The organism is Gilliamella sp. B3367, from assembly GCF_026536825.1.
GTDB classification, from domain to species: Bacteria; Pseudomonadota; Gammaproteobacteria; order Enterobacterales; family Orbaceae; genus Gilliamella; species Gilliamella apicola_E.
The window spans coordinates 1-56324 of the sequence record NZ_JAFNNJ010000009.1 but is presented as its reverse complement, the minus strand read 5'-3'; the positions used below and the strand labels follow the sequence as shown (position 1 = coordinate 56324).

Sequence of the window (56324 nt, the reverse complement as noted above, 5' to 3'; positions counted from 1 at the left end):
TTATCACCCCCGCCCCCGCCCTAAGGATTAAGGACGAAGAAATAAAAACTAAGGATGGGAGCAAAGTCCGTAGCTGTCGTTGTAGGTGTAGTTCCAAGTCACGTAACCGTTGCCTGTGTTCACGACAAACTGGTTACTACCATTCGGGTCACTAGTCCAGTACCAAACGTAGGGGAAGCCAACGCCAGAGTAATCAGCCATATAGCCCCACTCAGTGAAAAAACCTGAACCTATATGACGCATATAATAATTATCTGGCGAGGAAGGGGTGGCGCCGACTGAACCCTGACACCAAGAATCGTTGTTAGGACAAGATGCGTTGGTTAAATCACTTACCTTAACAAGACGATAACCTAGACTATTACACCAAGATAATGTATTAGAAGGAGTGTCCTCCTTAGAACCTCGGTGGACGAACCACTGCTTCAAAGTAAAACCATATTTGACAACAGGAGTACCATTACTATCACGACCGACCAACTCGAAGGTCTGAGGCAAAGAAATAGTGGAAAGAGGACCAGGATTGGCTGAACTAATCTGGGATGGAGTAGCGTAAGGACCAGTTAAAGTAACACGAACGCTTGTAGCAGTAGAATTAGACATAGTAGCAGTGATACCTCCATGAGAAACAGGAGACCAAGACAATGGCTGACTAACACCACCAATGAGTAAATCAAAGTACAGTCCATTAAGACCTGTAGTAGGAAAGTTTCTACCGTAAGAGGATGGGCCAGTTGACTGAGGGATAAAACCTTTATAAGGGTCCCACATTGAAGCTGGGCCAGCTAAATAACCTGTACCGTTAGTCAAACTAGGCCTTGCAAAACAAACCACCGACTCAGCCTTAGGATTGACGTAATAAGTCTCACTACTTGCACTGAAAGTACTATGATTAGGAAAACCGTAACGAGTAGATAATGTACCGTCAGTACTGGATAACGTAACCTTATAAGGTGCATTACAAATTGTTAGCACGGAATTACGTGATACTGATTGATTGTTTTTATCGACGATAGATAAACTTAAAGAACCTGTAGCAGTAACGTCAGCATCACCATCATCATCACCCCAATAATTATTAGGAGGACCAATAAGAGAACTCAAAGCGACTGAAGTAGTATCAGTAGGAACGAACATACGAATATCAGCAAAACTCTGACCCTCAACGGGCAAGACGATTGGAGTTGCAGATGATGAATTGTTAGAAGGCGTGTAATTAGCTCCGTTAGATAGCATAATCCCAAGCAGACCGTTAGCATCAACCGCACGTGTACGACCACCGTCGAAAGTCAGATAAGGTGCACTACCCTGTATCTGATTTGCAGTTGTCTGTGATGTCAATGCGTGACCAGAAAAAGGAAGGAAAAAGACCACGAAAAAAACAATCTGCCGGGATAATTTGAAAAAACGGAAGGATCGAAAACAGGATCCGAAAAAGGATCGCGAAAAGGATCTGAAAATGGGTCCGGAAAACGATCGGAAAAAGAAACGAAAAGAGGATCGCGGAAGCGATCGCGCGAAATTTCGCAGAATTTCACTTGATTGCGTGGAAAAATAAGCGTTAGTGAAAAAATTAAACTGGGTGCTGGACTTAGGCGAATTTAAAAGATAGGTTGGCCAGGTTGCCTGTTGCCTGTTGCCTGTTGAAAATTATAATGCATATGTGACAATCCTGTCAAGTAATTTTTTGATTTATTTACAATTTTATACTTTTCTGTCAAATTTTAGCCCATTAGCTAAAACCGTGTAAAAAGTATAGTGATTGGAAAAACACGATGCAACACTTTTTTTCGCTCATTTACGTTAACTTTTGTAAATAGGATCTAAAAAGGATCTAAATTATAATTATTTACCTATTGTTTTAATTGAATATATCACAGTTACAAATCTTTAAAATTAGAGCGATTGATCCTCAAAAATTTTATTTTAGGGCTTTGAATTAGAAATTTAGTAAGTTTGATCATTTAAAACTTTTTAAGTGAAATTTAAAACCCCAAAAAACCGCGTTCCTCAACTTTTTTTGATGTAAAAACGGCTACTAAAAAACGACACAGTTTAAGGGGGAATTATTTATTTAAGATAATAATTCAAAGCGAAATTTAAACCCCCAAAAACCCCGCTCCTCAACTTTTTTTGATGCAAAAAACAGCTACTAAAAAGCACCACAGTTAGAGCGGAATTATTTATTTAAGACAATATTTCAAAACAGAATTTAAACCCCCAAAAACCCCACTCCTCAACTTTTTTTGCGATAAAAAACCTCAAAAATAAACCCGCCGAGGCGGGTGCTTATGTATCGTGAAGCCATAAAATCGTTTCCGTTCCTAATCCCTCCCTAAACCTTAATGTAATTAAGAACGAAAAAATAAGCGTTAAGGATAAGTGCAAAGTCCTACCGATTCATCATACGAGGGTTCAGCCCAATGCACATGACCATCTTTAGGAAAAACAACGAACCGGCTCAAACTTTTTTCATCACTGGTCCAGTACCATTGGACGGCGTCAAAGTTGGTTCGATCATATTTGCCTATATTACCCCACTCCGCAATAAAGCCTGCACCAATTGTACGCATATAATAATCACCTGATGATGAAGGTGTACCTCCAGTAATTTCATAACGTTTTGCATTAGTTAAATCCTTAACTTTAGGCAGGCGATAACCAATACTGTTACACCAGGATTCCATGCTAGGATAGCTGTAATAAGTTTTACCTCGGTTGACAAACCATTGTTTTAACGTAAATCCATATTTAACGATAGCGTTACCACTACTATCTCGACCAACTAACTCGAAGGTCTGGGGCAAAGTAGGCATAGTAATAGGATCAGGATTGCTGGAATTCCATTGAGATTCGGTTGCAACAGGGCCAGTTAAGGTAACCCGTACGCCTGTCGCTGTAGAATTGGTCATAGTCGCCGTGATACCACCACGCGAGACAGGAGACCAAGACAATGCTTGTTTATTACCTGCAATGCTTAAATCAAAGTACATGTTGTTAGCAGCTGTAGTCGGAAAGTTCTTATCATATGAGTCAGTTGACTGAGGCAAAAAACCACGAGATGGATCAAAAATTTCAGGTGGACCTGCTTTTACACCTCCATTGCCTTCGAAAGATAGACTTGGAATGGCAAAACAAATTTCCTGCCCCTTCGGTTTGACAAAATAAGTGACCCGACTAGGATTGAAATCACTACTATTTGGAATACCATAACGCGTTGTTAATGTACCATTTGTACTAGTTAATATAACCTCATAAGGCGCTTTACAAGGCCTTAACACTGTATTACGTGATACTGTTCTACTTCTTTCATCAACGAGAGATAACTCTAAAAAACCATTAACATTAATCTCACCATCACCGTCATCATCCCACCAATAATTATTGGGCGGACCAATAAGTTTTTTTAAAGTGATTAAATCGACATTCGTTGGAAAGATCATATCTATATCAGCAAAACTTTGACCTGCAACTGGTAACTCAATGGGGTTGGAAGATGATGAAGTATTCGTTTTAGCCGTGTACTGTTCTCCGTTAGAGAGTGTAATACCGAGCAAAACTTCAATATTAAGCGCTCTTGTTCTACCACCATCGAAAGTTAAATAAGGCGCATTACCCTGAATCATATTTGAGGTTTTAACGGTTAATGCATGGCTAGAATAAAAAGGTATTAGTAACAATCCGAGCGGTAAAAAGATCTGTCGGCATAATTTAGATCCGAGAAATGATCGGAATGATAATCGGCGTGACGATCTAATGCGTGATCTTAAATTTTCGTCGATTAATAAACTAGAGTGAAAAAAAAAAACTGAGAGTTTAAATTAGGCAAATTTAAATTATAGGTTGCCCTAGGCTTTTGCAAATTGTAATACATATTCGACTACCCTGTCAAGTAAATATTTGATTTATTTACCAATTTATATTTATTAGTTGAATTTTAGCTACTCAGCTAAAATGATTTGAGAGTATAATAACTGGAAAAATATGGCGCAATAAATTTTTCATTTTATATCGTTAATCTTTGTAAAGCTCTTCAGAAAAAGAACTAAATAATTATTAATTAAATTATGTTTTAATTGATAAATATCAAATTTACAAACCCTTAAAAACCATAATTTTTAATTCTAGGAAAATTTTATTTTTTTGGAATTTTTTTCAATTTATTGATTTTAGGGAGTGAATGCCAAAAACCCCGTTCCTCAACTTTTTTGATAGGAAAAACACAGCTAAAGCGCTATAGTTAGAGCGGAATTACTTATTTGAGACAACATTGCAAAGCAGAATTTAGAACCCCAAAAACCCCGCTCCTCAACTTTTTTTGATGGAAAAACACAGCTAAAGCGCCATAGTTAGAGCGGAATTATTTATTTAAGGCAACATTGCAAGGTGGAATTTTAAACGCTGAAACGACTACTGCTCAAAAAATCCCCCCCCGATTGAGGGATGATGATGTCCGGGGGAGGCTAAACTACAAAACCGCGTTTTATTTGACAACTATCTTGACTCTTAAGGTCAACCATTCCTTGATGATTTAACGCCACCTTTCCCCCAAGCTTTAAAGCTTAAGGGAGAAGGAATAGATACTAAGGATAAGTACAAAGCCCTACCGATTTATCATACGAGGGCTCAGCCCAATGTACATGACCATCTTTAGGAAAAACAACGAACCGGCTTAAACCTTTTATATCACTGGTCCAGTACCATTGGACAGCGTCAAAGTTGGCTCGATTATATTTGCCTATATTACCCCACTCAGCGAGCAAGCCTGCACCAATTGTACGCATATAATAATCACCTGATGATGAAGGTGTACCTCCAGTAATTTCATAGCGTTTTGCATTAGTTAAATCCTTAACTTTAGGCAGGCGATAACCAATACTGTTACACCAGGATTCCATGCTAGGATAGCTGTAATAAGTTTTACCTCGGTTGACAAACCATTGTTTTAACGTAAATCCATATTTAACGATAGCGTTACCACTACTATCTCGACCAACTAACTCGAAGGTCTGGGGCAAAGTAGGCATAGTAATAGGATCAGGATTGCTGGAATTCCATTGAGATTCGGTTGCAACAGGGCCAGTTAAGGTAACCCGTACGCCTGTCGCTGTAGAATTGGTCATAGTCACCGTGATACCACCACGCGAGACCGGAGACCAAGACAATGCTTGTTTATTACCTGCAATGCTTAAATCAAAGTACATGTTGTTAGCAGCTGTAGTCGGAAAGTTCTTATCATATGAGTCAGTTGACTGAGGCAAAAAACCAAAAGATGGATCAAAAATTTCAGGTGGACCCGCTTTTACACCTCCATTGCCTTCGAAAGATAGACTTGGAATGGCAAAACAAATTTCCTGCCCCTTAGGTTTGACAAAATAAGTGACCCGACTAGGATTGAAATCACTACTATTTGGAATACCATAACGCGTTGTTAATGTACCATTGGTACTAGTTAATATAACCTCATAAGGCGCTTTACAAGGCCTTAACACTGTATTACGTGATACTGTTCTACTTCTTTCATCAACGAGAGATAACTCTAAAAAACCATTAACATTAATCTCACCATCACCGTCATCATCCCACCAATAATTATTGGGCGGACCAATAAGTTTTTTTAAAGCGATTAAATCGACATTCGTTGGAAAGATCATATCTATATCAGCAAAACTTTGACCTGCAACTGGTAACTCAATGGGGTTTGAAGATGATGAAGTATTGGTTTTAGCCGTGTACTGTTCTCCGTTAGAGAGTGTAATACCGAGCAAAACTTCAATATTAAGCGCTCGTGTTCTACCACCATCGAAAGTTAAATAAGGCGCATTACCCTGAATTATATTCGAGGTTTTAACGGTTAATGCATGGCTGGAATAAAAAGGTATTAGCAAAAAGCCGAGCGATAAAAAGATCTGTCGGCGTAATTTAGATCCGAGAGATGATCGACGAGATGATCGGAATGATGATCCAAATGATGCTCGAAATAACGATCGGCGCAACGATCGACTACGCGATCTTAAATTTTCGTCGATTAATAAACTGGAATGAAAAAAAATAGGCTGAGAGTTTGAATTTGGCGAATTTAAATTATAGGTTGGCCAAGTTGCCTGTTGCCTGTTGCCTGTTGAAAATTATAGAACATATGCGACAATCCTGTCAAGTATATTTATGATTTATTTACTTTTTTATATTTTTTAGTTAAATTTTATCTGTCTAACTAATAATGATCCGGAAGTATAGTGACTGAAAAAATATGACGCAATAATTTTTTCATTTTAGATCGTTAATCTTTGTAAAGATCTTCAGAAAAAGATCTAAACATTTTTTTGTGAAATTATGTTTTAATTGATAAATATCAACTTTACAAATCCTTAAAAACTATAATCTTTAATTCAGGAAAATTTTATTTTATTGGAATAATTTATTGATTTTTAAGTGGAGTTTTAAACGCTAAAAACCCCACTCCTCACTTTTTTTGTAAAAATCAGTAATTTTTTTAGCCGTTAATCAATTTGATGATTAACAGCTATTTATTAGTCAGTTGATTTTTTAGGTAAGATTAAATTTAATAAAATCGCTAAAATTCCACATAAGCTAATGCCTTGTAGTGCATAAGATCCAAAATCAAAGATCATTCCGCCGATCCCAAAAACTAATACTAATGAGACAATACACATATTGCGTGATATAGAAAGATCGACTTTATGTTTGATCAATATATTAATACCGACTGATGCAATCGATCCGAATAAAAGCACCATGATCCCACCCATAACAACTGTTGGGATCGTACTTAAAAAAGCGCCGATCTTTCCAACAAATGACATGAAAATCGCCCAAATTGCCGCCCAAGTCATTACTCGTGTTTTGAAATTACGGGTTAATGTTACCGCGCCAATAACTTCGGCATAAGTGATACAAGGTGGACCACCAAAAAAGCCTGCACTTGAGGTTGCTAATCCATCACCAAGCAATGTTCTTTGTAAGCCCGGATCTCGGGTATAATCTTTTCCGGTTACTGCGCTGATCGCCATAATATCACCAACATGCTCGATCGTCGGTGCAATTACAATTGGGATCATATATAAGATAGCTTGCCAGTGAAACTCTGGAAAGGTGAAATCTGGTACTTTAAACCATGGCGCATCAATAATGGGTTGAAAATTGACTATGCCCATTATGCAAGACAATGCGTATCCCACAACAATACCTGCAATGATCGGGACTAATCTAAAAAAGCCTTTGGCCCAAATTGCTACAATTAAGGTGGTTAATAGTGACGCCATTGAGATCAAAATTAATTGATAGTTTTCGGCGGGTATTCCACTGTCGGTTCCCATTGCCATTTTGACGGCTACCGGTGCAAGTGATAGACCGATAACCATTATGATCGGTCCGGTAACCACTGGCGGTAAAATGCGATCAATTACGTGCTTTCCGTTAATTTTGACCAAAAAGGCAAAAAACATAAACACAAAACCGGCTGCAACAAGTCCACCCAATGTTGCAGGAATTCCCCACTGTGCAACGCCAAAAGAGATCGGTGCAATAAAAGCAAAGGATGATGCTAAAAATACCGGGACTTTTCCTTTGGTGGTGAGTTGAAATAATAGTGTGCCCAATCCGGCTGTGAATAAAGCAACATTGGTATTTAATCCGGTTAATAATGGCACAAGTACTAATGCACCAAATGCAACAAATAGCATTTGGGCGCCGGTAAAAATGTCTTGCCACGAGTGTTGTGATGCTTCATTATCGATATTTTTAGACACATTGTCCTCTCTTATTCCACTTAATGTTAATCATATCTATTTATAATCAAATAGTAGGCATAAAAAAACCGGTTAAAACCGGTCTAAAATTTGAGATTTTATTTAGTGCCGAATATTTTGTCTCCGGCGTCACCAAGTCCTGGTAAAATGTAGCCCTTTTCATTCAACCGTTCATCGATTGATGCGGTATAAAGTTCTACATCTGGGTGAGCTTGTTCTAATACTTTGATTCCTTCTGGCGCAGCAACTAATACAAGTACTTTGATATTTTTACATCCAGCTTTTTTAAGCAGATCAATAGTTGCAACCATTGAACCACCGGTAGCAAGCATTGGATCAACGACTAATGCCATTCGTTCTTCAATATCAGAAGTTAGTTTTTGGAAATAAGGGACTGGTTCAAGCGTTTCTTCGTTACGATAAAAACCAACAACACTAATTCTTGCACTAGGTATATGTTCTAAGACACCATCCATCATTCCTAAACCAGCACGTAAAATAGGCACAACGGTGATTTTTTTACCTTTGATTTGTTCTACTTCAACAGGTCCACACCAACCTTGAATTGTGACTTTTTCAGTCGGTAGATTGGCTGTCGCTTCATAAGTTAATAAGCTACCAACTTCACTAGCAAGGTCTCGGAAATCTTTTGTGCTAATATCGTGTTCACGCATTAAGCCGATTTTATGGCGAACTAGAGGGTGTTTTACTTCAACAATTTTCATGGGGGCCTCAGTGTTATTTTTCGATGATCTAATTAGTAGGTATAAATAACCACTGAGAGGTAATTATAGCAGAGTTATCAAATCATGAAAACCCGAAATCCCAATAAAGGCATTATTATTGATGATGTGAATACTCGCTTTTCATTTTTTATAAGCTTTCACCTTCGAGATATTCAACAGGTAAATCAATAACCTTTTGCTCGACCTTTTCACCATTGATACGTTTTAGTAGTAATTCGGCAGCAATTTTGCCCATTTCGATTCTTGGGGTTTGGATTGAGGCTAGCTTGGGATTCATATATTGACCAATTTTATGACCATGGAATCCAACGATGGCTATTTGTTTCGGTATTTTAATACCAATACGTTGACATTCAAGTAGTACACCTAGCGCCAAATCATCATTAGTACTAAATATGCCATCGACACTTGGGTACTCTTTTAGTATTTGGTGTAAAAATCTTGCGCCTAGTTCATAGGATGAGGCTTCTTTGGTTGCTAATGTTTTAGGCGTTAATCCTGCCTCTTGCATGGCTTTTTCATAACCTTGCTGACGTATGATGCTTCGCTGATCTTGCCTTGCACTAAAGTAGACGATGTTGCGTCGCCCTTTCTCTATCATGTGATGAATCATATTTTTGGTGGCAGTAAAGTTATCAAAACCAACAGCCATATCTATGCAAGGTGAGATACTGTCCATTATTTCAACTACAGGTACGCCAGATATTTCGATCATTTTGAGCGTAGCCGGATTGTGTATTCTTTCTGTTAATATGAGTCCATCGATGTTGTAAGAGAGTAATGAACGAACCCGTAGCTCTTCTTTATCCGCACTGTATCCAGTGTGGGTGATCATGGTTTGGTACCCTTTTACATCAGTAACCATTTCGATACCTTTTAAAATATCAGCAAAGACTTGGTTAGTTAATGAGGGTAATACCACGCCAATAGCATAACTTTTGGCATTAGATAGCATGTCAGGCGCTTTGTTTGGAATATAGCCTAATTTATCAATAGCCGATGAGATTTTTAACCGAAGTGATTCTGATACTAGGTTGGGATCTCGCAAAAAGCGACTGACTGTCATTTTGCTGATGCCGATTAAGTTGGCGATTTCTTGTAAGCCAGGGCGACGTTTTTTACTCATTGTTTATTTTCCGGTAATCTTGGTTGCCAATCGATTGGTGTTTTACCATGCTGTGTAATGATCGCATTTGCTTTTGAGAAGTGTTTACATCCAAAAAAGCCACGATGTGCAGATAATGGCGATGGGTGTACGGCGGTTAATACATGATGTTTTTGACGATCAATAAATTGACCTTTCTTCTGAGCCGGCGAGCCCCAAAGTAAAAATACCACGCCTTCCAAATGTTTATCGATCGCAGCAATAACATGATCGGTAAAGGTTTCCCAACCTATTTTGGCATGAGAGTGGGCCTGACCAGCTTCAACCGTTAATACGTTGTTAAGTAGTAGTACGCCTTGAGTTGCCCAGTAACCTAAGTAACCATGATTTGGAATAGTAAATCCGTCAATATCCGTTGAGAGTTCTTTATAAATGTTGAGTAGTGATGGCGGTGGTTTGATTCCCGGTAATACAGAAAAGGATAAACCATGAGCTTGGTTTGGGCCATGATAAGGGTCCTGCCCTAGAATTACTACTTTGATGTTATTAAATTCAGTGAAACGAAATGCATTAAACACATCGCGCTGAGGAGGATAAATGGTTTTACCTTCAGCGCGTTGTGTGGCAACAAATTGCATTATATGTTGAAAATAGGGCTTCTCTTTTTCAGAGCCAATAACATCGTTCCAGGTTAATTGATTACTCATATTTTGCCTTTACTAAAATTTTATACGGTACTGCATTAATAATAATTATACCTAAAAATAATAATAAACCTAATGCTAATCAATACTGGATGATATTAAATAAACACTCTTAAATATTCAGTTAAACACAAAATTGCCATGGATTGGCCATATGGCATCGATGTTAATGGGATTTGTTTGTAATATGCTAAGTCGCTGCCCATTGCAGTGCCAAATGAAACATTGAGTAGTGTTCCGTTGTCATCTATGTTTGTTAATATTCCTTTAATTGCTTTTTCTGCCATTACGGTATATTCATCAGAGATGTAACGTTTTCTTATCGATTTTAAAATACCATAGGCAAATCCAGCGGTTGCCGATGCTTCTAAGTAGGAATCAGGATCATCGATGATTGTGTGCCATAACCCATTTTCATTTTGGTATTTAGCCAGTGCCTGAATTTGCGCATTGAGCACTTCAATTAGTAGTTTTCGAAATGGATCGTTTTGATCAAGATCAAGTAGTTCAATAAATTCCGGAATGACGATGGTTAACCAGCTGTTTCCCCTTGCCCATCTGGCTTTGGCAAAGTTATGGTTGCCGTCAAAAGTCCATCCATGAAACCAAAGCCCAGTTTGGCGATCCATTAGATATTGGATGTGAATCAGTATTTGGTAAATGGCTTCTTGTATATATTCTGGTCTATTGAGTAATTTACCGATTTTGGCGATAGGTAATACACTCATCATGAGCGTGTCATCCCAAAGTTGTTGATGATTTTCATTGTTGTAGACAATATGTTGTAAACCGCCAAATTTCGTTCTTGGCATTTCATACATTACCCAGTCAGCCCAACGCTCTAAATATGGTAGAAAAACAGGATTTTTGGTTTCTTCATATCGATAGGCTAATGTTAGAAATGGACAAACCGTATTCACATTTTTGGTTGGTGTTCCTTCTGATAAGCGCTGTGTAAACCAGTCGTCAATAATGTCGAGCGTCGGTTTGTCGCCTGTTTGTTGATAAAATTGATACATACCATAAAGTCCAATGCCATGAGTCCATTCCCAGCCATTCCAACCTTTAGTGTCTATTACACGTCCATCATCTAAGCGTAATAGAAATTCACCGGTTTCATCTTTGATATTAATTAGATTATTAATAATTTTATGTATCAGTTGTTTTAATTCAGAACGTGAAATTATATATTCAGGTTTACAAAGTAATTTGCTATGTTTTACAGGAAATATCTGCATTTTGTACCTCTACTAATCATTAAATTTGAATTCTTTTTTTATTTATTTTTATAACCTATATTGTTATTTCCCCAGAGCTGGGAAACCGGCATACCAGTTAACATTTCTACAACCGGTTTGCCTTCATCACTAATTCGTCTTTCAGAACTTGTTCCAATACCTTTTATGTTATTAATTTCATTGATTAAAATTTTGTGAGTGGTTAGATTTAATTTGAATTTCAACGAAATGAAAAATCCTAATGAGAGAACGAATATTGTTCCAATCACTAATAAGAATAAGATAGTTAGCGAGACTTGTTCAGGTTGCTGATTTTGGCCACTCACAAAGCCCGACCATTGTAAACATACACCAATCAACATTACTGCTCCCGCTTGTGAAGCTTTTCGGGTAAATGTCATTACGCCGGCAAAAATACCTTCTCGGCGTTTGCCGGTAATAATTTCATCAACATCTGAAATATAAGTGTAGATATTCCAAGGAACGTAGTTGATACCACCTCGACCTAATCCAGCTATTGCTGAGATGGTAACAAGTAAAGTGTGAATGTGACTTAAGTTGTAATACCAAATGATGCCATAAGAGAGGCAACTTAAGCCAAAGATAGTTACAACAGCTCGGTATGCCGGCGCTGGACCATATTTTATGCATAATGGCATCATACAAAGTACAGCAACAAATTGGGTGATAGACATGGTTCCAATTAGCATTGAAGCAACGGTTGGCTCTTGTAATAGAACGAAAATTACATAATAGGTAAAGACGGCGTTAAATACATCCTGAGCAATATATCCACCAAGATACATACCTAAATGCTGTCTGAAGATTTTTATTTTGAAGGTGGATAATAATTCGATAACCAAATGGCGGATACTTTCTTTAAAGGATAATGAAGCAGCTAGTTGTTCTGCTTGTAAAGCCTCTTTCGATTTTAGTTCATTTGGTCTTTCCCATGTAAATAGGTATACCATGCAAAGGGCAAAAGAACATAGGATTGAGAAGACTAAACTTGCATAGAAGAATGATATTGCATTATCTTTACCAAAATAGTTGAGTAAAATCCCCGGTAAGAACCCGGCTAATATTGCCGATAATTGTGCCATTGAAATTCGTGCACCGGAAAATTTGGTTTTTTGTTTAAAATCATCGGTCATTTCAGGAACTAATGTTTCGTATGGAACCAGCACCATGGTGTAGACCATGTCAAAGAAGAGGTAGGTGATTAAGTAGTAGAGATAATTCATACCAGGTGCCCACATTACGCTATAGCTAAATATGAGTGGAATACCAAGTAAGATAAAGAATTTACGACGACCAAAACGTTTACCTAATCGAGTTCGGCCAAAGTTATCCGTTAAATAACCCATCAATGGGCTAATCACTGCATCAAGAACCCTTGCTGCCGCAAAAATAAATGTGGCTTCGATAGGCGTTAGTCCACAAAAATTTGTATAAAAATATAATAACCACACAGCAGTCAATGCTGTTGTTCCCGCACCTAAAAAATCACCAGCGCCATAAGCTAAGTAATTTTTTAAACCTATCACTCTCTTTTTCATATTTGCCCCACTCATTTTTCCTTATTTCAAAAAATAAATATCCTTTTCACATTCTTTAGCTAGTCTATGGTGGGTGCTTTTCTTAAACTTTAATATATATGCCAACTTTTTATAAAAATGGCAAAATTTTGAAAGTCGATGTGATTTTGTTCACATATATCTTATTTTTATAAAATAATTTTTATTTGGTAAAAAAATTTATGAAACAATGATTCAAATTTCAATCATTATTATGAGTATTTATGATGAAGATCCCAAAAGTAGCCATTTTATTAGCTGAAGGTTTTGAAGAAGCTGAAGCCATTATTATCTATAACGCACTTTGCCGAGTAAAAATAGCCGTTCATCTATTAGCCTGCCAAGATGATATTGAGGTTAAAAGTTATCATGGTATTGAGATGAGAGCTCATGCATTGCTTAAGGATAAACAAACAACGCTATACGATGCAGTGATTTTACCGGGTGGGCCAGATGGCACAGTTAATTTAGGCAATAATCCCAATGTGATTAATTTTATTAAACGCCACGATAAGGAAAATAAGTGGATTTGCCCGATTTGCTCGGCAGCAGCAAAAGTTTTGAGTAAGAATAAGCTATTAAATGGTCGGAAATATGTCTGTTCTGGTGATTTATATAAAAATGTTCAAGATGGGATCTTTGTTGATCAAGATGTTGTCTGTGATGGAAATCTTTTGAGTGGTAAAGGGCTGGGTATGGCATTTAAATTCGCTTTTACACTAGCAGAATCGTTAAAAATAGATAAAGATGAAGTTCACTTTCAAGCTGAACATATTTATGTCCATTATTAACCCCCCAATATAATTGAAGTTTATACCTTATTAATTGCTAAAAAGCTAATCAACGGTAAAACTTATCAGATTAATAGCTTTTTTTGATTTTAATCAAATTTTGAAAGTGCTATATTAGTCTCAATAGTTTAGGACAATAACGTCCAGATCCATTAGGAGGATTTAAAATGATTACAGGTATCCAAATTACTAAAGCTGACAATAAAGCACTACTTAACTCATTCTGGTTATTAGATGATTCAACAAAAGAAGCTCGTTGTGTTGCTGCTAAATCAGTTTATAAAGAAGATCAAGTTGTCCCAACTGCTGAACTTGGTCAAATCGAATATCGTGAAATTCCATTAGATGTAGCACCAACAATTAAAGTTGAAGGTGGTCAACACTTAAATGTGAACGTTCTTCGTCGTGAGACTTTAGAAGACGCTGTTCAACATCCAGAAAAATATCCACAATTAACTATTCGTGTTTCTGGTTATGCTGTTCGTTTTAACTCGTTAACAGCTGAACAACAACGCGATGTTATTGCTCGTACTTTTACAACTAAAATCTAAGTTTCTTATTTGACAATAAGTTTCGCCCAGCTTTATGCTGGGTTTTTTTTTACTTTTAATTTAGGTTTTATTCACCCAAGTTAACTACTGCGCCGGGTCAAATTTACATTCAATATTTACAGATACGTTTAGTCTTATTTGAGTGTCAAAAAAATAGCGAAGTAGGAAACCCTGCTTCGCTATTAAGTGATAATTGATTTTATCCAAAAAACTTTTTCACTTTATCAAAAAAGCTTTTTTCTTTTGGGCTGTGTTTTGAGTTTTTATCCGCTTTGAAACTTTCACCCAATTCTTTTAGTAACTCTTTTTGTTTGCCAGTTAAGTTTACTGGGGTTTCAACCACTACGTGGCAGTATAGATCACCTACTGCGCTACCGCGTAATGATTTAATTCCTTTTCCACGCAATCTGAACATTTTACCTGTTTGAGTTTCAGCTGGTATGGTTAAGCTGACTTTACCATTTAGTGTTGGTACTTCTACTTCACCACCAAGTGATGCTAAAACAATGTTAATTGGAATTTCACAATGTAAGTTTGTACCATCACGTTCAAAGATTGCATGTGGTTTTACTTGTACCTGAACGTATAAATCTCCAGCTGGGGCGCCATTAAGTCCCGCTTCACCCTCGCCTGAAAGTCGAATACGGTTTCCGGTATCCACGCCAGCAGGGATGGTAACAGATAGTGTTTTCGTTTTCTGAATACGTCCTTCACCATGACATTTTTTACATGGATTTTTAACGATTTTTCCACGGCCGTGACAGGTTGGACACTCTTGCTGTACAGCAAAGAAGCCTTGTCGCATTTGTACAACACCAGCGCCATGACATGTATCACACGTTACAACATCTGATGATTTTTCTGTTCCTTGTCCATGACATACATCACAAGTTACCCATGTTGGTACTTTTATCTCTTTACTTACACCACTTGCTGCTTCTTCTAGCGTTAATGAGATGTTGTATTGTAAATCATCGCCTCGTGACGCGGTTTGACCACGTCCGCGCCCACCACCGAAGAAATCACTGAAGATATCATCAAATGCAGAACCTCCACCAAAACCACCAAATCCGCCGAAGCCACCGCCTCCAGCACCACCTTGACCTTGTTCAAAAGCAGCATGTCCATACTGATCATAAGCAGCTTTCTTTTGTGGATCGGTTAAGATTTCATAAGCTTCTTTGACTTCTTTGAATTTCGCTTCAGCTTCTGCTTTATTATCCTGATTTTTATCCGGATGATATTTCATGGCTAGGCGTTTGTAGGCTTTTTTTATCTCAGCTTCAGTAGCACTTTTACTTACGCCTAATGTTTCATAATAATCTTTCTTCGCCATAATTAACCTTTAACTTTAATCATTATATAAACAACTAAACGGGCTTGAGTTACCTCGCGCCCGTTTAATGTTTTACATGTTTAAAACTCGTTGAAATAACTCATTAAAAAACATATTAGTTAATGCTTATTTTTTCTCATCATCAACTTCTTTGAAGTCCGCATCAACTACATCATCAGCAGAGTTTGCGCTATTTGCTTGGCTTGCAGATTGATCAGCTTGAGCTTGTTGTTGAGCTAACTCAAGTAATTTTTTTGAAGCTTCCATTAATGCATTAATTTTAGCTTCGATTTCTGCTTTATCTTCACCGCGTGCAGCATTTTCTAAATCACTCACGGCGCTTTCGATAGCGGTTTTGTCATCAGCTGATAATTGATCGCCAACTTCAGTCACTTGTTTACGAGTTGAGTGAACAAGATGATCAGCTTGGTTACGAATTTGAGCTAATTCTTCAAATTTACGGTCAGCATCAGCATTTGCTTCTGCATCATTTACCATTTTTTGGATCTCTTCTTCACTTAATCCTGAAGAAGCTTTAATGGTAATGTTTTGTTCACGACCAGTATTTTTATCTTTTGCTGATACATGCAATATACCATCAGCATCGATATCAAATGTTACTTCAATTTGTGGCATACCGCGTGGTGCAGCTTGAATTCCATCAAGGTTAAATTGACCTAATGATTTGTTATCACTTGCACGTTTACGTTCACCTTGTAACACATGAATGGTTACCGCAGATTGATTATCTTCAGCAGTTGAGAACACTTGACTATGTTTAGTTGGAATAGTTGTGTTTTTCTCAATCAAGGTAGTCATTACACCACCCATTGTTTCAATACCTAATGATAATGGTGTTACGTCAAGTAATAATACATCTTTAACATCACCACCTAATACACCACCTTGTACCGCAGCACCTACTGCTACTGCTTCGTCAGGGTTAACGTCTTTACGTGGTTCTTTGCCAAAGAAGTCTGCAACAGCTTTTTGTACCATTGGCATACGTGTTTGACCACCAACTAAAATCACATCTTTAATATCAGAAACAGTAAGACCTGCATCTTTTAATGCTGTTTTAACTGGTTCCATTGAGCGTTTAACTAAATCTTCAACTAATGATTCAAGTTTAGCGCGAGTCACTTTGATATTTAAGTGTTTTGGTCCAGTTGCATCAGCAGTGATATATGGTAAGTTAATATCAGTTTGTTGTGCTGATGATAATTCAATTTTCGCTTTTTCAGCTGCTTCTTTTAGACGTTGCATTGCAAGTGGATCATTTTTAAGATCGAATCCTTGTTCACGTTTAAATTCATCAACTAAATAGTTAATTAAACGAGAGTCAAAGTCTTCACCACCTAAGTGAGTATCACCATTAGTTGCTAATACTTCGAATGTTTTTTCACCATCAACATCATCAATTTCGATAATTGAGATATCAAATGTACCACCACCAAGGTCATAAACTGCAATGGTGCGGTTACCGACATCTTTATCTAAACCATACGCTAATGCTGCTGCTGTTGGTTCGTTGATAATACGTTTAACATCTAAACCAGCAATACGACCAGCATCTTTAGTTGCTTGACGTTGTGCGTCATTAAAATAAGCAGGAACAGTAATTACTGCTTCTGTTACTGGCTCACCAAGATAATCTTCTGCTGTTTTTTTCATTTTCTTCAATACTTCAGCAGAAATTTGTGGTGGAGCAATTTTTTGGCCTTTAACATCAACCCATGCATCGCCATTGTCTGCTTTAACAATTTTATATGGCATGATGCCAACATCACGTTGTACTTCAGCGTCTTCATAACGACGACCGATTAAACGTTTAATCGCAAATAATGTATTTTGTGGATTGGTTACTGCTTGGCGTTTAGCTGGTTGACCAACTAGAATTTCGCCATCTTGTGTGTAAGCAATAATCGATGGGGTTGTGCGATCACCCTCGGCATTTTCTAATACTTTTGCTTGGCCGTTATCCATTACTGCAACACATGAATTTGTTGTACCTAAGTCGATACCAATAATTTTACCCATAATCGTTTCTCCTCAAACCTGTATTTTATTCTTTGTATATAAGTCTTAAATATTTAATTTCAAGTCCTTATTTTGACAAAGATATGTAATTGTTTTCACATAAATGGGAACAATATTTTTAATATCAAGGGGCAAAATAAATTATTTTTTCTTAAATCTTGATTATAGGCCTCTCTACACTTATTATTGCCGCCTTTTTTATTATGAGAATTAAATTATAGGATCTTTATGGAACAAACTAAATTAGCAAACCCTGGCCCTCTCGGCTTAATGGGTTTTGGTATGACTACAATTTTATTAAATATTCATAACGCAGGTTTTTTTCCTGTCATGACGGCCATTGTGTCAATGGGTATTTTTTATGGTGGGTTGGCACAGGTGATCGCTGGAATTTTAGAATTTCGTAAAGGTAATACTTTTGGTACTACAGCGTTTACTTCATATGGTTTCTTTTGGATCGCTCTTGTTGGTATTTGGTATTTACCGACATCACCAGCAACCGCTCCAACTGATGCAACTTTTGTGGGTATCTTCCTGGCATTATGGGGAATTTTCACCGCATTTATGTTTATCGGTACTTTAAAAGGTAATCGAGTATTACAATTTGTTTTTGCAAGTTTAACTGTTTTATTTGCTTTATTAGCAATTGGTAACATTTGTGGTAACCATGACATCATTCATATTGCCGGTTTTGAGGGTATTATTTGCGGTGCCAGTGCTATTTATTTAGCGATGGCTGAAGTGCTTAATGAACAATATGGACGTACAATTTTACCAGTTGGTGCAAAATCTCAGCATTGATAAGAACATCACATCTACTAACAAAATTGGTAGATGTGATTTTTTTGAAAAAGAAATTAAAAAATCTAGCTTTTAATTTTTATTTGAATTTATCAATGATTTACATACATTTAAAAGAGACTGGGTATGTTTATTTATTGTTTCTTCAGATAAATTATTATCTTTTGAGCTAAAAGCGTTATTTATCATAATTTTACCACTGTTATCCATTGTTCCCGATGTCATCATAATGTAATTTGGAAATTGGATATCCATTGTTCCTTGTTTAAAAACAATATTTTCTAAATGAATGTTTGACTCTTCAGGTTTTAAATAAATCAATTCATCACCATTTCCAATGCTATCAATAAATATGAATTTTTTATTTTTCAATTGTTTTGCATAGCTTTCCAGCATCTTTAGGCCATATTGTCCATTATTACCATCATCATATAAAACAAAAGCAATTTTCTTCTTTTCTTTTTTATCTAATTTATTAATTAAATTGATAATTGTAATAATACTTGAAGAGTTACAAACAAAATTCTTTTGATTCGGAATGCCACTTTTGTATTTCAAAATAATAAAAAATAATAAAATAGTCGAAACAATAGACGATACACCGGGAATACTAAAAAAACCCTGCGACTGAATTTTGGGTATGAACACCCAGTAATTTAATACCAATGAGGTGATGAATAAGAAAATAATTGGCGAAATACTTATAAAATAGCCTAATTTACTAAAGTGAGGCGTGAATGCATATTTTTTATTAAAATTAAAATTTTTAATACCAGTATCATAATAGGTACAAATGATTAATTCAGCTTGATCTAAATTACCAATATAAGCGTTGTAATAATTTTCATACCGTCTTGTTGCTAACTTTAATTTTGCTAATTTAGCATCAACTATATAGCCCAATTGAGTAAGTTCTTTAGATATCACTCTTAAAAAAGTGATTTTTTCTTTAGACGTAAATCTTTTGCCAAAAATGACACAGTATCTTAGTACAAGGTCTTTAAATTTATCCATTTTTAATAATTATTTTAATTTAGAAAAACTGTTAGTGCGATATTAGTCACACTAACAGCGAAACAAATAGATAATATTAAAATAATGATTATCAAATAATATTATCTATAGAAGATGTTAGTTTAATCAATAATCATCTTCATTTTGGGATTGGGAGAAATTAGCCATATTGCTAATCGCTTCTTGGATATTCTCATGTCCAGTTTCAACACACTCTTTTGCCAAATCAAGTAGTGATAATGAATCTCTATTACATACAGCATTAATTACCATTGGCAAGTTCATACCGGTAATGACGCGGACATTCATACCTAATTTTTCCCATTCTGGCAAACATCGCATTGATGCGTTATAAGGCGAGGCACCCAATAAATCAACAAAAATTAAGACACCTTGCCCTGAGTCTAGAGATTTTGAACAAACAAATAAATTATCTTTTAATTGTTCAATATCTTGTCCTGGATTGAGTGATAGTGATTCAAATTTATCTTGTTCTCCAACAATCATTGATACACTATCTTTAATCCCTTCAGCCATTTTGCCATGACTAACTAATAAAACACCTATCATATTTTCGATACCTATATTATTCAAACATCTTAATCGCTTCGTTTAATGTGACTTTTTTCAACGAAGGCGTCGCTTGAAAATAGATATCCATATTAGGGAAGCTGTTTTGTAAATCGATTAGTAAATCAAGTTGTTCTTTATTAATCGATACTTCTTTAATTATTGAAGTTGCTCCAGGTACTAGCGGTAAACCCCCAATATTAAGATTAGTTATTGGCACACCCGCTTTAATGATTTTATACATAACTTCTATATTTTTTGTTATCAAAATAACATTAAAATCATCATACTGGCGATCATTCCAATATCTTACCGCGCCATCTTCTTTTAATACTCTTATTTTGTGTCCTGTACTTGCCCCAGCACCTAATATAATATTTTTAGTAAATTCATCATTTGCTGAGTAATCATCGGCTACAAATAACGCATTTGCTCCAGCTGCTTTAGAGACATTAGTTGCAACTTGACCATGAATAAGGCGGCTATCTACACGCGCTAACACTACTTTTCCCATAATTTTACCTCTATATTTTTTTAATTTTATAAAATTCCAATGGCTGCTAATACACCAAGTATTATGGTTAATCCCACTAATGCTTGAGTTACTTTTAACCCTTTCTTAGAAAAATAGAAATATAATCCCATCACGACCATAAGAGGCAATACACCCGGTAGGATTTTATCCAACGTATCTTGGATGACAAATTCTTTACCGGATAAATTGAATTTCAAACTTGATGATACTTTTATGTAGTTAGCAGCTAAAATACCCATCATGAATAGGCCTAGAATGGACAAGCCTTCAATGACCATTTGCATTTTATTACCAACCACTTCGGTAGCTGCATTTCTACCCAATTTGAATCCTAACTGAGCAAAATAGTACCCAACAAAAAGTTGATAGATAACAAATGCAATGAAAGGAAATAAAGCACCAATTGCTAGGCCTTCTTGAGCCCAAGGAAGCGCAATTGCAATAAAGATATATTGCACTGTTCCAGAGTCGATTGCGTCACCTATTCCGGCTAAAGCCCCCATTAAACCAGCTTTTGTATTATAGAGAACGTCGTTATCAATGCTGATCGGTTTCTTTTGATAAACTTCATCTGCTCTTACAGCTTCTAGTGACGCCATAATTCCTGAAATTGTTCCGCCACCCCAGGTTAATTGAGTGTTAAAGAACAATAAGTGTCTTTGATAAGCGGCAGAAAGCTCACTTTTTGATTTATATAATTTTTTGAGAATTGGCATCAATCCCCACATTAAAGAAGCGGCTAGATAGCGGTCAAATGAGTGTGGGATTTCATTTGCATAATACCAACGTAACCATGCAATAGTGATATCTTTTTTAGTTATTGCTTCCGGTTTGAGATCAATACTTTCTTGTACGATTTCAGTCATTATAAATTCCTCTTTTTAATTTATTAATCAATTAAAGATTAATAATCGTCATCATCTACTTGGTTATTTGAATTACTTCTAGGTTGCTCAGCCGCAGAATTAACCGCTTCATTCTTTGCAAGGACAAAGATAAACGCAACAATAGCGCCGACAATTGCGTAGGTAACCATTGTGATATTCAGTGGTTTTGCAATTACGGCCATGAAGTAAGCTAATAAGAAGAAAATGATGTAATTTTTCTTACCGATAACATAAATAGTCAGAGCAATACCTACTGCTGCAAGACCACCACCAATTACATTAAGGACATGGAAAACAAGTCCACCAGCATTGGATTTAATGATATCTGCAATTATTGGCGCACCAAAATAGAGTGCGACAAACATAAATGGTAAAAAGAGTGCGACACTACAAATGATTGGTAAGATAATAATTGATAAAGTTAATCCCGAACTGCTAGCTTCGTCAGCATATCGTTCAGTTAATTTCATAATCATTGTATTGAGGAAAAATCTTAATTGGTATAAATACGATCCTAACAAACCAACAGGTACGGCTACCGCCACCGCAGCTGCTGGTTGCATATCGCCGAGTAATGCGACAGGTACAGCGACAGCAGTTGCAATTGCGGGTTCTGATGGCATTTGTCCGCCAGGAGAAAATACCCCCATATAAATTAACTGTATTGCTGCGGTTATTATCATCGCGTTTGAAATATCATTAAAGACTATTCCAACAATTAACCCCGTCATCATCGGTGAGAATCTGAGTGTTAATGTTGCTCCACCCAGCCCCCGAGACATTACCATTGCAACCCATATTGAAATAATGGTTGCTTGAAGAAACGTTACATGCATTTCTTGCATATATAAACTCCTCGATTTTTTTATAATGTTTAAAAAATTTTATGAAACAATTGATTGTAATTCTTGCTTATTGACAAATTTCTCTACATCTTCGACACATTTCTCCCCCATACCTTGCAAACACTCAATGGCATAAGCGGATGTATGTGGAGTAACAAGAACTTTTGGGTGTTGAACTAAAGGATTATCGTTATATGAAGGCTCGACATACATTACGTCAGTTGCATGACCAGCGACAATACCTTCATTTAATGCGTGTAATAGTGCATTTTCATCAATCAATTCAGCTCGAGCAGTATTGGTAATGTAAACGCCTTTTTTCATTAAAGAAAATTGGTGATCTTTTAAGATATGATAACTAGTTTCATTTAATGAAGCATTTAGAGAAATGATATCCGCATGTTTTAGTAAATACTCTAAATCAACAATTTCAATATTATGTTGATTAGCCCATTGTTTATTTACGTTTGGATCTACAACAAGTAAGCGCGCATTAAACCCGTGTTTAAAAATTTCTGCCACACGACTTCCAATATTCCCACAACCAATAACGCCAACAACTTTACCCGTAACATTGATACCCAAAAAAGAGGCTCTTTTTTTCCAATCATTTGATTTCACTGCAGCTTGTGACTGAACTGTTTGCCTAATTAATGCAAGTAAATTAGTCACTGCATTTTCGGCTACAGCATCTCGCTCCACTAGAGGGGGGACAATAGTTACAATTGTTCCATGTTCCCTTGCAGCAACAACATCAACATTATTAAAACCTATTCCATGACGAGAAATTAAAAACAAAGGGTCTTTTTTATTATCAAAAAAATCTTTGTTAAAAAAAGGTCTAACACTAGCAATAAAAATATTGAAACCTTCTAAAGCCTTTGCTAATTCCTTCCCTGGTATATCATTATCAAAAGTAAAATGCTTTACTTCACCAATTTTTTCTAATCGTTTTAAATGATCTGGAAAATACTTTCCAAAACTACTTGAGTTAATTATCGCAATTTTATAATTATCCACTCCATACTCCTAATTTATAAAAGATAAACGTTATTGCTTTTTTATAAAAAATTAACGCTCATAAACCTCTTTTTAACTTAAATGTGACAGGTAACATTGATTATAATTAAAATGATTTTAAAAAAAATGAATTTAGATCACATATTTAAGAAATATTATAAAAATTGGCTTTGATAAGGGGATAATTATTTTCTATCAGAAAATATACTAATAATGCTGGAGGGCTTTAGGAATATAGCTTTAGGAATGTAGCATTAGCTAGTTCAAGACATAATAAAAAAGGGCAATCATGCCCTTTATAAAATTTAAGATTGCTATTTTTTATAAGCATCATTATGTACACCAACTGCTGCACGGCCTGAGGGATCATTTAGATTTTTAAATGATTCATCCCATTCAATTGCTTTTGCAGTTGAACAAGCAACGGTTGGACCACCTGGTACACAGTGTGCTGCACTTTCAACAGGGAATAATTCATCAAAAATCTCACGATACATATACGCTTCTTTTGATGTTGGCGTATTGTATGGGAAACGGAATTTTGCATTTTCTAGCTGTTGATCCGTAATTTTGCTTTCAGCAATTTCTTTTAAGGTATCGATCCAACTGTAGCCTACACCGTCAGAGAATTGTTCTTTTTGACGCCATACCACTGATGCTGGTAAGTAAGATTCAAATGCTTCACGAACAATGTGTTTTTCCATTTTACCGTTACTACCACACATTTTATCTTTCGGATTAATACGCATTGCCACATCTAAGAATTTTTTATCCAAGAAAGGTACACGCGCTTCAACGCCCCATGCAGCCATTGCTTTATTAGCACGTGCACAGTCATACATATGTAACGCGGCTAATTTTCGGACAGTTTCTTCATGGAACTCTTTGGCATTTGGCGCTTTGTGGAAATAGAGGTAACCACCAAACACTTCATCAGCACCTTCACCTGATAGGACCATTTTGATGCCCATTGCTTTAATTTTTCTTGCCATTAAATACATTGGGGTTGAGGCACGAATCGTTGTTACATCATACGTTTCGATAAAATAAATAACATCACGGATTGCATCAATACCTTCTTGAATGGTGAAGTTAATTTCGTGGTGAACAGTACCTAGATGATCAGCAACTGCTTGTGCAGCCTTAAGATCTGGGGCACCTTTTAAACCAACCGCGAATGAGTGCAATTGTGGCCACCATGCTTCTGATTTTTCATGATCTTCAACGCGACGAGCAGAAAACTTTTTAGTAATTGCTGAAATAACAGAAGAATCAAGTCCACCAGATAATAAAACGCCATAAGGAACATCTGACATAAGATGACTTTTTACAGACTCTTCTAGTGCAACACGAAGTTCATTGATATCTGTCTTATTATCTTTGACGTTATCATATTCCATCCAATCACGTTTGTAATAGGTTTTAATTTCACCTTCTGTACTTGATAAGTAACTTCCAGGAGGAAAAGCCTCAATCGTTTTACAAACCGGAACCAATGCTTTCATTTCAGACGCAACGTAAAACGTGCCGTTTTCATCATGTCCCATATACATCGGAATGATACCGATATGATCACGACCAATAAAATAGGTGCCTTTATTAATATCATAAAGAATAAACGCAAACATGCCTTGTAAGTCATCAAGACAGTGTATACCTTTTTCTTGATATAAAGCTAAGATCACTTCACAGTCAGAGCCTGTTTGGAATTCATAACGATCTTTGTACTGATTTCGGAGTTCTTGATGATTATAAATTTCGCCATTAACCGCTAAAACTAATGTTTTATCTTTATTATAAAGCGGTTGAGATCCAGTATTAACATCTACAATTGATAGACGTTCATGAGCTAAAATCGCTTTATCAGAAGCAAAAATACCAGACCAATCAGGGCCACGATGACGTTGCAGGCTTGATAGCTCTAATGCTTTTGTTCGTAGCTGTTCCGGATCTGATTTAATATCAAGAATACCTAAAATCGAACACATTGAATTTCTCCATTTAAAATCGCTATAGCGATACTATTTACTAATAAAATTTATTTTAAATATTATTGCAAGCAAATCACAAAAATAACAGGATACACATTATTGATTAACAATTAAAGTACAATATCGTTATACTTTTCCTATAATAAAGATTGCTTTTATTTTTTTATCCACTGCCCTTGCTGTTTGATGTATTGACCAGCAGGCGTTTTTTCTTGAGCTTTACTTCCTGCTTTGTTTTGAACTTCAACTAGTGGCACGTTACTTTCAGCTGATACTTTTTGGTACTCTTGTTTACGAGCCTGATTAATTAATTGGGCAATTTCGCTTGCATTACCTTCATTTTTTACAACGCCTAAATAACCATCGGTTTGTTCTCCAACTAAACCATTTGCTTTTGCTTGAGGTAGTGAATTAATCGCTTGATCTAAATTTAAAGCAAAAACTGGCATAGCTAATAAGATTGATAATAATGCTACTATCGCTTTTTTATTCATAACAGACTCCTTATTAAATACATCATATTAAGATGAATTAAATATGTAAAAACGGTTGAAATTTTAATGTTTTGCTATAAAAGTCGTGTTTATGCACTCATTAATATTAATATAAACCTGATTTATTAATAATATTATCTAGCGCTTTGTCCACTTTGATATTAATTTCGTGATCAATCTTAACGTTCAAATTGATATTAATTGGTTCATTTGGTGCTTGCACTTTAACCGTTGGCGTACAACCCATTAGTACAGCACTACACACTATAATTGTAATAATAGTTTTAATCATAGAATAACCTCTTATCTATCAAGATTTCCTTTTTAAATACGCTTCAATACGTTTACGAATAGGTTCGTTAATTTGATCGGAAAGTTGTAAACTTATTAATAGTTTTGCAATATTCTCTTCAAGATTTATATTCAAATTCACCGCTTTACCATTTTCAACATCACGGTTATTACCTTGAATATTTAGTCCTAATTTAGCAATTTCATTTTGATAACTCACCATACCCGACAACTTAGTATAATGAAAATTTTTGATTATATCAGTGAGAATTTTCATATTCGGGTTTGCTTGGGCATAATTTTTCAGTGCCGTATTTTCAAACTGTAAATATCCTTCATTAACCGTAACTAACTGGCCATTTTTTATGACGACTTCATTAAAAGCTGTCCCTTTTTTACTGGACGGTAATAATGTTATTGGCAAAGTGCCATCAATTGCCCCATCTCCAGCTAAACCATCGGCAGGATATTTAGCCAAGATATCTTTCAATTGTATCTTTTTTAGCCTTAAATTAAATTGTTGGGGTAATTTAGCTAAATTCAATTGTCCCTGATCAAGAAAAACTGAGCCAGAAAAAATAGCGGCTTGCGCTTTCGTCCATTTCACTACCCCTTTACTCGGTGCATTTAGCGATGCTGAATAGCTACCTACTAATCTAATCTTCTCGAAATTAACACCAATATTAACTTGTTGAATAGTTAATGCGGGCGTTGAAATAGTAAATTGATTGCTATTAAATGAAATATCGATGTTGCCAACTGCGGATTTAAATTCAGTCGCTTTAAATATGCCATCAAATTTATTAATTGTTAATGTTGATTTTGCATTAATTTGTTTCGATTCAAGCGAAATAGGTATTGTTACTTCAAAGGTCAGCTTTCCTACTAATGGTTTAACAATTAAGTCATCTGAAAATTTCGCTTTTTCAATATTAAATAAAGCGTTGTCTGAACTCTTTAAAATAACTTTATCGCTAGTTAAAACCCCAGTAAATGGTAAAGTCAGATTACCTTTTTCTATTCCAAATTGATTCAAGGAAGTCGTCAAGACCCCCTCTTTGATTTCGAAGCAAGAATTTAACTGATCAAACGAAAGGTTAGCAGTTAATGTGTGTTGATTATTACTTGATAGATTAAGTTGTATTGTATTTTGCTCTTTAGTGGCCTGAACCTTCAGGTTAACTAACTCTTTTTTCTGTTGATAAAATGTTAAAGAGTCGACATTGATATTATTTGGAAGCCAATAAATGATAGTCGATACAGTGGAAGAATTAGGAGAAGATTGATTGAGCTCTTGTGTATCTGTCACCTTTGGCAAGCCTGATTTATCAGTTGAATCGGACCAGTAAATATCAATACTTTTTGCCGTAAAGGTTGACAACGATAGTTTGACATTGCTCGCTTTTAACAATAATTGTGGCTGTTGTGAAATAGTTAGTTCATCAAAAGATAATCCGCTGAGGCCGATATCAATACCTTGCCAATCTATAGAAAGATTATGTTCATCCTTGAATGATAACCAATATCGCCAACCATATAAGCTTAATATCACTATTATGAGTAATATAAGAGATGGAATCCAATAACGTTTTTTTAAGCGAGCCATAATAAACTCTCAACAAGTGGATCGCCGAATAGTATCGGCGATTATTATGCTTGTTCTCTGTTAGCAATATAAGCCAATGCCTTGTCAATTCTTGCTAATGTACGTTTTTTACCAACAGCATAAACAGTTGCGTCAACAGAAGGCGATTGCCCAATTCCCGTCACTGCAACACGAAGTGGCATACCTACTTTACCCATCCCGACTTCAAGCTCGGTGGCTGTTGCCTCAATAGCATGATGAATTTTATCAATTTGCCAATCAAAATCTGAAATTGCTGCAATTTTAGCTTTGATTAGCTCTAAAGGTTCTTTTGCAACAGGTCGTAAATGTTTTTTAGCTGCATCAGCATCAAACTCATCAAAATCTTGATAGCAATAAGTACATGACTCAGCCATTTCTTTCAATGTTTTACAACGTTCACCAAATAGTTTCACTATAGTAATTAAATCAGGACCTTGTGTTAAATCATAACCTTGCTGATTCATATGCCAAACTAAATGCTGTGCAACATAATCAGCATCTAAATGGTTAATATAATGATGATTTAACCAAAGTAATTTTTCAGTATTAAATGCACTGGCAGATTTACTTACTGCATCTAATGAAAAGAAATCAATCATTTCTGGTACAGAAAATATCTCTTGATCGCCATGAGACCAGCCTAGACGAACTAAATAGTTAAGCAAGGCTTCTGGCAGATAACCATCATCACGGTATTGCATCACACTCACTGCACCATGACGTTTAGAGAGTTTTTGTCCATCGTCACCTAAAATCATTGATACATGACCATATTCAGGTAATGGTGCGCCTAGTGCTTTTAAAATATTAATTTGGCGAGGAGTATTATTAATATGATCTTCACCACGAATAACATGGGTAATTTCCATATCCCAATCATCAACAACGACGCAAAAGTTATAAGTTGGAGAACCATCAGTACGGCGTATGATTAAATCATCAAGCTCTTTATTGGCAATTTCAATTGGACCACGTATCAGATCATTGAAAACAACTACGCCATCTATCGGGTTAGCAAAGCGGACAACATGTGGCTCAGTGTGTGAATGCTGTTTTTGCACTTCATCACAACGACAATGACCGTCATATCGGGCTTTTTCACCTTTCGCCATTTGCTCTTCGCGCAATTTTTCTAAGCGCTCTTTTGAGCAATAACAACGATAAGCCGTTTTATTGGCTAACATTTCGTCAATAACTTGATTATAACGATCAAAACGTTTAGTTTGGAAATATGGGCCTTCATCCCATGATAATTTTAACCAATTCATACCTTCCATAATCGCGTCAATCGCTTCTGGTGTTGAACGTTCAAGGTCGGTATCTTCAATACGCAATACAAAGGCGCCATGCGCATGGCGGGTATATAGCCAAGAATAAAGCGCAGTACGTGCACCACCAACATGTAAGTAACCAGTTGGGCTTGGTGCAAAACGGGTTTTAATTTTCATGAAATAATCCTATTAATAAAGAGCCCTAAAATGTCAATTTATCACTTATGCTCTTTTTATTTAACCGCTTTCCATAGATAGGAAAGGCAATTGCAATAAGTTCAATTTAGTTGCTTATTTTAACACGTCAAAAGGTTTCAGCAAGCCGTCAGTAATAGACAAAATTAGCAACTAATTTAAGTAGTTACTCAATATAAAATCGAGTATAAAAATATAAATTATCAAAGCGATTAATGAGCTTCATCCCAATTATTACCAATACCGACATCCACTTTTAATGGTACTGAGAGTTGATAACAATTTTCCATGATAGATTTAATAGATTTACTATATTCACTAACAAGCTCTTCTTTAACCTCAAATACAAGTTCATCGTGTACTTGCATTAACATTCTGATATTACCGTTAGACTGGGTTTTAATCCATTCACTCATTTTGATCATTGCTATTTTGATAATATCAGCTGCTGTACCTTGCATTGGTCCGTTGATTGCCGCACGCTCAGCACCTCGTTTTTCATTAACTCTAGATGAGCTAATTTTTGGTAAATATAATCGTCTTCCAGATAAGGTTTCAACGTAGCCTTGCTCGGATGCTTGTTGACGAATTCTGTCCATATACACTTGTACACCAGGATAACGTTCAAAATAACGATCAATATAGAATTTTGCTTCTTTACGAGGAATATTAATTTGTTTAGATAACCCAAAAGCACTCATGCCATAAATTAATCCGAAATTTACAGCTTTAGCTCTTCTTCGCTCTTCTGCGGTAACTTCTGGCTCTGGTTTACTTAGAATTTCACTCGCTGTCACCCGATGAATGTCTTTATCATGAGCAAAAGCATTTAGCAAACTTTTATCCTGCGATAAATGCGCCATAATACGTAGCTCAATTTGCGAATAATCAGCTGAAATAATTTTATAACCTTTTGGGGCGATAAACGCTTGGCGAATACGGCGACCTTCCTCGGTTCGAACAGGAATATTTTGTAAATTAGGGTCGTTTGATGATAATCGTCCTGTTACAGTACCAATTTGGTTATAATTGGTATGAATTCGGTGATCAATTGGGCTAATCATCAACGGTAGTTTATCGGTATAAGTATTTTTTAATTTGGCTAAACCACGGTAATATAAAATTTTACGAGGTAATACATATGTATTTGCTAATTCATTTAATACTTCTTCACTTGTTGAAGGATCACCTTTAGGCGTTTTTTTGAGTACGGGTAATTGGTGTTTATCAAATAAAATTGCTTGAATTTGTTTTGGTGAACCCGGATTAAATTTTTCACCCGCAAGGAATTGTAACTCTTCTTCAGTATCCTTTAATATTTTGTTAAGTTCTTTTGAATACGCTTTTAATTGTTCAGCATCAACAAGAACCCCAGTTCTTTCCATGTTAGCTAAAATAATTGCTAGTGGCATTTCAATGTCTGAAAATAACTTAGTGAGTTTTTCATTTTTTTCTAGCTGTGGCCATAATTTTTGATGTAATTGAAGAGTAATATCAGCATCTTCTGCTGCATATTGAGTTGTTTTTTCAATATCAATAGTATCAATACTTGATTGCTTTCTACCAACTTTAGTTAATTCATCATAAGTAATTGTTTTATATTTCAAATAGCGTTTTGCCATACTATCCATGTCATGTCGTTGAGTGCTATTTAATACATAGGACTCTAGCATCGTGTCATAAGCAATACCCTGCACTTGGATGCCATAGTTCGCCAATACACTGTAGTCAAATTTGGCATTTTGGACGATTTTTTTGATTTGAGGATTCTCTAATATTGGTTTTAATTTTGCCAATACATCATTAAGCGGTAGCTGTTCTGGAACATCTAAGTATTGATGAGCTAGAGGAATATAAGCAGCTTGATTTGGAGTAACACTTAGCGATATCCCAACAAGCTTAGCATGGAAATGATCGACATTATCCGTTTCCGTATCAAATGCAAAGGCTTCGCAACTAGTTAATGTTGCAATCCATTCATCTAATTGTGTATTGGTTAAAATACATTGATAATCCTTTTCGTGTACTTCAGTCTCTAGCTCTTCTTGGTCAATTGAGGGCAATTCTCCTGCAATTTCGACAGGAATTTGACTTTGCTGATTTAAAAAGTTACCAGCGATTAATTCTTTTTGCCAACGATGGAAATCATAATAAGCAAACAATTCAACTAATTTAGTTGCATCGATATCACCTATAAGTAATTGTTCCGTCGTGAAATCTAATGGAACATCCGTTTTAATTGTCGCCAATAAATAACAAAGGTCAGCTTCTTTTTTATGATCAGCCAATTTACTTTTCAATGATTTAGCACCACGAATAGGCAATTTTTCAATTTCATCCAAATGGCTATAAATATCATTTAAACTTTCAAAATGCGTTAATAAATTTAGTGCCGTTTTTTCACCAATTCCCGGAACACCAGGAATATTATCAGACGTATCACCTCTTAATGCTAAATAATCAATCATTTTTTCTGGCGGCACACCAAATTTTTTCATAACACCTTCTGGATCAAGAATTGTGTTATTCATGGTATTTATTAGTGTGATTTTATCACTGACTAATTGTGCCATATCTTTATCACCAGTACTGATTAGTACCTCTAGGTTTTCTTTTTCTGCTTGTCTAGCCAATGTGCCTATCACATCATCAGCCTCTACACCATCTACACAAAGCAGCGGTAATCCCATCGCTTTTAAAATAGTATGAATTGGTTCGATTTGGGGCCGTAAATTTTCAGGCATTTCTTCTCGAGTCGCTTTATACTCGCTATAAAGTTCATTACGGAAAGATCCGCCACTCGCATCAAAAACGACAGCAATATGAGTTGGATCATATTGATTCATTAGACTGCGTATCATATTGACCACACCAAAAATAGCCCCTGTTGGCTCACCTTTGGAATTAGTTAATGGAGGACATGCAAAAAAAGCACGATAAAGATAAGAAGAGCCATCAATTAAAATAATTGGCGTATTATTTGGCATTAATAGTTACCCAAATGTTATTTAATACAATTATTAGTAGTATAACCTAATTAGTAACAATATTCTTGTGAACACCGATAATATAGTGTAAAAATATTCGAGATCGCATCGATCTTTAAGTCAAATTGATTAATTAAAAATACTGTATATCGCTATATCACTATTATATAATACTGATATCTATTTTCGTCTGAGTATCAAATAAATGACAGAATTAAGTCCTGCAGCACTAGAGGTCAAAAAAGCACTAGCAGCTAAAAATCTTGAAACCCCATCATGTCGTTTACCTATGGACAATAGCGAACGGAAAGCAAAAATAGAAGCGCATTTCCGAGAAATCATGAAACTTATGGAACTTGATTTGAGTGATGATAGCCTTGCTGAAACTCCGCATCGCGTTGCAAAAATGTATGTTGATGAGATCTTTTCCGGACTTAACTATCATAACTTTCCCAAAATCACCCTGATTGAAAACAAAATGCAGGTTGATGAAATGATTACCGTTCGTGATATTACTTTAACCAGTGTTTGTGAGCACCATTTTGTGACCATTGACGGTAAAGCCACCGTTTCTTATATCCCAAAAGATAAAGTGATTGGTTTATCAAAAATCAATCGGATTGTTGAATTTTTTTCCCAGCGCCCGCAAGTGCAAGAAAGATTAACCCAACAAATTTTGGTGGCACTACAGACGCTATTAGGAACAGTTAATGTTGCTGTTTCAATTGATGCTACTCACTATTGTGTTAAAGCTCGAGGTATTAAAGATTCCAATAGTTTAACTACCACGACCGCATTAGGGGGAGGCTTTAAAACGAATCCAAGCACCCGACAAGAGTTTTTACGCGCATTAAATCATTAATAATAAAGGATATTGAATGAAATATTTATCACTCATGTTTATGATACTGTTTATTACAGCCTGTTCTGAACAGGAATCTAATCATAATGATAAATTTATTGGTTTTTGGGTTGAAGGTGGTCCGGATTATAAACATACGGCGTCGATCGCCAATCTTGTTGAAATAAGTAAACAAGGAGACAATTACTTTATCAATGAAAACTACGTTTATGGTAATGGTCAAACCATTGCGATGCGAAAACTCACAAAATCACAAGACTATTTCGACGGACTGGCTTATCCATCAGAAAGAAATTTTGGTTTAGAAAACAAAGTAACTATGGATGATGATACAAAAATCGGTATATTTAATACCCATTTCTTTCGAATTTCAAAAGAAGAAGCAGAGCACATTAAACGCGATGTAAAAGAGTGCGAAGAGATAGAAAAAAACCGATTTTTTATTCCTAATGAGCAACAAGCTGAATATAAAAAACGGGCAAAAGAACTGGCTTATTGTCGGATTTTTTGGTAACAATCCAAATTCACGCCAATCTAAATTCAGTGGATTTTTGTGACAGTCGTATGGGAATTGATTATTCATCAAAATCCCAAAATCAAATACAAATCAACTTTATATTACGTGCATCTTTAAGAAAGATTGGTATAATTCACAGCTATTTTAGTTAAAACATCACAATTAATAGCACGCTTTCATGAAGATCATTCGCGGTATTGATAATTTAAACAATCAATTTACTCAATGTGTACTTACATTGGGCAACTTTGATGGCGTGCATTTAGGACACCAACAATTAATTAACCATTTAATAAAACAAAGTAAGAAATTAAACTTACCAACAGTGGTTATGTTATTTGAGCCTCAACCTTTAGAGTTTTTTTGCAAACAAAATGCTCCCGCTAGGTTAACGTCTTTTAAAGAAAAAGTGGAATTAATTAAAAAATTGGGTATCGACTATATTATTGCGGTGCCATTTACCCAAACCTTTGCCAATATGTTAGCCCCAGATTTTATTCAAGATTGGTTGATAAACAAATTACAAGCTAAATATATTGTTATTGGTGATGATTTCCGATTTGGTCGTGAACGTAAAGGTGATATTAATCTTTTACAACAATATACTCATAACAATCAATTTGTAGTTGAGAGTATGCCCACGTTTGTTTGGAATGATTTAAGGATCAGCAGTACGGCTGTTCGTGAGGCGTTATTTAATAGTGATTTTAAATTGGCTCATTGCCTTTTAGGCCGTAATTACGCCATTGAAGGGAAAGTGGTTCATGGCAATGCGTTAGCCAGACAATTAGGATTTCCGACAGCCAATATTCATTTAAATCGAAAAAAACCCGCTTTACAAGGCGTCTATTTTGTAAAAGTCAAAAACTGTTGTAGTAATCAGCATTATCATGGCATTGCCAATATCGGTATAAGACCAACCATTGAAGGCAAAAAGGCTATTTTAGAGGTTAATCTATTTGACTTTTCAGGTGATATTTATGGACAATATTTAGACGTTATATTCGTTCATAAGTTACGCGACGAGAAAAAATTTGATTCGCTAACCGATTTAAAACAACAAATTGCACAAGATGTTTGCACTGCGAAACAGATCAGTGCAAAATTAACCAATTAAAAAGTAGTTTCAACAAAAATTAACTGGAATAAATCAGCATGACAGACTATAAAAACACATTGAATTTACCGGAAACCGGATTCCCTATGCGAGGTGATCTTGCTAAACGTGAACCGGCGATGTTGCAAAATTGGTACGATAAAGAACTTTATCGCAAAATCCGTCAAGGCAAAAAAGGCAAAAAAGCTTTTATTCTGCATGATGGCCCTCCTTATGCAAACGGAAAACTTCATATTGGTCATGCCGTTAATAAAATTATTAAAGACATTATTATCAAATCAAAAGGCTTAAGTGGTTATGACTCCCCATATATTCCAGGATGGGATTGTCATGGTTTGCCGATTGAGCAAAAAGTCGAGGAGCAAGTCGGTAAACCAGGTGTAAAAGTAACACCGGCTGAGTTTCGCCAAATTTGTCGTGATTATGCTGCTTCACAAGTTGAATTACAAAAAGCTGATTTTATTCGCATGGGTGTGCTTGGGGATTGGCAAAATCCATACCGTACAATGGACTATGATACTGAAGCGAATATTATTCGTGCTTTAGGTAGAGTGATTCAAAATGGGCATTTAGTCAAAGGTGCTAAACCAGTTTATTGGTGTACAGATTGTATGTCAGCTTTAGCGGAAGCTGAAGTCGAATATTATGATAAATCATCGCCCGCAATAGATGTAAAATTCAAAGCCGTAGATAATCAAGCTGTTGCAAGTAAATTTGGTGTTAATACCGACCTAACTATTTATGCCGTGATTTGGACGACAACACCTTGGACATTACCTGCCAGCCGAGGTATTGCCTTAAATGCTGAATTTGAGTATCAACTAGTACAAATAAACGATAAAGAATGCTTAATTTTAGCCGCTGATCTGGTCGAATCAGTCATGAAACGTGCCGAAATTTCAGAATGGAAAATACTTGGCAGCTGTAAAGGTGATGCGCTTGAGCTATTACGCTTTAAACATCCTTTCCTTGAGTTTGATGAACCAATTGTACTTGGTGAACATGTGACAGTTGACGCAGGTACAGGTGCAGTGCACACTGCGCCTGGTCACGGTGTTGAAGACTTTTTAGTTGGTCAAAAATATGGGCTTGAAGTTGCTAACCCTGTTGGTGGCAATGGCTGTTATTTACCTGGAACAGGCGTTGGTTTAGATGGTTTGTTTGTTTTCAAAGCCAATAAAGTGGTAGTTGAACTATTAAAAGAACGCAATGCTTTACTACACTTTGAAAATATTGAACATAGCTATCCTTGTTGCTGGCGACATAAAACGCCTGTTATCTACCGTGCAACACCACAATGGTTTATCAGTATGGATAAACAAGGTTTACGTGCTCAATCACTAAAAGAGATCAAACAAGTTCGTTGGATTCCAGATTGGGGACAAGCTCGAATTGAAACTATGGTAGCGAACCGTCCTGATTGGTGTATTTCACGCCAACGCACATGGGGCGTGCCTATGACGCTATTTGTGCATAAAGAAACTGAAGAGTTACATCCAGACACACTACAATTAGTTGAGAAAGTGGCTAAATTGGTTGAACAAAACGGTATTCAAGCATGGTGGGATGCCGATATTAAAGATTTATTAGGTCCTGATGCTGATGATTATCGTAAAGTGCCCGATACACTAGATGTATGGTTTGATTCAGGCTCAACATTCTACTCAGTGGTTGGCGTGCGTCCTGAATTTGCAGGACACGAAGCCGATATGTACTTAGAAGGTTCAGATCAGCATCGTGGTTGGTTTATGTCTTCATTAATGCTATCAACGGCAATTGATAACAAAGCACCGTATAAACAAGTATTAACTCACGGTTTTGTGGTCGATGGACAAGGACGTAAGATGTCTAAATCACTTGGTAACATTGTGACCCCACAAGAAGTGATGAATAAACTTGGGGCAGATATTTTACGTTTGTGGATTGCATCGACTGATTATTCAGGCGAAATGAGTTATTCAGATGAAATCATTAAACGTGCAGCCGATAGCTACCGTCGTATTCGTAATACCGCACGCTTCTTACTGGCTAACTTAAATGGTTTCGATCCAGCTAAAGATATGGTTAAACCAGAAGATATGGTAGTACTTGATCGTTGGGCTGTCAGTATAGCTAAAGAAGCTCAAGAGCAAATCATTCAAGCTTATGAAAACTACGATTTCCATAGAGTCGTACAACGTATTATGCAATTTTGCTCAATCGAAATGGGCTCATTCTATTTAGATATTATCAAAGATCGTCAATATACAGCAAAAAGCGATAGTGTTGCGCGCCATAGTTGTCAAACTGCGTTATATCATATCGCTCAAGCAATGGTTCGTTGGATTGCACCAGTTTTATCATTCACTGCTGATGAAATTTGGCAATATCTACCTGCTTCTGAAAAATCTGAATTTGTATTTGAAGATGAATGGTATACCTTGCTATTTACCTTATCAGATAGTGAAACATTAAACAGTGCTTATTGGGCTCAAATCTTAGCTATTCGAAGTGAAGTCAATAAAGTTTTAGAACAAGGCCGTAATGATAAAGTTATCGGGGGATCACTTGAAGCAGCGGTAACCCTTTATGCTAATAGCGAAATAGCAACGGCACTCGCTAAATTAGAAAACGAATTACGCTTTGTATTACTGACTTCACAAGCGACGGTGAAACCTTTAGAAAATGCACCACAACATGCGGTACAAAGTGATATTCAAGGTCTTAAAATTGAGCTTGCTAAAGCACAAGGCGATAAATGTCCTCGTTGCTGGCATTTTACAGTTGATAACAACCCAACCACTCACCTATGTAAACGTTGTGAACAAAACATTCATGGTAATGGTGAAGTTAGACATTTTGCCTAAGTGATATAAAAATAAATAGGGCTATAAAAATAATTTTATAGCAATTAAGAACACTTACCGCCGACGATTGTCGGCGGTATTATAATAATGAGCATAAATTATATGAAAAAAGATAACGGACTTCACTGGTTATTATTTGCGGTTGTAGTTTTTATTATCGATATCGCAAGTAAATTCTGGATTATAAATAATTTTTACTTATTTGAATCTGTAAATCTTTTACCCTTCTTCTCTATCACCTATGTACATAATATTGGCGCAGCTTTCAGTATTTTTGAAGGTCAACGATGGATACTTGCTGCCGTAGCTTTTGCTGTTAGTGTCGTAATTGTTTATATGTTATATCGCAGTAACCATAAGCAAAAATTAGAAAATTTTTCATTAGCATTAATTTTAGGTGGTGCATTAGGAAACCTATTTGACCGTCTTTACCATGGATTTGTTGTCGACTTTCTAGATGTCAATTTTGGTGATTGGCACTACCCAACTTTTAATATTGCTGATTGTGCGATTTGTTTAGGTATTGGATTTTACATCCTAAGCAATTATGCTAAAAAGACTGACTAATATGCAGATTATACTCGCTAATCCTCGTGGCTTTTGTGCTGGAGTAGATCGAGCTATTACTATCGTTGAACGCGCGCTTGAGCTATTTGGTGCTCCTGTTTATGTTCGCCATGAAGTTGTACATAATCGCTACGTAGTTAACCGTCTTAAAGAACTTGGCGCAATATTTATCGAAGATCTCAATGATGTCCCAGACAACAGTATCCTTATTTTTTCTGCCCATGGGGTATCTAAAACAGTTCGTGATGAGGCCAAACGTCGCCAGCTACGAATATTCGATGCAACATGCCCTTTAGTAACTAAAGTTCATATGGAAGTCGCCAGAGCAAGCTATCGAGGTGAAGAAGTTATTCTTATTGGTCATGCTGGCCATATTGAAGTAGATGGCACGATGGGACAATATAGTAATCCAGCAGGTGGAATCTATTTAGTCGAATCAATTAAAGATGTACAAAACTTGCAAGTAAAAAATGACAATCATCTCTGTTTTACAACACAAACAACCTTATCGGTTGATGATACCGCAGAAATCATTGAAGCGTTAAAAAATCGATTTCCCAATATTCGTAGCCCTCGTAAAAACGATATTTGTTATGCCACCACTAACCGCCAACAAGCAGTTAAGCAGTTATCATCTCAAGCCGATATTGTCTTAGTGGTTGGATCTAAAAATTCATCAAACTCCAGTCGATTAGCAGAGCTTGCAAGACGAAACAGCAAAAATGCCTACTTAATCGACTACGCCTCAGACATCAATCTTAAATGGTTAGAAAATGCTCAAACTATTGGTGTCACCGCTGGCGCTTCTGCCCCAGAAATTTTAGTTAAACAAGTTATTGAGCATCTAAAAAGTTTAGGTTGCACATCAATGATTGAAACCGAAGGTATTTCAGAAAATATTACTTTTGAAATTCCCAAAGAGTTACGTATAGAAGTTAAAACAACTGATTAAGAAGCATGTGTTAGTTGCTTAAATTTTTCTAATAACTCTTCTTGGGTTTCGACATGCTCTGGATCAGCAATAATCGCATTTTGAATTGGACAGACGCGTTGACAGGTAGAATGATCATAATAACCGACACACTCAGTGCATTTATTTGGATCAATTTCATAAGTATCGAACCCCATTGAAATGGCCTCATTTGGACATTCAGGTTCACACATATCACAATTAATACACTTATCAGTTATTTTTAACGCCATTGCTACAATATCTTTAACGAATAAAAAATTTGCGCCATTATAACGCAATCCTAAATAAATCCTAATACGGATCTACATTTACATTGAGTATTGACAAAACTTTTGCAAAAAATTTTGAGGAACGGGGTTTTTGAAGGTCTAAAATTGCATAAATTTGGAAATTAAAGCCTAATGCATATCAAAATAAGTGTTCCTAATCAGATTATCCACCTAAATAGTTATTGGAATTTTAGAATTATTTTAGAAACTTATCAGCTTGACGCGAAAATAGTTTTATTAGTAAATTGAACAAAGGAACGGCTCAAAGCTTCACTAATTTTCATTAGTAAGTTAATTAGGAATTGCCTACTTTTTTGGGCAATAAACAGGTATTCCTATGTATGATTATCTAATGATATTTATAATTAAATTTTTAAGTACATATTGAAAGAAAGGTGATTTTTTCTATCAATTCAGAAATATCTTTAATACAGTTAAAAATTTTCATAAAAATTACAATTTATTATCTTTAGTTATCATTGCAAATGAAATTAATACGATACAATGCTCAAAAAATAACAAAAACGAAAGGATGAAAAATTGGCAAAATTCTTTAGATTCAAATATATCGTTATCTTTATTGCCACTTTAGTTGTGCTTTATTTAGGAAAATTAATTTTTTTTCCTTCAGAGCAGGCCGTTAATTATATTACGTCGCCAGTAACGAAAGGAAATGTTGAGAAAACGGTTCTTGCTGATGGCACTATAAGCGCTTTTAAACAAGTTAGTGTTGGTGCACAAGTTTCTGGACAAATCAAAAAATTGTATGTTGAACTTGGCGATGAAGTTAAGCAGGGAGATATGATAGCTGAGATTGATGATCTTAAACAAAGTAACGATCTCAAACAATCTGAAGCAAAATTAAACAGCTTGGAAGCTCAGCGTACATCTAAGCAAGCGAAATTAGTTAACTATCAACTAACTTATGAACGCCAATTAAAACTGGTTAAAAAAGGGGTTGGTGTCCAATCAGATTTAGATTCAGCAAAAGCCGATCTTGATGCAATCAAAGCTGATATTGCAGCGCTTGATGCAGATATTGTTAGCGCTCAAGTGGCGGTCGATACTGCAAAAGTTAATTTAGGTTATACCAAAATACGCTCACCAATTGATGGTGTTATTGTTGCCATTCCTGTCGACCAAGGGCAAACGGTAAACTCGGTACAAAGTGCTCCGACTATCGTTAAAGTCGCTCAATTGGATAAAATGACCATTGAAGCACAAATTTCGGAAGCCGATGTTATTGGTGTTAAAAAAGGTATGCCCGTTTATTTCACTATATTAGGACAACCAAACAAGCGGTTTGAGGGATTAACATTAAGATCGATTGAGCCTGCACCTGACTCAATTAATAGCGAAAACTCTACGTTAAGCTCATCATCTACCTCCAAAAGCGCAATTTATTACAATGGATTATTTGATGTTGATAATCCTGATCATCTTTTACGTATTTCAATGACAGCTCAAGTATATATTGTGTTAGCTGAAGCGAAAAATGTACTGACTATTCCATCCCAAGCTGTTCAAAAAAATTTAGCAGATAATAAAGCGATTATTTATCTACTTGATCAACATAATAATGTTGAAGAACGAGAAGTCAGTCTAGGTATCAATAATAATATCAATGTGGAAATCAAATCGGGACTTAAAGAAGGTGAAGTCGTCATTATTGGTAGTAACAATGGCGCATTATTTAATCCTAATGGACGCACGCCGAGGATAAGATTTTGATATGACAAATAATCCACTTATCAAACTTGAAAATATTGTTCGTGAATTTCCAGCCGGTGATTCAACCATACAAGTGCTTAAAAATATCAATTTAACGATTAATGCCGGTGAAATGGTTGCCATTATTGGTGCATCTGGCTCAGGCAAATCGACGTTAATGAATATTTTAGGTTGTTTAGATAAACCAAGTTCGGGAGTCTATACAATTGGAGGTCGAACCACCAATAAATTATCACCCGATGAATTAGCTGAATTACGTCGAGAACATTTTGGATTTATCTTTCAACGCTATCATTTATTAAGCGCCTTAACTGCACAAGGTAACGTTGAAATTCCCGCCATTTATGCAGGAATCACTAATGAACAACGAAAAAAACGAGCTATTGAAATATTAACGCGTTTAGGGCTTGAAGATAAAATTAATAATAAACCCAGTCAATTATCGGGAGGTCAACAACAGCGTGTCAGTATTGCTCGAGCCTTAATAAATGGCGGACAGGTTATTTTAGCAGATGAACCAACAGGCGCACTTGATCGTAAAAGCGGATTAGAAGTTATGGCTATCTTGCGAGAACTTCATAAACAAGGGCATACTGTGATTATTGTAACGCATGATAGCAATATTGCCCAAAGTGCAGAGCGAATTATTGAAATCAGTGACGGAAATATTATCTCAGATTCAATCAATCCTAACTATCAGGTAGAAGAAAAAAAAGATAATCGCCAAGTTAAACAGATCGAAACCACTAAAACCCAAGACAACTTTCAAGCTAAATACAATCGCTTTCGAGACGCCTTTAATATGGCGATATTGTCGATGCGTTCTCAACGATTACGCACTTTTCTAACCATGCTTGGTATCATCATTGGCATAGCCTCTGTCGTTTCCATGGTTGCATTAGGAGAAGGCACAAAACAAAAAATACTCTCGAATATAAACTCATTAGGAACAAGCACGCTAGAGATTTATCCCGGTAGCGGATTTGGGGATCGTAATGCAGATAAAATTACCACCCTACGCTCATCCGATGCTGACTTTTTAGCGAAACAGAATTTTGTTCATAGCACAACCCCAAACCTGGCAACATCAGTCTATTTTCGAGTCAAAAATTTGGCGATGACTGGTACAGTAAATGGTGTGGGAGAGCAATTTTTTGCCGTTCGTGGTTATAACATCACCCAAGGCATTGCTTTTGACCAAGCTAGCGTTGCATCATCAGCACAAGATGCCGTTATCGATGAAAATACCGTTAAACAGTTATTTAAGAATGAAAATCCAATTGGAAAAATTCTTATGGTGGGTCAATTGCCGGTAAGAGTAATTGGTGTTGCCACCAAACAACAACAGGGATTTGGTAATAATGAGAGTCTTAATATCTGGTTACCTTATACCACTGTCATTAATCGCATGGTTGGACAAACATCGTTAAGAAGTATTACGGTTCGGATTAATGATAATGTTGATTTATCAGTTGCTGAACAAGCGATTAATAAAATCATGATACAACGGCATGGTGTTAAAGACTTTTTTATCTTTAATTCAGATAGTATCCGTGAAACGGTTAATTCCTCGGCTTGGGTGTTAACATTATTAATCTCAACCATTGCATTTATATCACTGTTAGTCGGTGGTATTGGGGTAATGAATATCATGCTAGTATCGGTTACCGAAAGAACTCGAGAAATTGGTGTACGCATGGCTGTTGGAGCACGCTCAAGTGATATATTGCAACAGTTTTTAATCGAAGCGGTATTAGTGTGTTTGATCGGCGGAACATTAGGTATTTTATTATCATTTGTGGTCGGTGGGATTTTTAATTATTTTGTCACATCATTTGCAATGCGTTTTTCAATCATTTCAATTATCGCTGCCTTTAGCTGTTCAAGTATAATTGGCATAATTTTTGGGTATTTTCCAGCAAAACGAGCCGCAAAACTTGATCCAATTTATGCATTAGAAAGAGAATAAAAAGCGCTATTAAAATAAAATCCCTTTGCACAATAAACTGCAAAGGGATGACAATTTGTTAATAACCGTTTAAAAATTAATTATTTTGTTCTTCACTTTCAGTTTTTTTATCAATTTCTACCTTAACATGCGGATCTAAATCCACTAAGTAAGCAGTAACTCTCGCATAATCTTTGACATAATCAGTGGTATTTTTAGTATTAAGACCACGTGAGTTCACAAAAAACTTACGATTAACCACAACAGTTGGAATTGACTCAGGTCTTAATTGGTTATAGGCCTCAGTTTGTTGTGTCATAAACGCTTTAACTAAAAAACTTTGTTTGGTTTTATCAAACTGTTCAGCATCAACACCTAAGTCTGCAAAGACAGCTTTAATATCATCAGCTGTTTTTAATTTACGCTCGGTTTGTACAGCTTTATAAAGTGCATCTGACACTTTATCTTCAATACCTAATACATTAGCCACCGCCCATGCTTCAGCTAGCTCTTTAGCTAACGGACCAAAATTGTCTAAATGATAACGTTTAAATTTAGTACCATTTGGTAAAGCTTTAGCAATCGCGTCTGTTGCATGATATTCGCTTTCAAATTTAAAACAGCTAGGGCAGTTGAATGAGAAAAACTCTACAACCTCTTTATCTGGAGAGGGTTCAAATGGTAAAACACCATATTGTTCACCTTGTTCAATCGGTTTTAACTGCTCAGCAACATTTGCTGTAGCTGGTTGAGTATCATTTTTATTATCTGCTGGCGCTTCTTGCGCAAAACAGGTTATAGAAGTTAATAATACTCCAATAGCAATAAGCGTTTTTTTCATTTAATTTATTCTCCTTATTCTTTAATAATTCCGCGAGCTTTTAATATTGCTGATTTAAAATCATCTTCATAATCTTTTTTTAATCCAGGTATAGCTTCGTTTTTATCTGAATTACGCATTTTTAAATGATAAATTAAAACTTCATCACTAAGATCTTTTAAATTACCATCAAAACCAGCTTCTTTACCCAATTTATCTAAAAGCTGTAATAAATTGAGATCTGAATCATTTTCCCAAGCTGGTTGTAATAACTCAATTAACTCATCAATACGATGACATTTCATAATAACTACCTTTTAATTATTCAACTAAGTTGATAGGTGATGACATAAACCTTTATGTTAATCTTTACCTTACAATCTATATATTAATAAGCTTCTAGTATATACTCGGCTTTAAATTTAAATTGTCCATTTAAAAGATTCATAAACAAATATATTTTATGTCTAAAAAATAACTTTGCTATATAGTAATGTTATTTTGCTTTTTGGCAATGTAAAAGAGAAAGAATTTATGGAAAAACTGCCTATTACTGCTATTATTTTAGCTGGTGGTCAGAGTAACCGCATGAATGGTGTGGATAAAGGCTTGATGTTATTAGCTGGGAAACCACTTTTTCAACATGTAATTGATCGCATCAAACCTCAAGTCGATTTTATAATGATTAATTGTAATCGGCATGATGATCAGTATGGCTCGCTAAACTACCCTATTTTTGGTGATGATTTAACAGGATTTTTAGGGCCGCTTGCCGGAATCTATAGTGGCTTATTACGAAGCAATACAGATTGGAACTTATTTGTTAGTTGTGATACCCCTTTTTTACCACATGATTTGCTCGCTCGTTTAACAAAATTTTCAGCTACTCATCAAGCTATTTTCCCTTTTGATGGTAAGGATAATCACCCAACCATTTTATTAATCAATAAATCTGTCATTACTCAACTAAAAAAATATTTGGAAAACGGTGATCGCAAACTGATGTTGTTTTTAAAGAAGATTCATGCAACTGCTGTTGATTTTAGCGATACGCCTACTAGTTTTATCAATATTAATACAGTTGATATGCTAGAAAGTGCCAATTTGGTAATTGAGGCGAATAAATAAATCACAAATCGAGCCTTTTTTATACGTTAGCTTATTGATTTTTTTGTTTAAAAACCCCGTTCCTCAACTTTTTTTATATTTTAATTATTAACAGTTTGATAGATAAAAACTTACTGTCATTTTTTAAGCAATTTTTTTAATTCTTGAGCAAAGTTTTCTATTTCAACTTCTTGTGTTGACCACGAAGTGCAAAAACGTAAACAAATATGGTTTGGATCACTTTGCCCTAAATTATCCACAGCATAACGTGAAGTAATTTTTTTGGCTAATTGATTCGGTAAATTGACAAACAGCTGGTTGGTTTGTGGTTTGGCTGCAAAGGTGAATCCCTCATTTTCAAATAAGTTTGTAAGTTTTTCAGCCATCATATTGCTATGTTTGCCTAATGAAAGATAAAGGTTATTTTGCATTAACGCTTTAAATTGTACAGCTATAATCCAACTTTTAGCTAATATTGCTCCTTTTTGTTTCATATTAAAACGGAAGTCGCGATTAATAGTATGATTGTTAAATACCAACGCTTCACCAGCAAAACCACCAACTTTAGTGCCACCAATATAAAATACATCGGTATATTTGGCTAAATCAGGGAAAGTAATGTCATTATCTTTAGCGCCTAATGCCATAGCTAAACGCGCACCATCTAAATAAAGATATAAATGATTTTTTTGACAAAATTGATACAGTTTTTTTAGCTCTTGTTTGGTATATAGGGTACCTAATTCGGTAGTGTTGGAAATGTATATGAGCTTTGGTTGGACCATATGCTCATCACAATGATAATCTAAAACAGGTTGTATTGATTCTGGTGTTAATTTTCCATCTTCAGTTTTCACCGTTACAACCTTATGTCCTGTGGCTTCAATTGCACCCGTTTCATGCACATTGATGTGTCCGGTTTCCGCTGCAATCACAGCCTGATATGGTTTTAGTATATGTGAAATGGTTGTTAAATTGGTAATTGTCCCACCAGCCATAAAATGTATGTCTGCATTCGGGGATTTTAATCTTTTCCTAATCTGATCGATTGCATCATTACAACAATCATCTAAGCCATATCCAATCAACTTTTTATTATTGATATTGATAAATTCTTCTAACAATTTAGGGTGTACTGTTTGATTATAATCATTTAAAAAATCGTACATATCATTAATCTTGTATAAAATAATATTTACGTTTAAATATAGCACGTTATTGTTGAGAATCTATGAATAATAAAAAAATTATTGGTATTACTGGATATAGTGGATGTGGTAAAACCACTTTGCTAAAAAAGATTATTCAGTTAATGGTTTTGCAAAATATTAAAGTAGGTTCATTAAAACATGCCCATCATGATATTGAGTTAGATATCCCTGGCAAAGATAGTTATGAGCTACGCAAATCGGGGGCATTACAAACTATTGTTGCCTGCGATAAACGTTACGCATTGATTGAGGAAACACCCGATACCCCAGCAGATCTAAAAACGCTTATTAATCGGTTTACCGATGTTGATGTGATATTAATTGAGGGATTTAAAGATGAACAAATTCCTAAAATTATGTGTCATCTAAAACAATGTCAAAAACCATTATTTATTGATGATTTTACCATTGCTGTTGCTAGCGATGAGCCGTTAATAACATCTTTACCTGTATTAGATATTAATCAACCAGAGCAAATTGTGAATTTTATAAATAATTATTTATTTTGCCGTTAATATATCGTATTTTACTTAACTGTTTTTTTACTAATATTATCACTATGAAATTTCAACTAAGAAAAGCTATAAGCATTGCCAAGAAAGTCCTAATTGGATTAATGCTTTTCTCTGTTTTTCTTATTCTGCTTATGCGTTGGGTTAATCCTTGGGGTTCCATGTTGATGGTCGAAAGAAAGATCGCTAACTGGAATATTAATCAACAACGAATTTGGAAAGATTGGGATCAAATTTCAGATAATATTAAGATTGCCGTTATAGCTGCTGAAGATCAGCAATTTGCCAATCATTGGGGATTTGATTTTAAGGCTATAAACCGTGCGTTAAATTATAATAAAAATAATAGAAAAATCCGTGGCGCCAGTACCATCACTCAGCAAGTTGCGAAAAATATTTTTTTATGGTCATCGCGAAATTGGATCCGCAAAGGTGTTGAATCATGGTTCACAGTTTGGATTGAGCTTATTTGGTCAAAGCAACGGACACTTGAGATTTATTTAAATAGCGTTGAATGGGGTGAAGGGATTTTTGGTATTGAGGCCGCCTCACGCCACTACTTTGGTGTCAGTGCAAAGCAATTAACCAAAGAGCAAGCTAGTTTACTGGCTGCAATTTTACCTAATCCTAGAAAATGGAGTCCAGTTAATCCTAATATCCTTACACAAAAAAAAGCAAAATGGATCCTAGGCCAAATGGAAAATTTAGATACGAAAAAATATTTGAAGAAACTTAATTAATTAACGCTTAATGTTTTTATAAATTCAGGCACAATTTTACTTGCAGGGCCGTAAATTTTGGTTTGAAATAAACTTTCCCCCAAACTCGGCTCTAAATTGAGCTCAACAGTTTTTGCCCCCGATTGATTAGCAACCTCTACAAAACCCGCTGCCGGGTAAACATTGCCCGATGTACCAATCGAAATAAAATAGTCAGCTTGTGAAAGCGCATGGTAAATTTTATTCATCTCTAATGGGATTTCACCAAACCATACTATGTGTGGACGAATAAGCTTATTTTTTACATAATCCACATCTTGATGACAATCAATGATTTGCCCAGTTTGTTCATTACGAACTTTCAATAATTCGCCATGCATGTGAATAATATTTTTAGAACCCGCCCGCTCATGAAGATTATCAACATTTTGTGTCACAATTAATACATTTTCACTGCCGAGCTTATGTTCAAGCTCAGCTAAAGCAAAATGCGCTAAGTTTGGTTTTACCTCAGGGCTTTGTAATTTTTTTCGTAGCATATTATAGAAAGAATGGACCGCAATGGGATCGCGACTATAACCTTCATAGGTTGCAACATCATTAACATCATATCCTTCCCACAATCCATCTTGTGCACGGAATGTCGATAGTCCAGATTCCGCAGAAATACCCGCACCCGTTAAAATAACAATTTTCGTTTCTTTCATCATACCTTAACTTCTTATCTTTCTAATTAGGTAGGTTTAATTGATTTGCTATTGGCTATATTCGGTTGTAAACATGCTCATAGCAGGTTTTTTTAAGTTTTGATACTTACTATAAGCACTAGCTACTTTTGATCTTACATTTGCTTTGCTTTCACCATTTAACCAACTATCAATCATAGCGTGCACACTATACGCTTCCGGAGCCATATACTGCATGGTTAATATCAATGGCGAAATTCCGGTAGCTAATAACGGTTTGGAAAAATATTTTTGACTTTTACAAGCAAAAACGGCCGCATAGCGCGATTTTTGCTTTTCTTTCTCTTCTTTTGAGTTTGACGCCCAACTCGTTTCATAACCAAAGAATTTACTCCAAGACCATTCCATTAAACCATTGTGACCAATGTAAACAACTAAATTAGCTTTACCACCGCCAGCGATTATTTTTTTGTTATCTAGGGTAAATGTTGATTGTTTTTTGCCTGCTGAGTAATTAATAAAATCATCAATCGTATTATCAATATATTTACCATCATAAGCTTGCGCAATAATATAAACATCTTTGCTTTTATGTTTATAGATAATCTCTTCTAATATTTTACCCTCTTGAGGTTTATTGACTTGGACTACTTGCCATTCTTTTTGTTTACTAAAAAATGTTTTAAAGCCATAGGCGGCGCCCCAATAAAGATTATTTTTTGGATCTTGACCATTACCGATTGCTGCTGGAACGGGTACAATTCCTTGATACTTATTATCACATAATGCAACAACAACATGAATTACTTTGGGATCAGCAAAACATGAAACGGAAAAACACATAATTAGCATTAATAATAGATATTTACTGGCTTTCTTCATTTGTTATCAATTCTCCATTCACTTCGTATTTTACAATTACATTATTTTTATACATCATTTCAGAGCAAATACATGCCGGGGCGCCACCGACATTGTTTTTGGTCATGGTGTCTCTCCAGATTTCATTTTTTCTATAGATAACACCTTGCCTTTTAATAAAGGCATGCTGCTTTTCATAAACATGATAGCTGTATAGTCTTTCTGCATCACATAATAGCTCACCCTCTAGTTGGTGATCGCCAACATGAAGCATAATTTGAAACGTTTTATCGGTAGGATTATGAATAATAAGATCAATATAATTATAAAAAATAGCGGCACCCGAACCAAAAGGTAACACTCGACCATCATCAGGAAAAGGATCAAAGCTATGATTTGCTCGTTCGACTATTTGGAGTTCTGAATGGAGAGCTAACCAATGAATTAGATTACTGATCTGACATATACCACCGCCAATACCTGAACGAGCTACGCCAAATGAAAGTTCCATTCCATTCACAAATCCCCGCTTTTTAGTTGGTTTTCCGACTAATCGGCAAAACGAGAAATATTCACCAGGTTTAATTAAGATTCCATTTAACGAATCAACGGCAATTTTTAGGTTTGTGACTTTATTGTATTGAAGCTGAATATCGCTGTTACCCAATCGACGTATTAATTTGGATGTATGTTTTTTATAACGATATGGTAAACGTAAATCATGACTTCGTTCTAAGCTATATTGACGTGAAGAATAATACCAAAACAAATGACGAAACAAGCGACGCTGATTTACCCTTAACCAATAAAGTAAGGGATGATAACTGGATAACGGCTTTCGCATTATTGCTTTTTCCTTATATTCTACTAATATCGATTATAGCATCAAAAGATTTATATACTATGTTATATAAGTTTTTTAAGTTTAAAAAATTGTTACAAGACGCTTTGGTTTATTTACCAAAATACCTTAACATTTAACAAATTTAATCTCTTCGACATAATTTTAATCACACAGTTCGCTTAATACGTTTAGGAAATGGATAAAATGAAAACAATAGGTTTAATCGGTGGGATGAGCTGGGAAAGTACAGTGACTTATTATCAAGTGATCAATCAAATGGTAGGAAAATCATTAGGAGGATTACATTCAGCCAAGACGCTTTTATATAGTGTCGACTTTCAAGAAATTGAACATTGTCAGTCCAATGGTGAGTGGGATAAAAGTGCGCTCATTTTAATTGATGCAGCGAAAAGACTAGCATTAGCCGGGGCAGATTTTATCGTGATTTGTACCAATACGATGCATAAAGTCGCAGATCAGGTTCAAGCTGCCATTGATATTCCCATTCTCCATATTGCTGATGTTACGGCACAGCACTTAATCAAAGGCAATATTCATACGGTTGCTTTGCTAGGAACAAAATATACGATGGAACAAGACTTTTATAAATCAAAACTGACTAATAAAGGTTTGAAAGTACTGATTCCCGATGAGCAAGATAGAATGATCATCAATCAAATTATCTATGATGAACTCTGCCATGGCATAATTAAGCCAAGCGCTAAACAAGCTTATCTTGATATTATTGATAAACTTGTTAACCAAGGAGCACAAGGCGTTATACTGGGTTGCACTGAAATTGGCTTGTTAATCCAACAGGCAGATTGCCTGACGCCATTTTTTGATACCGCTTTATTGCATGCCGAGCAAGCGGCCTTACTTGCAATAAGTTAATCATTTACTCTTTATCAGTATATTCTAATATATCACCCGGTTGGCAATCTAAGTGTTTACAGATTGCCTCGAGGGTTGCCAGTCTGAATCCTTTTACTTTACCTTGCTTTAGTAATGATAAATTTTGTTCAGTAATACCGATTGCGGCTGCTAAGTCTTTGGATTTAACTTTGCGTTTAGCCAGCATTACATCTAAATTTATAATAATTGCCACATTAAGATCCTATTAAATCGTTTTCTAGGTTAACGTCATTGTATCGTACTCTACGTTATTATTTATATGCCATATTTAGATAAACTGTCTATTTTCTTCAGCGATCTGACAGGCCTTTTTTAAGATCTGACCAATTAGCATAATACTGATTGCTAAAAGCAATGTCATAAAATCTTCGCTAGTAAACGATACCGTAAAATAACGCTCAGGTTGATTGTAACTTAATATTGCCGTTATTACCGGTTCTGAAAGTATGCCCATTATCGCCCAAATTACCAAAAATTTACCAAAGTTATAACAGTATTTTGTTGATTTAACGGAAAAATAGTCCGCTTGCGCAAAATTAACCAGCATTAATCGTAGTTGATTAAAAGCATAAATTAAAATAACAATTCTGCCGGTATCAATAAGTGTTGCTAAGGCAGCTTGCCAAAAGTTTAGGCCTGTGGAAATGTCGATACTATCATCCATTGTCGTGGAAATGAAAAAAGAATATCCATCAGATCCAAACCCAATATTGTTCTTATCAAAAAAGTAATATAACAAAGGCGATATCGTTCCAATCAGCATACATAAGATAGGGATCAAAATTAATACTGACATCAATTTACAATATTGATTTAAGCGAGTCTGATTTTTAGCTATATCTGTGTTCATTTTTATTTCCTTTTGGTTAAATTTACCAAATAGAGTATAAGCTGAGGGAAATAAAAAAACAACAATTTATTAAAATAAAACGATAATAATTTATCGTTATTCACTTATTTGTAATTATAAAAAAGCCTTGCTGTTTAACGGCAAGGCTTCAAAAAATTAACTAATTATTTATGCTTCAATAGCAACACGTAGTTTTTTCATTGCATTTTTTTCGAGTTGGCGTATACGCTCAGCCGAAACACTATATTTATCAGCCAAAACCTGCAATGTTGATTTGCTATCATCAGCATCTAACCAACGCGCTTTAATAATATCTTGGCTACGCTCGTCTAATTGAGATAATGCATCATGTAATTTATCAGTTGCATCATTTTCCCAATTGTCATTTTCAATTGATTTAGAAAAATCAGAATTAACATCTTCTAAATAAAGCGCAGGAGCAACAATTGAATTATCATCGTCATCACTATCAATATCAAATGACATATCTTGCGCTGACATTCGTGATTCCATCTCTAGTACATCTTTACGACTTACGCCAAGCTCATCAGCAACCATATCAACTTCAGCACTATTAAACCAACCTAAACGTTGTTTATTTTTTCTCAAATTAAAAAATAATTTTCTTTGCGCTTTAGTGGTTGCGACTTTTACAATACGCCAGTTTTTTAGTACGTATTCGTGAATTTCAGCTTTTATCCAGTGTACCGCAAAAGAGACTAAACGTACTCCCATTCCTGGATTAAAACGACGTACCGCTTTCATTAAACCAATGTTACCTTCTTGAATCAAATCAGCTTGTGGTAGACCGTAACCAGAATATCCACGCGCAATATGCGCAACAAAGCGTAAATGAGACAAAATTAATTGTCTTGCTGCATCAACATCATCATGATAATAAAGTCTTTCACCTAGAGACTTTTCTTCCTCAGCTGTTAGCATCGGATAAGTATTTATCATACGAAGATATGATTCAATATTTCCTTGTGGGATTAAAGCACCTGCTTGCATTTTTAAATCAGTACTCATTTAATTCCCCCCTTAAATTAGACTAATTTTGTTACATCTTACTTGTGTAACAATTTAAATTCTTTCTTTTAATTTAGACCACTAAAATGTGATTTAGTTCACATTTTTATCATAATTTTTATTATGTAGGATCTGGTAAAAATGGCAAATATTTAATCCACCATTATGAAGCTATAACCATTTTATTCAAATACTTTTTAGTAGCAATAAATGCTGAAAACCAACCTATAATCATCGAGAATAAAATAATTAATAAGCTTTCATCCCATGAAAGACCATTTATATTAACTATTGTTCCAAAAACATCCGATACATGCAACATGGTTGAATCTATTTGAAGGATAAATACTTTCGATAGAACCAAAGCCAAAATAGCACTAATTAATCCAGTAAAAATACCATTATATAAAAATGGTCGTAAAATAAAGCCTTCCGTTGCCCCAATCAATTGCATAACCATAATCGTTTGCCTGCGAGCAAATATATTTAACCGAATGCTATTCCCAATAACCAGTGACACAGCAATGATCATAAAGATTGAAATCGTCCATACTATTGATTTGACCATATTGGTTAATGCCGTTAATCGCGTAAACCAACTGTCATCAAGCTGTACATCATCGACACCATCTATTTTTCGTAATCGTGCTTGTAGATCGTGTAATTTATTAGTTTGCTTAGCTTCTTCAACTGGAAAAATGATAGCAACTGCAGGCAATGGATTGTCAGCAAGTAAATCAAGTGCATCATCAAATCCTGACCAAGTTTTGAATTCATCGCGTGTTTCATCTCGAGAAAGATAAGTCACATTTTGAACTTCAGGAATCGTTTTAAATTGGTCAATTAAATTATTAGTTTGCTCTGGCGTTAGTGTTTTGTTTATATAAACTGTTACGTTAGGAGTTGGATACCATTGCTCTGCTGCTTGATTTGCATTTTTTAATAGTAAATAGCCTATTGTCGGTAAAGTAATTGAAATAGCAATAACAAAAATAGTCAGCAAAGAGGCAAATATATTTTGATAAAAATAGTTAAATACATTATGCCATGCATAGCCAATCTGCCTTTTCCACCGCCCTAAAAAGCTATTATTCTTTTTTTGTTTAGATGGTTTAATTTTGGCCTTTATCATCAACTTTTAACCTCTAAACGTCCTTGATTTAAATTGAGTATTCGATGGTGTTTTCGACGAATAAGCCCCATGTTATGCGTTGCCATCAGTACAGTTACACCAGTCTGGTTAAACTCTTCAAATAATTTCAATATATCTTTTGAAAGTTTATCATCTAAATTACCAGTAGGTTCATCAGCAAGTAATACGGTTGGGCGATTAACAATAGCTCGAGCTATTCCTACGCGCTGCTGCTCCCCGCCAGATAACTGTATTGGATAAAATTTCATTTTATCAATCAATCCAACTTTATCTAATGCTGCTGAAACTCGTCTTTTAATTTCTTCGGCTGGCTTTCCTAAAATGATTAATGGAAAAGCCACATTCTCATAAACAGTATGATCTAATAATAATTGGTGATCTTGAAATATCATACCTATTGTACGACGCAAAAACGGCACTTGATGTTTTTTTAAACGAGAAACATCAACACCATTAAGTAATACTTTACCATCATTCGCTTTTTCTAAACCACAAATCAAACGCATTAATGTGCTTTTACCTGCACCTGAATGGCCTGTTAAGAAAGCCATTTCCCCTTGCGATAAAGTAAATGTTATATTTTGCAAAGCTGGCTTTCCACCAGAATAAACTTTACTAACACGTTCAAATCGAATCATGATTTATCTCTATTCTTCTGCTTCATCAAACAGTGCGTTAATAAAATCATCAGCTACAAATGGTCTTAGGTCTTCTATTTTTTCACCGACACCGATATAACGGATTGGAATATTAAACTGATCAGCAATGCTGAATATAATACCACCTTTTGCAGTACCATCTAATTTAGTCAATGTCATCCCTGTTACACCAACAGCTTCATTAAATAATTTAGTTTGACTAATAGCATTTTGGCCTGTTCCTGCATCTATTGTTAACATGATTTCGTGAGGAGCAGTTTCATCTTGTTTTTTAATTACTCGTACAATCTTTTTTAATTCATCCATCAGATGTGATTTATTTTGCAAACGTCCTGCAGTATCAGCAATTAATACATCAATATTTTTCGCTTTTGCAGCTTGAATGGCATCAAAAATTACCGATGCAGAATCAGCATTAATGTGTTGTGCGATTACTGGGATATTATTACGTTCACCCCAAACCTGTAATTGTTCAACAGCAGCAGCGCGAAAAGTATCGCCAGCTGCAAGCATAACTGATTTACCTTGTTGTTGAAATTGACGAGCTAATTTGCCAATTGTCGTCGTTTTTCCAACACCGTTTACACCAACCATCAATATAACAAAAGGTTTATGACTTTCTATATTTAGAGGTTGTTGAGCACCATCTAAAATAGATTTCATTTCATTTTTTAATAGATCATGTAATGCATCAGCATCTTTTAATTCTTTTCTTGAAGCTTGTTGTGTTAATGTGCTTATTAATTTTTGTGTGGTATCGAAACCAACATCAGCAATGATCAATTGCTCTTCTAATTCTTCAAACAGTTGATCATCGATCTTTTTTCCTTTAAATAAGCTAAGAAAACCAGATCCTATATTTTGTTTAGTTTTAAAAAGACCTTTTTTTAAACGAGAAAAAAAACCTTCTTTTTTTTGTTCAATCATAAATAACTTATCCCATGATCAATATCAATGATCATTTTATCTTATTTTATTATAAAGCCCAACGTATTCGATCAAAGAGAATCATATTATTGATCTATTTGATCCTTGAATCTTTTAAGGATCGTGAATTAAATTTAATTATTTAATATAAAGATCGTTGAGAGTAATAGATCGCCATTCGCCTTGGGGTAGGTTGTGAGTAAATAAATTATACTTGCCAATCTGAACTCGAATTAAACGTAAGCAAGGAAATCCAACGGCGGCACACATTCTTCTAACTTGTCGATTTTTTCCTTCTGTTATAGTAACACTTATCCATGAAGTGGGAATTGTTTTGCGTTCTCGAATAGGTGGGACTCGTTGCCACAAATTAATAGGCTCTTCTAAAAAATCCACGATTGCAGGTGCGGTATGAAATTCCTTCAATTGTACACCGCTGATTAATTTATCAATCGCTTGCTTATCAATTAACCCTTCAACTTGTACCCAATAGGTTTTAGGTAATTTAAATTTTGGAGAACTAATTTTAGACTGCAATTTACCATCATTGGTCAGTAATAATAATCCTTCACTATCAGTATCTAAACGACCAGCAGGATAAAATCTAGGCATGGATATATAATCTTTTAATGTCTGATATTTTTCATGAGCAGAAAACTGTGTCACGACATTAAATGGTTTATTAAAAGCGATTAATGAACTCATTCTATCCTCAGAAGAATTAAATAACCTTAGAATGCAAAAAAGCCCAGCATTGCTGCTGGGCTTTCGCTCTAATTTAAAAGTCTGGCGGCACCCTACTCTCACATGGGTAAT

At 35.4% G+C, this 56324-nt stretch carries 51 protein-coding genes and 1 pseudogene; 15 read left to right on the top strand and 37 right to left on the bottom strand.

The window, feature by feature from the left end:
- Positions 1 to 48 precede the first annotated feature (48 nt).
- The 9 genes from J3U23_RS11090 to J3U23_RS11050 all read right to left on the bottom strand — a co-directional run bounded on the left by J3U23_RS11090 (position 49) and on the right by J3U23_RS11050 (position 13121).
- Entirely contained in the window at positions 49 to 1374 is a 1326-nt protein-coding gene (locus tag J3U23_RS11090) for a hypothetical protein (protein ID WP_267339248.1), read from the bottom strand.
- A 998-nt stretch (positions 1375 to 2372) separates the two neighbouring features.
- On the bottom strand, positions 2373 to 3626 hold the full coding sequence (locus J3U23_RS11085) for a hypothetical protein (protein WP_267339247.1): 1254 nt from the start codon (positions 3624 to 3626) through the stop codon (positions 2373 to 2375).
- A gap of 957 nt (positions 3627 to 4583) precedes the next feature.
- Positions 4584 to 5996, bottom strand: a complete 1413-nt coding sequence (locus J3U23_RS11080; RefSeq protein WP_267339246.1) for a hypothetical protein — start codon at positions 5994 to 5996, stop codon at positions 4584 to 4586.
- A gap of 534 nt (positions 5997 to 6530) precedes the next feature.
- A complete protein-coding gene (locus tag J3U23_RS11075) occupies positions 6531 to 7769 on the bottom strand; it encodes a uracil-xanthine permease family protein (RefSeq protein WP_065733567.1) in 1239 nt (412 codons plus the stop codon).
- A 98-nt stretch (positions 7770 to 7867) separates the two neighbouring features.
- Entirely contained in the window at positions 7868 to 8494 is a 627-nt protein-coding gene (gene upp / locus J3U23_RS11070) for a uracil phosphoribosyltransferase (protein ID WP_065563803.1), read from the bottom strand.
- A gap of 148 nt (positions 8495 to 8642) precedes the next feature.
- The gene (gntR, locus tag J3U23_RS11065) at positions 8643 to 9641 is read right to left on the bottom strand and encodes a gluconate operon transcriptional repressor GntR (RefSeq protein WP_065733566.1); all 999 of its coding nucleotides are present in this window, start codon (positions 9639 to 9641) and stop codon (positions 8643 to 8645) included.
- Positions 9638 to 10327 (bottom strand): uracil-DNA glycosylase, encoded by a 690-nt coding sequence (ung, locus tag J3U23_RS11060; RefSeq protein WP_065733565.1) that lies wholly within the window; start codon positions 10325 to 10327, stop codon positions 9638 to 9640. Before ung ends, gntR begins: the two co-directional genes overlap by 4 nt.
- A 95-nt stretch (positions 10328 to 10422) precedes the next feature.
- Positions 10423 to 11562 carry a glycoside hydrolase family 88/105 protein gene (locus J3U23_RS11055; protein ID WP_065563806.1) on the bottom strand — a complete coding sequence of 380 codons (1140 nt, stop codon included), beginning with the start codon at positions 11560 to 11562 and terminating at the stop codon, positions 10423 to 10425.
- 38 nt (positions 11563 to 11600) lie between these two features.
- Positions 11601 to 13121: an MFS transporter gene (locus tag J3U23_RS11050; protein WP_267331102.1), complete on the bottom strand. Its 1521-nt coding sequence runs from the start codon at positions 13119 to 13121 to the stop codon at positions 11601 to 11603.
- 242 nt (positions 13122 to 13363) lie between these two features.
- On the opposite strand from J3U23_RS11050, the gene J3U23_RS11045 reads away from it, so the two are divergent.
- Together J3U23_RS11045 and grcA are read left to right on the top strand one after the other, a co-directional pair.
- Positions 13364 to 13930: a DJ-1/PfpI family protein gene (locus tag J3U23_RS11045; protein WP_267339245.1), complete on the top strand. Its 567-nt coding sequence runs from the start codon at positions 13364 to 13366 to the stop codon at positions 13928 to 13930.
- 167 nt (positions 13931 to 14097) lie between these two features.
- Positions 14098 to 14481 carry an autonomous glycyl radical cofactor GrcA gene (grcA, locus tag J3U23_RS11040; RefSeq protein ID WP_065563808.1) on the top strand — a complete coding sequence of 128 codons (384 nt, stop codon included), beginning with the start codon at positions 14098 to 14100 and terminating at the stop codon, positions 14479 to 14481.
- A gap of 199 nt (positions 14482 to 14680) precedes the next feature.
- Here the strand turns inward: grcA and dnaJ are convergent, their stop codons facing one another.
- Positions 14681 to 15817, bottom strand: a complete 1137-nt coding sequence (dnaJ, locus tag J3U23_RS11035; RefSeq protein ID WP_065563809.1) for a molecular chaperone DnaJ — start codon at positions 15815 to 15817, stop codon at positions 14681 to 14683.
- Positions 15818 to 15943: 126 nt separating this feature from the next.
- Positions 15944 to 17857: a molecular chaperone DnaK gene (gene dnaK / locus J3U23_RS11030; RefSeq protein ID WP_267339244.1), complete on the bottom strand. Its 1914-nt coding sequence runs from the start codon at positions 17855 to 17857 to the stop codon at positions 15944 to 15946.
- A gap of 228 nt (positions 17858 to 18085) precedes the next feature.
- On the opposite strand from dnaK, the gene satP reads away from it, so the two are divergent.
- On the top strand, positions 18086 to 18658 hold the full coding sequence (gene satP / locus J3U23_RS11025; RefSeq protein ID WP_065733562.1) for an acetate uptake transporter: 573 nt from the start codon (positions 18086 to 18088) through the stop codon (positions 18656 to 18658).
- Positions 18659 to 18730: 72 nt separating this feature from the next.
- Here satP and J3U23_RS11020 read toward each other — a convergent pair whose 3' ends face one another.
- The 12 genes from J3U23_RS11020 to polA form a co-directional block, all read right to left on the bottom strand.
- Positions 18731 to 19672 carry a hypothetical protein gene (locus J3U23_RS11020; protein ID WP_267331098.1) on the bottom strand — a complete coding sequence of 314 codons (942 nt, stop codon included), beginning with the start codon at positions 19670 to 19672 and terminating at the stop codon, positions 18731 to 18733.
- A gap of 126 nt (positions 19673 to 19798) precedes the next feature.
- A complete protein-coding gene (locus J3U23_RS11015) occupies positions 19799 to 20242 on the bottom strand; it encodes a PTS sugar transporter subunit IIA (protein ID WP_267339243.1) in 444 nt (147 codons plus the stop codon).
- Between the two features lie 16 nt (positions 20243 to 20258).
- Positions 20259 to 20756 (bottom strand): PTS system mannose/fructose/N-acetylgalactosamine-transporter subunit IIB, encoded by a 498-nt coding sequence (locus J3U23_RS11010; RefSeq protein WP_065563814.1) that lies wholly within the window; start codon positions 20754 to 20756, stop codon positions 20259 to 20261.
- Between the two features lie 26 nt (positions 20757 to 20782).
- Positions 20783 to 21643: a PTS system mannose/fructose/sorbose family transporter subunit IID gene (locus J3U23_RS11005; protein ID WP_065563815.1), complete on the bottom strand. Its 861-nt coding sequence runs from the start codon at positions 21641 to 21643 to the stop codon at positions 20783 to 20785.
- 38 nt (positions 21644 to 21681) lie between these two features.
- Positions 21682 to 22500: a PTS mannose/fructose/sorbose/N-acetylgalactosamine transporter subunit IIC gene (locus J3U23_RS11000; RefSeq protein WP_416380109.1), complete on the bottom strand. Its 819-nt coding sequence runs from the start codon at positions 22498 to 22500 to the stop codon at positions 21682 to 21684.
- Positions 22501 to 22548: 48 nt separating this feature from the next.
- Positions 22549 to 23529 carry a D-isomer specific 2-hydroxyacid dehydrogenase family protein gene (locus tag J3U23_RS10995; protein WP_065733558.1) on the bottom strand — a complete coding sequence of 327 codons (981 nt, stop codon included), beginning with the start codon at positions 23527 to 23529 and terminating at the stop codon, positions 22549 to 22551.
- Between the two features lie 314 nt (positions 23530 to 23843).
- Positions 23844 to 25517: an asparagine synthase B gene (asnB, locus tag J3U23_RS10990; protein WP_065563818.1), complete on the bottom strand. Its 1674-nt coding sequence runs from the start codon at positions 25515 to 25517 to the stop codon at positions 23844 to 23846.
- A 158-nt stretch (positions 25518 to 25675) separates the two neighbouring features.
- Complete coding sequence (locus tag J3U23_RS10985) at positions 25676 to 26014, bottom strand: YdbL family protein (RefSeq protein WP_267337758.1); 339 nt, start codon at positions 26012 to 26014, stop codon at positions 25676 to 25678.
- A gap of 106 nt (positions 26015 to 26120) precedes the next feature.
- A complete protein-coding gene (locus J3U23_RS10980; RefSeq protein ID WP_065563820.1) occupies positions 26121 to 26306 on the bottom strand; it encodes a YnbE family lipoprotein in 186 nt (61 codons plus the stop codon).
- Positions 26307 to 26324: 18 nt separating this feature from the next.
- A complete protein-coding gene (locus tag J3U23_RS10975; RefSeq protein WP_267339241.1) occupies positions 26325 to 27911 on the bottom strand; it encodes an intermembrane phospholipid transport protein YdbH family protein in 1587 nt (528 codons plus the stop codon).
- Positions 27912 to 27955: 44 nt separating this feature from the next.
- The gene (gene gltX, locus J3U23_RS10970; protein ID WP_267337756.1) at positions 27956 to 29380 is read right to left on the bottom strand and encodes a glutamate--tRNA ligase; all 1425 of its coding nucleotides are present in this window, start codon (positions 29378 to 29380) and stop codon (positions 27956 to 27958) included.
- A 230-nt stretch (positions 29381 to 29610) separates the two neighbouring features.
- Positions 29611 to 32385, bottom strand: coding sequence for a DNA polymerase I (polA, locus tag J3U23_RS10965; RefSeq protein WP_267339240.1), 2775 nt, complete (start codon positions 32383 to 32385; stop codon positions 29611 to 29613).
- Positions 32386 to 32590: 205 nt separating this feature from the next.
- Between polA and folE the strand changes: the two genes are divergently transcribed.
- The 6 genes from folE to ispH all read left to right on the top strand — a co-directional run bounded on the left by folE (position 32591) and on the right by ispH (position 39246).
- The gene (gene folE, locus J3U23_RS10960; protein WP_267331093.1) at positions 32591 to 33247 is read left to right on the top strand and encodes a GTP cyclohydrolase I FolE; all 657 of its coding nucleotides are present in this window, start codon (positions 32591 to 32593) and stop codon (positions 33245 to 33247) included.
- A gap of 16 nt (positions 33248 to 33263) precedes the next feature.
- Entirely contained in the window at positions 33264 to 33761 is a 498-nt protein-coding gene (locus J3U23_RS10955; protein ID WP_065563825.1) for a hypothetical protein, read from the top strand.
- A 181-nt stretch (positions 33762 to 33942) separates the two neighbouring features.
- A complete protein-coding gene (gene ribF, locus J3U23_RS10950) occupies positions 33943 to 34881 on the top strand; it encodes a bifunctional riboflavin kinase/FAD synthetase (protein ID WP_220225364.1) in 939 nt (312 codons plus the stop codon).
- Positions 34882 to 34919: 38 nt separating this feature from the next.
- Positions 34920 to 37727 carry an isoleucine--tRNA ligase gene (gene ileS, locus J3U23_RS10945; protein WP_267339239.1) on the top strand — a complete coding sequence of 936 codons (2808 nt, stop codon included), beginning with the start codon at positions 34920 to 34922 and terminating at the stop codon, positions 37725 to 37727.
- A 102-nt stretch (positions 37728 to 37829) separates the two neighbouring features.
- The gene (gene lspA, locus J3U23_RS10940; protein WP_065733549.1) at positions 37830 to 38294 is read left to right on the top strand and encodes a signal peptidase II; all 465 of its coding nucleotides are present in this window, start codon (positions 37830 to 37832) and stop codon (positions 38292 to 38294) included.
- 1 nt (position 38295) lies between these two features.
- Entirely contained in the window at positions 38296 to 39246 is a 951-nt protein-coding gene (gene ispH / locus J3U23_RS10935) for a 4-hydroxy-3-methylbut-2-enyl diphosphate reductase (RefSeq protein WP_267339238.1), read from the top strand.
- On the opposite strand, the gene J3U23_RS10930 is transcribed toward ispH, so the two are convergent.
- Entirely contained in the window at positions 39243 to 39497 is a 255-nt protein-coding gene (locus J3U23_RS10930) for a YfhL family 4Fe-4S dicluster ferredoxin (RefSeq protein ID WP_065733593.1), read from the bottom strand. The genes ispH and J3U23_RS10930 overlap by 4 nt on opposite strands.
- A gap of 579 nt (positions 39498 to 40076) precedes the next feature.
- Here J3U23_RS10930 and J3U23_RS10925 point away from each other — a divergent pair.
- Both J3U23_RS10925 and J3U23_RS10920 read left to right on the top strand, forming a co-directional pair.
- Positions 40077 to 41267, top strand: a complete 1191-nt coding sequence (locus J3U23_RS10925; protein ID WP_267331090.1) for an efflux RND transporter periplasmic adaptor subunit — start codon at positions 40077 to 40079, stop codon at positions 41265 to 41267.
- A 1-nt stretch (position 41268) separates the two neighbouring features.
- Complete coding sequence (locus tag J3U23_RS10920; RefSeq protein ID WP_065563830.1) at positions 41269 to 43236, top strand: MacB family efflux pump subunit; 1968 nt, start codon at positions 41269 to 41271, stop codon at positions 43234 to 43236.
- A gap of 76 nt (positions 43237 to 43312) precedes the next feature.
- On the opposite strand, the gene J3U23_RS10915 is transcribed toward J3U23_RS10920, so the two are convergent.
- Together J3U23_RS10915 and J3U23_RS10910 are read right to left on the bottom strand one after the other, a co-directional pair.
- Positions 43313 to 44056: a DsbA family protein gene (locus J3U23_RS10915; RefSeq protein ID WP_065563831.1), complete on the bottom strand. Its 744-nt coding sequence runs from the start codon at positions 44054 to 44056 to the stop codon at positions 43313 to 43315.
- Positions 44057 to 44070: 14 nt separating this feature from the next.
- Positions 44071 to 44340 carry a YihD family protein gene (locus tag J3U23_RS10910; RefSeq protein WP_065563832.1) on the bottom strand — a complete coding sequence of 90 codons (270 nt, stop codon included), beginning with the start codon at positions 44338 to 44340 and terminating at the stop codon, positions 44071 to 44073.
- A 229-nt stretch (positions 44341 to 44569) separates the two neighbouring features.
- Here J3U23_RS10910 and mobA point away from each other — a divergent pair, with 229 nt between their 5' ends.
- Positions 44570 to 45163 carry a molybdenum cofactor guanylyltransferase MobA gene (mobA, locus tag J3U23_RS10905; RefSeq protein ID WP_267339237.1) on the top strand — a complete coding sequence of 198 codons (594 nt, stop codon included), beginning with the start codon at positions 44570 to 44572 and terminating at the stop codon, positions 45161 to 45163.
- 116 nt (positions 45164 to 45279) lie between these two features.
- On the opposite strand, the gene J3U23_RS10900 is transcribed toward mobA, so the two are convergent.
- Complete coding sequence (locus J3U23_RS10900; protein ID WP_065563834.1) at positions 45280 to 46311, bottom strand: threonine aldolase family protein; 1032 nt, start codon at positions 46309 to 46311, stop codon at positions 45280 to 45282.
- A gap of 62 nt (positions 46312 to 46373) precedes the next feature.
- Here J3U23_RS10900 and mobB point away from each other — a divergent pair, with 62 nt between their 5' ends.
- Both mobB and mtgA read left to right on the top strand, forming a co-directional pair.
- A complete protein-coding gene (gene mobB, locus J3U23_RS10895; RefSeq protein ID WP_065563835.1) occupies positions 46374 to 46868 on the top strand; it encodes a molybdopterin-guanine dinucleotide biosynthesis protein B in 495 nt (164 codons plus the stop codon).
- A gap of 44 nt (positions 46869 to 46912) precedes the next feature.
- The gene (mtgA, locus tag J3U23_RS10890; protein ID WP_267339236.1) at positions 46913 to 47605 is read left to right on the top strand and encodes a monofunctional biosynthetic peptidoglycan transglycosylase; all 693 of its coding nucleotides are present in this window, start codon (positions 46913 to 46915) and stop codon (positions 47603 to 47605) included.
- Here mtgA and cobB read toward each other — a convergent pair.
- From cobB to J3U23_RS10875, 3 genes are read right to left on the bottom strand one after another with little or no spacing between them, the layout of a single operon-like run.
- Entirely contained in the window at positions 47602 to 48294 is a 693-nt protein-coding gene (gene cobB, locus J3U23_RS10885; RefSeq protein ID WP_267339235.1) for a Sir2 family NAD+-dependent deacetylase, read from the bottom strand. The two genes, mtgA and cobB, sit on opposite strands and share 4 nt — an antisense overlap.
- A gap of 45 nt (positions 48295 to 48339) precedes the next feature.
- Positions 48340 to 49152 (bottom strand): hypothetical protein, encoded by an 813-nt coding sequence (locus tag J3U23_RS10880; RefSeq protein ID WP_065563838.1) that lies wholly within the window; start codon positions 49150 to 49152, stop codon positions 48340 to 48342.
- Positions 49136 to 49975 (bottom strand): VanW family protein, encoded by an 840-nt coding sequence (locus J3U23_RS10875; RefSeq protein WP_267339234.1) that lies wholly within the window; start codon positions 49973 to 49975, stop codon positions 49136 to 49138. The genes J3U23_RS10880 and J3U23_RS10875 overlap by 17 nt, the downstream gene beginning before the upstream one ends.
- Positions 49976 to 50179: 204 nt before the next feature.
- On the opposite strand from J3U23_RS10875, the gene J3U23_RS10870 reads away from it, so the two are divergent.
- Positions 50180 to 50869: an aspartate/glutamate racemase family protein gene (locus J3U23_RS10870; protein ID WP_267339233.1), complete on the top strand. Its 690-nt coding sequence runs from the start codon at positions 50180 to 50182 to the stop codon at positions 50867 to 50869.
- Positions 50870 to 50873: 4 nt separating this feature from the next.
- Here J3U23_RS10870 and J3U23_RS10865 read toward each other — a convergent pair whose 3' ends face one another.
- From J3U23_RS10865 to J3U23_RS10835, 7 genes and pseudogenes are all read right to left on the bottom strand, one after another.
- Positions 50874 to 51083 carry a helix-turn-helix domain-containing protein gene (locus J3U23_RS10865; RefSeq protein WP_065733542.1) on the bottom strand — a complete coding sequence of 70 codons (210 nt, stop codon included), beginning with the start codon at positions 51081 to 51083 and terminating at the stop codon, positions 50874 to 50876.
- A gap of 75 nt (positions 51084 to 51158) precedes the next feature.
- Positions 51159 to 51740 (bottom strand): DUF2975 domain-containing protein, encoded by a 582-nt coding sequence (locus J3U23_RS10860; protein ID WP_267337746.1) that lies wholly within the window; start codon positions 51738 to 51740, stop codon positions 51159 to 51161.
- Positions 51741 to 51908: 168 nt separating this feature from the next.
- Positions 51909 to 52769, bottom strand: a complete 861-nt coding sequence (gene rpoH, locus J3U23_RS10855) for an RNA polymerase sigma factor RpoH (protein WP_065733540.1) — start codon at positions 52767 to 52769, stop codon at positions 51909 to 51911.
- 163 nt (positions 52770 to 52932) lie between these two features.
- Entirely contained in the window at positions 52933 to 53901 is a 969-nt protein-coding gene (gene ftsX, locus J3U23_RS10850) for a permease-like cell division protein FtsX (protein WP_267337744.1), read from the bottom strand.
- Entirely contained in the window at positions 53901 to 54560 is a 660-nt protein-coding gene (ftsE, locus tag J3U23_RS10845; RefSeq protein ID WP_065563843.1) for a cell division ATP-binding protein FtsE, read from the bottom strand. The genes ftsX and ftsE overlap by 1 nt, the downstream gene beginning before the upstream one ends.
- A 9-nt stretch (positions 54561 to 54569) precedes the next feature.
- A pseudogene (gene ftsY, locus J3U23_RS10840) lies at positions 54570 to 55493 on the bottom strand (signal recognition particle-docking protein FtsY); the annotation flags it as partial.
- Between the two features lie 153 nt (positions 55494 to 55646).
- Entirely contained in the window at positions 55647 to 56213 is a 567-nt protein-coding gene (locus J3U23_RS10835; RefSeq protein WP_267331078.1) for a pseudouridine synthase, read from the bottom strand.
- Between the last annotated feature and the right edge of the window lie 111 nt (positions 56214 to 56324).

Excerpts from the sequence above, each read along its gene's own strand:
- J3U23_RS10835 (WP_267331078.1), bottom strand. The coding sequence starts at position 56,213 with ATGAGTTCATTAATCGCTTTTAATAAACCATTTAATGTCGTGACACAG.
- mobB (WP_065563835.1), top strand. The coding sequence starts at position 46,374 with ATGAATAATAAAAAAATTATTGGTATTACTGGATATAGTGGATGTGGT.
- J3U23_RS11000 (WP_416380109.1), bottom strand. The coding sequence starts at position 22,500 with ATGCATGTAACGTTTCTTCAAGCAACCATTATTTCAATATGGGTTGCA.
- J3U23_RS10915 (WP_065563831.1), bottom strand. The coding sequence starts at position 44,056 with ATGAAAAAAACGCTTATTGCTATTGGAGTATTATTAACTTCTATAACC.
- J3U23_RS10955 (WP_065563825.1), top strand. The coding sequence starts at position 33,264 with ATGAAATATTTATCACTCATGTTTATGATACTGTTTATTACAGCCTGT.
- J3U23_RS10860 (WP_267337746.1), bottom strand. The coding sequence starts at position 51,740 with ATGAACACAGATATAGCTAAAAATCAGACTCGCTTAAATCAATATTGT.
- J3U23_RS10875 (WP_267339234.1), bottom strand. The coding sequence starts at position 49,975 with ATGCGAAAGCCGTTATCCAGTTATCATCCCTTACTTTATTGGTTAAGG.
- grcA (WP_065563808.1), top strand. The coding sequence starts at position 14,098 with ATGATTACAGGTATCCAAATTACTAAAGCTGACAATAAAGCACTACTT.
- ung (WP_065733565.1), bottom strand. The coding sequence starts at position 10,327 with ATGAGTAATCAATTAACCTGGAACGATGTTATTGGCTCTGAAAAAGAG.
- cobB (WP_267339235.1), bottom strand. The coding sequence starts at position 48,294 with ATGATGAAAGAAACGAAAATTGTTATTTTAACGGGTGCGGGTATTTCT.
- lspA (WP_065733549.1), top strand. The coding sequence starts at position 37,830 with ATGAAAAAAGATAACGGACTTCACTGGTTATTATTTGCGGTTGTAGTT.
- upp (WP_065563803.1), bottom strand. The coding sequence starts at position 8,494 with ATGAAAATTGTTGAAGTAAAACACCCTCTAGTTCGCCATAAAATCGGC.
- folE (WP_267331093.1), top strand. The coding sequence starts at position 32,591 with ATGACAGAATTAAGTCCTGCAGCACTAGAGGTCAAAAAAGCACTAGCA.
- J3U23_RS10910 (WP_065563832.1), bottom strand. The coding sequence starts at position 44,340 with ATGAAATGTCATCGTATTGATGAGTTAATTGAGTTATTACAACCAGCT.
- J3U23_RS11015 (WP_267339243.1), bottom strand. The coding sequence starts at position 20,242 with ATGATAGGTGTTTTATTAGTTAGTCATGGCAAAATGGCTGAAGGGATT.
- ileS (WP_267339239.1), top strand. The coding sequence starts at position 34,920 with ATGACAGACTATAAAAACACATTGAATTTACCGGAAACCGGATTCCCT.
- asnB (WP_065563818.1), bottom strand. The coding sequence starts at position 25,517 with ATGTGTTCGATTTTAGGTATTCTTGATATTAAATCAGATCCGGAACAG.
- J3U23_RS10930 (WP_065733593.1), bottom strand. The coding sequence starts at position 39,497 with ATGGCGTTAAAAATAACTGATAAGTGTATTAATTGTGATATGTGTGAA.
- mtgA (WP_267339236.1), top strand. The coding sequence starts at position 46,913 with ATGAAATTTCAACTAAGAAAAGCTATAAGCATTGCCAAGAAAGTCCTA.
- J3U23_RS10985 (WP_267337758.1), bottom strand. The coding sequence starts at position 26,014 with ATGAATAAAAAAGCGATAGTAGCATTATTATCAATCTTATTAGCTATG.
- ftsE (WP_065563843.1), bottom strand. The coding sequence starts at position 54,560 with ATGATTCGATTTGAACGTGTTAGTAAAGTTTATTCTGGTGGAAAGCCA.
- J3U23_RS11050 (WP_267331102.1), bottom strand. The coding sequence starts at position 13,121 with ATGAAAAAGAGAGTGATAGGTTTAAAAAATTACTTAGCTTATGGCGCT.
- ribF (WP_220225364.1), top strand. The coding sequence starts at position 33,943 with ATGAAGATCATTCGCGGTATTGATAATTTAAACAATCAATTTACTCAA.
- J3U23_RS11020 (WP_267331098.1), bottom strand. The coding sequence starts at position 19,672 with ATGGATAAATTTAAAGACCTTGTACTAAGATACTGTGTCATTTTTGGC.
- polA (WP_267339240.1), bottom strand. The coding sequence starts at position 32,385 with ATGCCAAATAATACGCCAATTATTTTAATTGATGGCTCTTCTTATCTT.
- J3U23_RS10920 (WP_065563830.1), top strand. The coding sequence starts at position 41,269 with ATGACAAATAATCCACTTATCAAACTTGAAAATATTGTTCGTGAATTT.
- satP (WP_065733562.1), top strand. The coding sequence starts at position 18,086 with ATGGAACAAACTAAATTAGCAAACCCTGGCCCTCTCGGCTTAATGGGT.
- dnaJ (WP_065563809.1), bottom strand. The coding sequence starts at position 15,817 with ATGGCGAAGAAAGATTATTATGAAACATTAGGCGTAAGTAAAAGTGCT.
- J3U23_RS10980 (WP_065563820.1), bottom strand. The coding sequence starts at position 26,306 with ATGATTAAAACTATTATTACAATTATAGTGTGTAGTGCTGTACTAATG.
- J3U23_RS11005 (WP_065563815.1), bottom strand. The coding sequence starts at position 21,643 with ATGACTGAAATCGTACAAGAAAGTATTGATCTCAAACCGGAAGCAATA.
- ftsX (WP_267337744.1), bottom strand. The coding sequence starts at position 53,901 with ATGATAAAGGCCAAAATTAAACCATCTAAACAAAAAAAGAATAATAGC.
- rpoH (WP_065733540.1), bottom strand. The coding sequence starts at position 52,769 with ATGAGTACTGATTTAAAAATGCAAGCAGGTGCTTTAATCCCACAAGGA.
- J3U23_RS11045 (WP_267339245.1), top strand. The coding sequence starts at position 13,364 with ATGATGAAGATCCCAAAAGTAGCCATTTTATTAGCTGAAGGTTTTGAA.
- gntR (WP_065733566.1), bottom strand. The coding sequence starts at position 9,641 with ATGAGTAAAAAACGTCGCCCTGGCTTACAAGAAATCGCCAACTTAATC.
- dnaK (WP_267339244.1), bottom strand. The coding sequence starts at position 17,857 with ATGGGTAAAATTATTGGTATCGACTTAGGTACAACAAATTCATGTGTT.
- J3U23_RS10880 (WP_065563838.1), bottom strand. The coding sequence starts at position 49,152 with ATGAAGAAAGCCAGTAAATATCTATTATTAATGCTAATTATGTGTTTT.
- gltX (WP_267337756.1), bottom strand. The coding sequence starts at position 29,380 with ATGAAAATTAAAACCCGTTTTGCACCAAGCCCAACTGGTTACTTACAT.
- J3U23_RS11010 (WP_065563814.1), bottom strand. The coding sequence starts at position 20,756 with ATGGGAAAAGTAGTGTTAGCGCGTGTAGATAGCCGCCTTATTCATGGT.
- mobA (WP_267339237.1), top strand. The coding sequence starts at position 44,570 with ATGGAAAAACTGCCTATTACTGCTATTATTTTAGCTGGTGGTCAGAGT.
- J3U23_RS10870 (WP_267339233.1), top strand. The coding sequence starts at position 50,180 with ATGAAAACAATAGGTTTAATCGGTGGGATGAGCTGGGAAAGTACAGTG.
- J3U23_RS11055 (WP_065563806.1), bottom strand. The coding sequence starts at position 11,562 with ATGCAGATATTTCCTGTAAAACATAGCAAATTACTTTGTAAACCTGAA.
- J3U23_RS11085 (WP_267339247.1), bottom strand. The coding sequence starts at position 3,626 with ATGATTCAGGGTAATGCGCCTTATTTAACTTTCGATGGTGGTAGAACA.
- J3U23_RS10975 (WP_267339241.1), bottom strand. The coding sequence starts at position 27,911 with ATGGCTCGCTTAAAAAAACGTTATTGGATTCCATCTCTTATATTACTC.
- ispH (WP_267339238.1), top strand. The coding sequence starts at position 38,296 with ATGCAGATTATACTCGCTAATCCTCGTGGCTTTTGTGCTGGAGTAGAT.
- J3U23_RS10900 (WP_065563834.1), bottom strand. The coding sequence starts at position 46,311 with ATGTACGATTTTTTAAATGATTATAATCAAACAGTACACCCTAAATTG.